This window comes from Sutcliffiella horikoshii, from assembly GCF_019931755.1.
GTDB classification, from domain to species: Bacteria; Bacillota; Bacilli; order Bacillales; family Bacillaceae_I; genus Sutcliffiella_A; species Sutcliffiella_A horikoshii_E.
Genome location: NZ_CP082918.1, coordinates 3854096 through 3911766 on the forward strand (window position 1 = coordinate 3854096; position 57671 = coordinate 3911766).

Consider the following 57671-nt stretch of genomic DNA (forward strand, 5'->3'; position numbering starts at 1 on the left):
ACTACTTGATATGCCAATGAATAGATACCAAGTGCTTCCGCTCCTAAGAACCTACCTATCAAGATATAATCGATATTTGCTCCAATCCTGTTCACAAGGCGGGACATTAACTGGAAAACACCGAACGACATTAATTCTTTAATGGAAGATAAATTAAATACGAAGGAAGGCTTCCATTTTTTTGAGTAAACCGCAAAGTATAAAATGCCCTTAAGTGAGTTCAGAATAACCTGTGAAATCACATAGGCGTATAGCTCCTGTATTAAAAAAATCATGATAAGCAAGCTGATAAAAGATGCCAAGTTTGTTGCAACTTCAATTCTGCTTAGAAGATTGAAATTCAGATCTTTCTGAAGCAAATATTGAAACTGCTGCCCGATCGGGGCTATGAGGAACATTATTCCCAAAACTTTTATTAATGGAATCAATTCAGGCTGATTATAAAATCCCGCGATGAGCGGGCTTGCAAAAAATAATCCAATGAATAAGAAGATACCCACAATGATGTTCAGCCAATATAAAGTAGATAGCTGTTCATCTGATACTTTTTCCTTCTGGATGATGGCTGCACTGAACCCCATATCCAACAGAATCTGTGTAAAAATAACGACCGTGGTTATCATTCCTACGACACCGAATTGCTCCTTTGTTAATAGATTTCCTAGTATGGCAAATTGAACGATTTGGATTACCGTGATGATGATGGTAGACAAAGCTGTCCATTTTGCACCCGATAAAATCTGTTTCGTGATAGTCGACATGATTCTTCCCTACTTTTAGTAATCTTTCTACTATTATTTACAATTAAAAACCCATTTATAGATTATAGCACAAAGTATTATAATACTTCTTTTTTGAAAGGAACCTCGGTATTACAATTACTTATCATTTATGTAAATTTCATTACTTTTCAACTGATACAAAGCAAAATGCCTGTTTCTATAGAAGAAACAGGCGTCTTGAATTAAAATTCGTTGTTTTATTTATTGATGAAGTAGTTTTCTACCCCGTTATAGATTGCTTTAGCAGCTTTTTCCCTGAACGTTGCACTTGCTAGAAGCTTGGCTTCTTCAGAGTTACTGAGGAAGGCTACTTCTACTAATACGCTTGGCATTTTGGAATCACGTATAACAACAAACGATCCTTCTTTTACACCGCGATCACGTAATCCTAATTCATCCACCAATTCATTTTGGATAGATTCAGCTAGCTCTTTGCTTTCTTGTGATTGGTAGTTGTCGCTATACCACGTTTCGGTTCCATTGGCTCCCGGATCTGTGAATGAGTTTACATGAATACTAACAAAAATATCCGCGCCTTTATTTTCCGCATACAGAACTCGATCTGCCAATGGGATATACACATCAGTGGTTCTTGTCATCAATGGTAATGATCCCGCTGAAGTAACTTTATTTTCTAGACGTTTAGAGATATCAAAAACAATATCTTTTTCCTGCTGCCCATTTCCAACAGCACCTGGATCTGTTCCACCATGACCCGCATCGATGGCAATTCGTTTACCAAGCATAGGTGCAGATAATGTATTAACAACATTCTGGCCTACAGAAGTCGTCCCTCCTAATACTACGAATTCTCCTATACCCTTTTCCTTAATCAAATTTAATGTAGTACTTGGCAATTGAGTAGAATGAGTTAAGAGAATCACAGCATTTTGCTTAGCAGCAAGTACAGACCCAGCTAAAGCATCTGCGTAAGCATGTCCATTCGTGATATATGTCTTTTTAGAATTGATGCCTAACTGTTTAACAACATTCGTCGCAACTTGGAAACGATCACTTCCACCAATTCGTGTAGGAGAAGGCATTTTATTGTAGACAACGCGAGAAACACTTGTTTCTCCTCCCATGATATATGTAGATGAAACATTTCTATTTTTTAGTGAATTAGAAGTTACAGCCGGAACAGTTGTACTTTCTGTAAGTAAGATGGGAATACCATTTCTAGCTGCGAATGGTGCGATAGATAATGAATCAGCAGCAGCTCTGCCATTAGCAACAATAGCTATATTCTTAGCTGGTAACTCCTTAGCAATATTTGCAGCAACTTCAAAACGGTCGTTTCCACTAATTCTTCTTACTTGTATTCCTAAACTTTTAATCTCTGAAATTACTCTTTCAGAAACACTAGTCGTTCCACCGATTACAATTACATTGCTTGCGCGTAATTCTTGTAATCTATTTTTTGTAGTTAACGGCAACCCATTTGCTTTTGTTAATAATATTGGTGCATTCAAACGATATGCAAGCGGAGAAGCTGCCAATGCATCCGCATATGCATCCCCTGATGTAATAATAACAGTATTGGATGTAGTCCAACCTTCCCTGGAAACATTTACAGCAACATCATATCGGTCTGCTCCATCTATTCGTTTTGGTCCGCTGGCTTCTGCACTATTCACACTGAAAAGCGTTGTGAAAAGAACCAAACAGATGAGCATCATAAACTTGCGCACTTAATTACCTCCCTAAATTTTTCATCTCTCGACAAATATACCAAAAATAAGATATTTTTTCATTAGTTCATTACAATAAAAAGTCGAATTTTACAAAAATAAGTCGATAATCACAGTAATGCTGAAATTTTGGGACAAAAAAAACAAACCGGAGTGATCCGGTTTATTTTTTCGTGACATTTGTACCGTTATAGTAAAAGTCTAAAATTTGTTTATACGTATGACCTGCTTTTGCACGAGATTGAGCTCCATGCTGGCTCATACCTACCCCATGCCCAAAACCATTACCAACTACTTTTAACGTCTTGTCAGTCGTTTCAACTTCGTACATAGTGCTTTTTATATTCATTGTACCGAACATCGTTCTAAAAGCATTGGCAGTGATTGTTTGTGAGATCGTATGTTTCTTCAACGTACCATCAGCTTCTGAAACAAAGCCTTTGCTCATGTCTCTCACAAAATATTCAATTTCAATTTTTGTATCCTTGTTACGTCCACTGCTGTTTACATTTTGCGGTTCAATGTTTTTTATCCCTACGATCTTAAATTCCGAATTATTATGATGGTTGTTTAAAAGCCACTTTTTCAAGCCGTTCATTGAGCTAGCCTGTACCTCTTGTGTCCCGTTCCACCATGTAGTTGGATTTTTCAAGTCTAGATTATCTACATCTAATTGCATCTTATTAAGTGTTAAGTTCCAACCTTGGTACGAGGTATCCATAGAATCAACCTTTGCTTTTAAATAAGCAATTTGAGTTCCACCCCAAAGATTAGAATTCGATTCTGTATATCCGCCATTACTTGAGGAGAAAACGGCATTCTGACCAATCGGGTTCCCGTTGTAAGTAAGAATTTCCCCTTTTGTTGCTTCAATAGCATTGTTTGTATTCACATGCCACTCGTATCCTCTATAGACCTGGAACCCTTGTGTATCGTTGATAGTGGTCCCCATGGTTCCAAAAGAATACGTTCTTGCTGCAACAGATTGTGCCTTTAATGCTTCCATTTCCCATGAAGCCGGCATTTCAGCTGGAACTACACCCTTAAGATAATCATCAAAAGGAATATTTCTGTTATATGGTCTTACAAAACCATTTTCAATATGAAACTCAATCTTCCCTAAATAAGGACGATTATTCAATTCAATGACATTGCTTTCATTGTAACGTTCCGGGATCATACTGAAATTAGCATTACCGAAATCCTTCAATAATTTTGTGCCTTCATATAAACCAAGGCGCCCATTATTATTTTGAACCTTGTATGTTTTGCTGCTATCAAGGTACAACTCATTAGGAAGCTGGTTTTCTACTTCTCTAGTAACAGAAAGTGGACCACCTAAAATGGTAAAAGAACCGGTGTTTTTCGTATCTATTATATTTTGAACCGAAGAAGGAATAATCGTCGCTTTTGTTAATAAAAGTGGATGGTTATTCTTAGCAGCTAACACTGCTCCAGTGAAAGCATCGGCATATTTCTCTCCATTAGCAAGGTACACTTCAGATGCTTCTAAATTAAGTGTTTTAATAATATTTGCGGAAACTTCGTATCTGTCTGCTCCACCAATGCGGCTTTTTGTTCCTGGCAGTTGATCATAAACCTGTTGAGATACACTTGTTGGCCCGCCTATTACAGTAACCTTTGTTTTACCTTTAAGGGCTGCTGATGTTGGAGCCGGGATGTTTTTATCCTTTGTTAAAAGGATAGGCACCTTATTTACAGCGGCATATGGAGCAATGGATAATGCGTCTGCATAAGCATTACCACCAACAACGATAGCTTGGGTTGAGCTGCCTAATAGAGTCGCAATGTTTTTGGCTACCTCATATCGGTCTGCCCCGTTGACCCTTGCAACATTACTACTGATCCCTTTTAGTTGGTTAAAAACAGTATTGGATACACTGCTTGTACCGCCAATTACGATAATTTCTTTCGGCTTCAACTCTCGAAGCTTATTTATCGTGGTATCAGGAATGGAATGAGGGCGTGTAAGCAAGATCGGTGCATTTTTAGCATAGGCGAATGGTGCTGTTGATAAAGCATCTGCATATGCTTCCTGACTAACAATAAAAACTGTATTTGATACATTCCAGCCACTTGACGCAATATTAGTTGCAACTTCAAATCGGTCTGCACCTGACAATCTCACATTTCCATTTTCTAGTTTGTATTGACCATTTGTATTAATCTGAACTTCTGTCTTATTTCCAATGTAGTTCTGCAATTTAATAGAGATTGTAGAAGCTGATCCAATGGAAGTGAAAACCGGTGAAAAGAAAAGTAGCAAGGCTAGTGTTGAAGCTAACAAAAATTTAATTTTATTCAATTTTTATGTATCCCCCTTAAAATTTCCTATCTATCTCTACATTACTAATCTATCAAAACATTCCCTGTTAGTGAACGGTTATTTTGTAGGATATTGTAAGATAATATCAAAACAAACCAAAAAAGCACCCTATAGGATGCTTTTTTCTGATTAGTTTGCTTTAACACTTTGAAGTTCCATTCTGCCTTCCTTTTCGATAAAGCTAATCGTAACCTCTGACCCCTCTTCCACCGCATTTACAGCTTCTTGATTGTCAGGGGATACATAATATGTAACATAGCCGTTGTCGGTTTCCACTTCAATCGTATGATTATCTGCCCAACCTTTGAACACACCAACGGATTGTTGAACGTTAGCATCTTCTTCAGCAGCTTCTTCATTCGAATCTCCTTGGCTAGCATTAGAATCAACAGCTTCCTCATTTGACTCATTTTGACTACTATTGTTGTCAGCGGAAGTACCGCAGGCTGACAATATCATTAAAATCGAGAACATTAATATAGCGAGTTTTTTCAATGCATTTCCTCCTCTCTCATTATTTACACATAAACCATACTAAAAAACTGAATAGGATTAGTCAATAAATTATTAGTATGATTTTGCTAAACTTCAATTTTTAACCATTGTTATACTGATATAATTCCGTTACAATGTTGGTGGCCTTTCAAACAAGGAGTGAACCGTATGAAAAATCAAAAATCTATTTATATAGAAGAAATTCATTTAATTAGAGCTGTAGCCTGTCTGCTTGTTGTATTAGTGCATGTTTCTGCCACTTATTATTACCAGCAGGATGGGTATAATGATATAACATTCTTTTTTAACCAGATTGGTAGATTTGGCACACCTCTTTTTGCCGTAATCAGTGGCTTTTTACTTTTTTATCATGTAAGGCAAAAAGGTTTCCAACTGAATAAATTTGTCACATCTCGATTTGTGAAAGTCGGTTCTCCATTTTTATTTTGGAGTTTATTCTATATTTTTCTACTAGTACTATTAGAAGGCGCTACACCCTTAGCCGAAGGGAAGAAAATATTCACTATCGACTTTTTATTAGGAAACTCTTACGTTCATCTATATTTTATGTCTATCGTTTTTCAGTTTTATTTGTTATTTCCTTTATTGCAGAAAATACGCTCCAAGAATTTATGGACGGTACTTCTCGTCCTTTCATTAGCAATAAACTATTATTTTGTTGAGCACTTTACACCAAGCACTTTTAATAATGAGTTGATACAATATGCATTCTCTCAACGTGCTCTTTTTTTAAATTGGATTTTCTTTTTTATCTTTGGCGGGTTTGCCGCATATAATTGGGAGAAAATCTATTCTATTTCCAAAAAAATTAAACCTATCTCATTAATCGCATCTATTTTCATCATTGTACTAACTGTGTATGAATACAATGTGAATGGATCTGTGTCATCCAACAGACCTTTAAATTTTATTTATATTCCTGTTATCTTTGTCACTTTAATCGGTATGTATGATTATATCTCCAAAATAAATTTCTTAAAGCAAGCTTTTACAAAGGTAGGGCAGCTTTCCATGGGCATATATTTGGTTCATATGTTTATCATTTATCTTTTCGTTCATTATATGCCAGGATCTATCTGGACAACGCTGAACTTCCCATTTGTGTTCCTAGCAATTCTATTAGCTTCGATTCTATTTGTGAGAGCAATACAGCTATTACCATTTGATCAATATTTGGTTACAGTACCAAAATTAAAAAACACCAAACGAAACAACATACCAAGATCAGCATAATAAAAGCTTTCTAGTCACTCGGCTGGAAAGCTTCTTTTGTTTATTTTCCTTAAAATATAAATGACTAATTTGATAGCTTTCTATCTCATAAACGTATATTTTCTTTAATTATTGCTCAAATAGAAAGAAGAGCTTGAATTTTCATCCAAGCTCTCCCTTTTTATAATCTCCACAAAGTAACATTCTCCGGACATTCTTCTTTTACTAACTTGCTTTTAATATCCACTACCACTCCAGATCCTTCTTTTAGAAGACTTCCAAATTGGCTCCAGCCTTTGTCTACGTATGATTGGTGTGGTACTGCAAAAATTACTGCATCGGCTGGTTGAAGGTTTTCGTAATCGACCAATTCGATGCCGTATTCTCTTATCGCGTCTTCTTTTTCAGCGTGTGAATCTGTTACTTGGACTTCTACACCGAATTCTTTTAATTCATCTATTACATCAATAACTCGGGAATTTCTTAAGTCTGGTACATTTTCCTTGAATGTTAATCCAAGAACGGTTACTTTTGCTCCTTGGATCTTCATATCTTTTTTGATCATTTCTTTTATTAACGAAGTGGCAATGTGCTTGCCCATGTTTTCATTTATACGTCGGCCTGCCAAGATTACTTCTGGATGATATCCGACACTTTCCGCTTTGGACGTTAAGTAATATGGATCAACGCCAATGCAGTGTCCTCCTACTAATCCAGGGGAGAAACGAAGGAAGTTCCATTTTGTCCCTGCAGCTTGGAGAACTTCATCTGTGTCTATATCTAAACGATCAAAAATTAATGCTAATTCATTCATTAGTGCAATGTTTAAGTCTCTTTGTGTATTTTCAATTACTTTTGCCGCTTCCGCCACTTTAATGGTACTAGCTCTATACACACCTGCTTCTACAACGGAATTGTACACAGAAGCTACTATTTCTAGAATTTCTTCGTTTTGACCCGATACTATTTTCGTGATCGTTCTGAATGTACGTTCTTTATCTCCCGGATTGATTCTCTCCGGTGAATAACCAATAAAGAAATCTTCTCCACCTTTTAAGCCTGATTGTTCTTCTAATATAGGTAAGCAAACTTCTTCTGTTGCACCAGGGTAAACCGTGGATTCATATACCACGATTGTTCCTTTAGTAAGGTTTCTTCCCACTGTTTCAGAGGCTTTCTTTAAAGGAGTCAGGTCGGGAACATTATGTTTATAGATTGGAGTTGGAACTGCTACTATAATAAAATCTGCTTGTGATAAATCTGATTCATCCATCGTAAAGTCGATATTTGCTTTCACAAGGTCCTCAGATGTTACTTCATTTGTGTAATCAATTCCTTGCTTTAATGTATTGATTCTATGTTCATTAATGTCAAAGCCAATGATTTTATGGTTTTTACCAAATTCAACCGCTACCGGTAAACCCACATATCCAAGCCCTACAACTGCTATTTTTCTATTCATATTCTGTATATCCTCCTTGGGATGATAACTAATATAATGTTGGTTTTATATTAACAATTAAATATTTCTTTATAGTGATTTAAAATATATAGAATTACTGTAGAAAACACAAGTTACACCTAAGGAATTATTATAATTTGATATGGTCGAAAAATCTACTTTCAGCCTATATTGTAAAGGGAAAGTAATATTTAACGTTAATTTAGGTATGGAAAATTGGTCAAATTTCATAAAATTATATAAATACTACATGATAAAGCAGTATTTTACAGTAAATATAATGTGTTAGATGACAATATAATTGAAAATAAAGATTACTAAAGAAAGAAGAGTGCTGCATGTTTAAGAAAGTATGGTTTAAAGCATTGGTAAGTGTAATTCAGTTTTTTTGTCGATAAGGAGAAAAACTAAAAAAACACCTCTAAAGGTGTCACTATCTTGAATCAACAGGTTTTGCATATAAAATATATCTCTCAGGCGCCGCCCCAGTGAGTGTAAAGGGGTAACATGTGGTGAGAAGCAGATCCTCCTTTTCCTTTTGAAGGGTAATCACCGTTCTGTCATCCTCATCCACTATCTTAGAGTCATAAATCTCAAACATATATTCCCCATATGGCATATTCACATAGAATTTATCACCGATTTCCAGTTCGCCTAAGCGAAGAAAAACTGTATCTCTGTGGCCTGATAACACGTTTTGTCCCACTTCTCCAGGAAAAGATGCACCTTTATAGTGTCCTACTCCCTTTTCCAATTCATCAGGGTCGGTTCCTTCCACAATAGGCAGTTCCGCTTCAAGTCTTGGGATCTTCAGTAACCCGACTACTTCTCCTGTTTCAGGTGTAAAATCATCAGGCTTTTTAGGGCGCTCTTTTTTATCTGCTGTGTCCTTTTCGCCTACCATACCCTTTGTTATAGAAACAGCATCTTTTAGTGCCGCCTCCGTTTTTCTATCCATACTGATTTTTTCAAGTAGGCCATAGCCTATAAAGGAAATACCGGTAACGATAAACAGGATGGCTACAATCATTCCTTTTTTCAACTTGTCCTGTCTCCTCTACATTCGTTTTTTCTCTGTTATATTTATTCTACCTGTTATACGGAAGACATCAACCACCAATTCTTCGACAAATTATAAAAATCTACTAAATACACCACCCATGTTTTTCATAAATATAGGCAAAAGCGCAGCCATAAAATGGAGCCCTATTAAAGCAAAATAATAAAACTTAACCTTCGCCAACTTAAATACAAGCGGAATGATAACAAGAAGGATTCCCGCCACGCTAATCAAAGAATAGATCATGGTACCTTGTGTTTCTCCATATGTAACAAGTAGGTAAAAGAACCCTATAATACTGATATTGTAAATTAGAAATATCAAAGATAGTGCAAAGCAGATAAAGTTTGTGACACTCTTAAATATTGATTTCCAATCGATATTTTTCATCGTTCTAAATCCCCCTATAAAACATCATTCTTTTGTCTATTTCTTTATTTCGATATATAAGTACATTTTCCCTGTTTTTTTCCTAATTTTGAAGGGGAAATTGTCGAATAAAAAAAGACCCATATATTGGGTCTCACTAGATACTGATAAAAGTTTTATAGCCTTTGGATCTTAATGTCGCAGCCAAACGGTCCGCATTTTCTTTTTGAGAGAAGGCTCCTGCCTGTACTTTGTAAAGGTTATCTTCTCTGAAAACGAATGTGTTAAAGCCTTTTCTGTTTAGATCTGCTGCCAGGCTGTCTGCGTTTTCTTTTGCACGGAATGCTCCTACTTGCACCTTGTATACCCTTGTTACCGGGGGTGGTGTTGGTTTAAGTTTTAAGTTGAAATATTCTACTAATCCACCTGCGATCGCCAGGGCACAGGTTCTGCGGTAGCTATCCGTTTTCAACAGTTGTGCTTCTGGGTAGTAAGTCATAAAGCCGCATTCACAAAGAATGGAAGCCATCGTTGTTTCGCGGAGGACATGGAAATTTGCTGATTTGATGCCTCTGTCTCTTCTTCCTGTTGCTTGGATTAGTCTGCGGTGGATCATATTGGCGAGGCGATCGGAATTGGGGGACTGAACAATTGGAGTATACGTTTCTATTCCTTGAGCGGTATTCCATCCTCCATTACCAAATGCATTTCCATGGATGGACACAAAAGCTTTTGCCTCCCAGGCATTTGCCCTATCTGTTCGTTCTTGCAAAGGGACGTCCCTTTCATCTGAATGAGTAAACAGCACCTCGACATCTTGATAACGTAACAATTCCTGTCTTGTATATTGGGCAACCATCCTGTTGAACTCATATTCTCTCATCCCGTCAGGTGTACGCTTTCCAGGAGTACTATATCCATGACCTGCGTCTAATACTATTTTCATACATTCCACCTCTTTTTACAATTTTAGACCTTTTGTACTATTATCATATGTCCTATTTGTAAAACATTTACAAAAACAGGCATATGACCTGTCCACCTCCCTGTAACCTTTTATATAATTTAACGTCAAACTATACAAAGAAGGGTATGGGTCATATATAGTGGTGGAAAAGGAAGAAATAACTCGTTCGGTAAGTCCATACCATAAAAACGGAGGCTGAACTATGTATAAAATTACGTCATTACTACTAATGTTCCTAATACTGTCTGCTTGTGGAACCACGGGAGACTCTCAAGATAATCCAGATTCAACACAAGGGAATACACCAATAAGTGAAGAAAAGGATACAGATGACTCTTCTGCAGGTTCAAAGGATCCTAACAAATCAAAAGAAGAGGCAAGAAAGAAGCTTGAATCAAATCCATTAAACAAAGACGAGCTGACAGTCCAGGTTAATCGCGCAAACGAAGACTTTCTATTCAAGGTTACGAACAACCATGAAAAAGATGCTGAAATCCACTTTACTTCCGGACAAGAGTACGATTATGTTGTATACGACGAATCAGGCAGCGCCGTAAAAAAATTATCAGAAGGCATGATGTACACCCAAGCTATAAAAGAGTTGATTTTAGCTCCTGGAGAATCATTAGAATACCCTATTGCTTATAATGACTTGGCAGCAGACCTACCACCAGGGGAATACACCATCCAGTTCATTTTCACGGATTCCAACCATCACGCTACAGCAAAAGAAACCTTCACTGTCGAATAAGAAGGACCTATGTCACGAGGTTGTAACTGCCACCCAAAAAACCTATAATAGAATAAGAAGATTTTACCGGCAAAGGTCTACGAGATGAAGTAGACCTTTTCGTTTTTTGCAATAGATATGAAACACAAATGGATGGTGACAAAAATGGAGCAGTTCGCAGCATGGCTGATAAATACATATCCACTCTCAAACGACAACAACAGAAACATCCTAAAAGAAGGCTTAAAACTGTTCCGCCAAGGCAACGTCATAAACGCCTACCAAGAAGGCTCCAGCATGATCGGAAAAGTCCAAGACAACGGCCAAAAACACGTCCTGCTTGACGAAGAAATTGGTGACCTCAGCAGATGCTCTTGCGGCGCAACCACACTCTGCCCTCATCAGCTAGCCACCTTTCTATCTGTATGGTCACAATCCAACACAATCGCTTCCCTTATTGACGGCTGGAAGGAACAAAGTACGGACAACATCCTTCCAACCCTTGCATCCGCAACAATTAAAAAAGAAGCAACAACCTATGAGGACAGCTCCCTTTCAAGCTGGCTGGAATTTGTCGACTATCAGCATCAACAATATAAAAGCTCCATTCCTAGTAAAAGAACGTATCTGACCGGGCTGACACACGCGTTTTTCCCTAAACTGCGAACACAGGCTCCTAAGAAAGCGGAAATACGTCCATTGTTTTTATTACACGCTTCTCTCTATTGTATGGAGCAAGTGATAGACAGCTATGATAGCTCACAGCCCTATCAATACATTGCCGATATCCTGCATCGTTTTGTAGATACGGTCGAAGAGGAATCAAAAGGCTTATTTCACAGTGCCATCGCTTTTCAACTCGATTCCCTGCTGAAGGAAAGCAGGCAATTGATTCGAGAAAAGCTATTGCAACAAGAGGAACCTTTTATAAGAGAAATGTTTTATGTGTATCAATTCACCTGGAATGATGTATTCCAACGCCGCAATTGGATGACCTCGGAGCTGAAGGAGCTAGAAGGCGAGACTTCCCTACAGGCTGAGTTGGCAAAGACCCATTTGTTATTTTTGCTGAAAAAAGATGAGGATGCATTGAAGCTCGTCAAGAAAAACGGCAATCAGTATGCGCCGTATCTTTTCCATTGGCTACAATCGCTTGTCTTTAATAAAGCGAAGAACCGCTTGGAAAGTTGGCTTTCTATATCGCTACCAATTGTGACGTCCTATATCCATTCGGAACCGACCTACGACCGGAAAAGGCAGTTGACGAAACATCTGCTCAAGTTGTTGACGGATTATGCAATGGAAACAAGGCAAGACAAACTTTATAAGGATGCCATGCGCCAACTGATGCCGTATAGTTACGGAGAATATGAATGGTACCTGTTTGAAACGAAGAATTACCGCCAATGGGTGGAGTTGCAGCTTTGGATGGGGTTTGAGCTTAGCGGGTTGGAGGCTTATAAGCTGAAAGAAATAAAGAAAACAGACGCTTATGCGCTTTTCCCACTCTACCATGTGGCAATAAGCAAGGCATTGGAACAGCGGAATAAAACCGCATATAAAGAAGCTACATCCCTGTTGAAAACACTACATAGTCTCTATAAAAAAGAGAAACTGGAAGACATCTGGCTTCAGTATTTACTGCAGCTAAAAGAAGGAACAAAGCGACTCCGCTCCTTCCAAGAAGAATTAAAAAAGGGAAGATTCAGTTATGATTAATGAGGCGTTATTTGCCAAGTCGAACTATATTGAGGAACGAAACCAATTTTTTCTTTATGTGAAAATCCGCTCCTCCGTCCTGCCCCCATCACGTTTCACCCCATTGCTTTTCACATGGCATGAGGGGTCCTTTTTCGGCTCCGTCCTAGAGGAGTCTACATATGATGGAATTTCCGGGATATTTTTAAATCCGAGTGACGCGCTTGAACTGTTTGCCAACAATACCGAGAATTCTTTTATTGAGTTGGAGTGGTGTGATCAATCGGAACAATACCGCCTTATTGCCCCAACTGTGGCTGACTTGTTGAACGAAAGAGCCTTCCAACCAAGCTTTGCCGCTTGGCAGGAAGGAAAACTTTCTTTTTCTTTAACAAAAGAAGGCCAGGAGATGATCGAAAAAAATCCCCTCCTCCCTTCCTACGCCGTGAAAATGGAAGAATGGTTGGACGCCATCATGAAGGATTGGATGGAACGCAAGGAGGATGGATATCTTCAGACATACTGGATGGATTATACAAAGGACCCGCGCCAATTAGCAGCGGAAGGTTCCCTTGTAGAATATTTAGATGAAGAAGACTGGCTTCGAGACATCGGCTGGACGAAAGATACCACTCCATTTAAGCTGGGGCTCCGTCTTTTGGAACCTGAAAAAGGGGAACAAGACTGGAAGCTGGAAACATTGCTGAAGGATAAGAAAACAGAAGAACTATATGTGTGGGAACAGGATAGCCTCCCTCCTTCTTATAAAAAATACAAAAAAGAAGTGAATCGCGGCTTTAAAAAGTGGCAGCAGCTGACTCCTTCCATTTTTTCAAATGGGCAGATTAGGGATTATCTGACGGAAGAAGACGCATGGCGCTTCCTTGTAGAAGGCAGCGAAAGGCTGTTAGCCATTGGAAGCTTTATTTTCCTCCCACCATGGTGGCAAGCCATCAAGGATTCCCGAATCAAGGTAAAAGCAAGAGTTAACGGCTCTAAGAAGGGCGGCAACCATTCCCAATCTTTTGTAGGCTTGCAGTCGTTGGTTAACTTTGAATGGCGCTTTTCAACCCGCAACACGGAGCTTTCCGAAGAGGAGTTCCTCGCACTTGTAGAAGAGAACCGCCGTCTCGTTCAAATTAAAGGTGAATGGGTCGTCCTCGATCCAGGGTTTATCGAAGAGATAAAACGGATGATGAAACATGCAGAAGAAAACGGTATCCGTATGGAGGATCTGTTGAAAAGCAATGCAGCTGGCATGGGCGGAGAAATTCCGGAAGAAATGGATTCAGGGGGAAGCTATTCAATCCAGGATATCTCCTATGAGCTGACCGGATCTGCGGAGCGCTTAATTGAACAGCTCTATCAAGGCAAGGACATTCCACCTTTTGAAGTCCCTGAAACATTTAAAGGAGAGCTCAGACCTTACCAGGAACAAGGTGCAGCATGGCTGACCTTTTTAAGGGAGCACGGATTTGGGGCTTGTCTTGCGGATGACATGGGGCTTGGAAAGACCATTCAGCTGATTGCTTATTTTCTCTCATGCAAAGAAAAAGAGCCGGAAGGTCCACCAGTTCTCATCATTTGCCCGACTTCTGTTCTTGGCAACTGGCAAAAAGAGCTGGAGAAATTCGCTCCAAGTTTGGATGTCATGTTGCATTACGGACCTAACCGCGGAAAAGGGTCTATTTTCCGAGAGGCCGTTTTGGATTCAGATGTCGTGTTAACCTCCTACGCCATTTCCCATCTGGATGAAGAGGAACTGGCAAGTGTCGGCTGGCGCACCATCTGCTTGGATGAGGCACAAAACATCAAAAACGCTGACACAAAGCAATCTCAAGCAGTGCGAAATTTAAGCGGTGCCCATCACATCGCCCTGACCGGTACTCCTATGGAAAACCGTCTGTCAGAGCTTTGGGCGATTTTTGATTTTATTAATCCTGGGTATTTAGGTTCACTGGGTTCCTTCCACAAGCAATTTGTGTTGGCGATTGAAAAGGACCAGGATAAAAAGAAGATTCAACAACTGCAAATGCTCATTCAACCATTCCTATTGCGCCGCACAAAGCAAGACGAACAGGTGGCACTGAACCTCCCTGCAAAGCAAGAGCAGAAGGAATATTGCCCGTTGACCATCGAGCAGGCGTCCATTTACGAACAGCTAGTAAAAGAAACCTTAGATAAAGTCGAGGAATTAGGTGGCATCCAGCGCCGCGGCCTTGTGTTGAAAATGCTAGGGCAGTTAAAGCAAGTTTGCGATCATCCTGCTCTTTATTTAAAGGAGGAAACTCCAGAGAATCTCTTAATGCGATCCAGTAAAATGGAAAAGCTGGTGGAACTGGTGGAGCAGATTCGTTTGCGAGGAGAAAGCTGCCTTATTTTCACGCAGTACATTTCCATGGGGAATATGATTATCGATGCATTGGAATCCTCACTTGGGGAAAAAGGAAGATTTCTAAATGGCAGTGTCGTCAAAAAAGACCGCGATCAGCTGATTCAGGATTTCCAGGACGGCGAGTTTCATGTTTTGGTGCTTTCATTGAAAGCTGGCGGCACCGGATTGAACCTGACCGCGGCCAACCATGTTATCCATTATGACCGCTGGTGGAACCCGGCCGTGGAAAACCAAGCAACAGACAGAGCGTATCGGATCGGCCAGAGCAGATTCGTCCACGTTCATAAGTTTATTGCGACAGGCACGCTGGAGGAAAAAATCGATGCTATGATCGAATCCAAGCAGGCGCTGAACAATCAGATTATTACGAGCGAAGGCTGGATTACCGAGCTTGATAATGAGGAATTAAGGGATTTATTGACGTTGAAGTAAGGATTTAGACATAATAAAGCGTAGCCCCATCTACAAAGATGAGTCTGCGCTTTTTTGTTTTGTCTCTTTACGATTCTTTTTAACGTAAGTAGAAAGAAAGCCGGTAATTATCCCTTTCAATCCACCCATCCCATCCAACCAAACATCCGCCCACTGCCCGCTGCGGTCTGGATGATGAAATTGCAAAAACTCATCAAGCATCGCAATGACAAGGAGAATGGAAAAGCTGAACATAAATACCCTCCAATACTTTCTCCCTAGAGAACTGGCAAAGTACCGGACAAGCAGATAACCAAGAACACTATAAAAAAATAGATGAGCTCCTTTACGAAAAAGGAATTCTACAAACTGATAGCCTCCCATACTGTCCACACTCATTTTATTATTCACATACGGAATCTCCACTCCCGCGAACACTGCAGCAATATGTTCCTCTGCCACAAGCATTCGCAAATATGGTCTGATATCCTGCTCTGCATAGGACATGGAAGACAAATAGAACAATATGACGGTCCAGCCAAAGGCCAGAAACAGATAGTATAGAATCCTCTTATTTCTCATATGAGCCACCACCGTAGTTAAGTTAGGAGCTAAAAAATCCACTTAATTACGGTGTGTCCTATCTAGGCATGCCTTATACCCTTCCACTTAAATTCTATTCTTACTGGTCACTCCCTGTTTTGATTGCTTTAAACTTAAATAGGCGGTTTTCCCTTTGTATTTGACAAAAATCCTTTGTAATAGTCCCTCCACTAAATCCTGACAGACTTGTTCCGGGCATTCTAGCTTAAGGAACGCTTTACGCTGTCTGTACCAGGCATAAGAGGAGATATCAAGTTGATAGCTTGGGAGGTTGATGGTTACCGAGATAATCCTTTTATCCGCATAAGAGCGGAAATGCAGTTCAACGGACTGGTTGGAACTTGTCGAAATGCAACGCCAATTTCCATTCTTAATCGTTTCTTCCTTAGAAATTTCCAATGCATCAAAGAAAGAGGATCTCGGTGCTGATGAGTAGTCATCCTTTGGTTCTTTTACATATATAAAATAATCTTGCCCATCTTGAATCTTATCTTCCCTACCTGGAAGGAAACTTACCGTAGTCAACTTAAAATCAGCCACATCCATCACTCCCTCTTTCATACTTAACTCCTCCTTATTATAGATAAATTTACTTTTTATAGAAAATATAGGTAATTAGATGTTTCGTTGTGTTTTTCTGGGTATTCTGTCCTATTCTCACTCATTCTCTTTATTTTGCAAAACCCGACAATGTTCTATTTAGGAACATATCCCAATATTGTTCTATACGAGAACAACCACTCCCTCCCTTTTCCATTACGTTAAAAGAAATGCGGAAAAGAGGCAGGAGATATGATGAACACGTCCTTTTTAGCCAGAAACATCAAATACCTTCGTATCAAAAAAACTGGTCCCAGCAAGATCTTGCTGACCGTCTGAACAGGGTTCACGGTACCATCAGCAAATGGGAGACAGAAAAGGAAGTCCCACCAATTGAAACACTCATTGAACTGAGTAAACCATTTCAAGTTTCCATTGACTACCTGGTAGGAAACCACTACGAACAAGAACATTATGTAAAAGAATTCAACCAGCTCTATCAAATCAAGCAAGCTGACGAAGAACTAATGCACATTGTGGACTACCTTAAACAACATCCAAACTTTAAAGACATCCTACATAAGTACATCAACCAAAGCATCACAGATAGAAAATTGATGGAAGACATGATGAGTATCTTTGTGAATAAATGAGACTGTTCAAAAAGAGCCAACCCTTAAATAGGCTGGCACCAAGGAATGGAGATCAAAGAGGCAAATCTTCTCTCTAGAGGAACCAAGAGGGCTTATCCACTGCATCATGCTGATAAGCGTAAAAAGAAAGGCAGCTTGTTTCCGCAAGTTGCCTTTTTTAATGAAAGGCTAAAGCAAATATGGGAGGGGAGCCCTTTGCTTTATTGGTAATATAGATTGCTTGTTACTTTGCTTGGTTATTGGGATGACCTCGCATGACTTTTAGCTACACTCCCACCTTTTCAGGCGTCTTCGTTTGTGTCGGAAAGTCCGGGAATTCTGATGTCCTTTGTGAAGCGTGAGTAGCAGGCGGCGAGTTTTGGTGATTTTCCATTTGCCTATTTTCCTGCTGCTGAGGTGGGGACTGCTCCCAACTCTGCACCTCATTACGGGCTTGGTTTGTAGTCGAGTCCTGCTTTTCTGGATACGGTGGAATTGGTGGTGCAGAACGTTTTTCCTCCTTCTTTTTTTCAAGAAAACGCACATTGTCCACGACCACATCGGTAACAAAAACCGTCGTCCCATCCTTAGATTCATACCGACTTGTCTGTATCCTGCCTGTGACTGCCACAAGTGCACCTTTTCGGCAATAATTTGCCGTGGTTTCCGCAGTACCTCGCCACGCCGTGCAAGAGACAAAGTCAGCCTCATAGATACCTTCCTGGTTTTTGAAATTGCGATTAACAGCAAGTCTGAAGCTTGCAACAGGTGTTCCATCACCTGTATAACGCAGATCCGGATCCTTCACCATCCGACCAATCAGCACTACTTCATTAATCATGATTCTCCCTCCTTTTTTCTACAAAATTCGTGTTGCTTCGTTATCATAACTGCTCACTTAACGTAGGTAAAATGGAGGTTTTCAGGTTTTATAGCGGTTATTCGGTGTAAAATCAGATTTTGCTCTAAGGGGAAAATCCTGATTTAGAGTGTCTGGGAGTTGTCGAAAGATGAAATTAGGGATATTGGGGATTTTTTTCAAGCCTTCTATATGGGGAAGGTATCTTTCCTTGTGCTTATGTTATAATAAGACAAAATATTGGTACATGTTCTTGCAAGGAATCGAAAATATACCCGTTGGAGGAAAATCATGAAAACGTTCAGACTTGTTGCAATATCCCTCGTACATGGTGAAGAAGTTGAACAGCTGGATTTACAAGACGGATTGATTATCAATAGAGAGTACGGAAAAGAAAATTGGCTGATTGAAGCATTACTGCCTAAGAGCGAGCCGGAAAAGTATGAAGAATTCCGTGATAATGAGGAAATGCTTCATGTTCAAGCCACCATTTCTAAACCGACGAATGATCCAGCATCCTTTGAGGCCGTCGTCCGCCAAGTGGCTGTGATGGAAGACAAAATGAGCATCCTGTTCGAAGGCGAGCTCTTCCGAAAAAACTCCAACTACCACGAAAAACTGCTAGAACGCCTAGTCAATGAAGGCTACAATGGAGACAAACTGGTCGAAGCATTCAAGAATAAAGTTAAAGAAAAACCAGTGCTTGAGAAGAGCAAGTGAAGTTGAGGTTAGTTTAGTTTGATAAAGTGATAAAGAGGGGTCTGACCCGCTGTGCGTTAATGCACTAAAGAGGGGTCTGACCCTTTTCTATTCCATCTCCCCCCCAATAAACTCCGCCTCCAACACATACCGCTCTGGCGCTCTTCCAATAAACCCAAATGGATAGCAAGTTGTAATCGTCAATACCTCCCGCGGCCTAGGTACCACTACCGAAGTGTCCTCTTTATCAACAATCTTGATTCTGCTGATCTTATATGTGTACGCTGCGCCACCAAACCCAAACACAACCTTATCCCCCACCTCAAGCTCCTCAAGCCGGCGAAATACGGTATCCCTATGCCCGGACAGCACAATATTCCCCCCGCCTCCAGGCAAAAGCGTACCTGGAACATGCCCTACTCCTCGTGCGAGCTCTTCCTCCGACACACCATGAAACACGGGAATACTCACTTCTAAAACCGGAAAATAGATTTCTCCGACTTCCTCCCCTGCAGCTAAACTTACAGGCAGAGGCTCTGTCACATCAAACTCTCCAACCGCTACTTCCCCCTCTCTATTCTCCACCATACTCCCTGCCCCCGACCTATCCTCCACTGCCGAAACTCCCTGCCAATACAAAAGGCCGCTTCCAACAAACAAAGCAGCCCCAGTTACCATTACAATCCAAAGGACAAATGTCCAACACCGTTTCCGCATTCTCTACGCCCTGCGGACCTTTCTCGCACCAAGAAGCATCAAACCAGCCAATCCAACCAAGCACAATCCCACAAGCATCCCCAGCCCATAAACAGAAGCGGTATCAGGCATTCTATTGTTGTAAAGCTCATCACTCATTTTCACACCAACCTGACCCAAATGAATGAGCTCTTTTCCCGTTGACTGCACATAGGAAGGCGAAACAATTTGCTCATCCATTACTGCCGAGGCAAGAAGTGAACCTTCTCCATCAAACAGGTCTAAATGAACTTCTTTCCCTTCCAACCAGCCAGGCTGCATAAGTGCTTCCTGCGACACCTTCACTCGGCTGCCATCTTCAACATGAAGATCAGCCTCCACCTGAAAAACTTCCATGAATTCAGTCCAAAGGGAGAACACTTTATCAACGGAATTTGGTTCTTCATTCAACATCCCTTGCAATCTTTCAAGCTCTTCGGCCAATACATCCTTCGGGAGACTCAAAATATGCTGGAAAATCTGACGTGCTTCTTCTGCCTCAAATCCCATGGATACTAGAAAATCCTCTGCGCGAGCGACTTCTTCCTCATGGGTCATATAAAAATCAACCGCGATTTCTAAGTCCTCAATGAACGTATAATCCTGTACCTTTTCTCCAAAACGAGACAAAAGGACTTCCAGTTCTTCTTTCGTCAGTTCGTAAGTTTCTAGCATGACAAGGAGATTTTCCTCATTGATTGGAGTTCCGAGCTCATCCCGCAGATGGTCAATATCCTTGAAATCCTCCAAACGAACCTCATAAAACGCCAAATACTTATCAAGATCCTTCCTCGTCCAACCGATCTCCTTCAAGTAGGAATCCACCTCTTCTTCTTTTGGCGCTGCCGTCACATCAAGCGGGGAAAAGAATAGTGTCGACCCTATTAAAAACGCACAAATAACTAACATAAACCGCTGCATCTTTCATGCCTCCCATTTCGTTACACTTTTCTAGTAGCATGCGCATACGCGGAAAATTTATGCAGTAAATTGGTTACTTCTTCAACTAAAAAAGCACCCAACCTCCCCTTCATAAAAGGGGAAATCGGATGCATACTCCATTATTAAGCGCCCTGTAAGGCTGCTTCGATATCTTCTTCAAAAGTTTGGATAACTGGCTGTAATACCTCATCCAGCTTACGGAACGTGGATGAAACACTTCCTGCTGATATGCCAAACTCTTCAGCAAGTGCTTTTTGTGTTTCTTGTTGTTCTTTCATAAAATGAGTGTCTAAAAAGTAAATCAATGCCGCAGCGTAATTCTGCTCATTGCGGATCATCGGACTCTCTTTCATGCAATAGATGGACCAGAGCATAGTAGCAAATTCTGAAAACCTCTCCGGATATCCGCGCTTTTTCGCTCCTTCTGCAAACAGGTTCAATACACGCTCCTGCGCCTCATCTTGGACAGGTAGCTGCTGAACATCCTCTTCACTTAATTCAAACTCTACCATTTTACCGGCAAGTTCCGGGAATTGTGCACGAATATAGGCCGAATCAATATCCACTTGGGCAAACTCCTCGGCTAGCTTTTCTTCAAGACGAATGGCTTCCAATACCCCGCGTTCAAAGGTGGACATGAACACGACTTTTGCCTGCTTGAAAGGAACAAACATGCCAATTACCAGCTCATTTTTGCTTAAGCTGTCCTCTCTGCCGATGTAAGTGACTTTTTCCTTCTCTTTTGTAAAAATGTCTTCCATCGTGTAGGTCTCTCCGCGCACATTCGCTACCTTATAGACAGATGGATATGCCTTTTGCCAGCTTTCTGCCCACTCTTTTACTTGCGGACGGGAGAACTTGCCCTCTTGTACTGTTGCAAACTCTTCCACAATCGTTAAACCATTATCTCGCTTTACCGTGAACATATACCAGAGATGAAGCAACTCGTTAAATGCCTCTTCTTTCATCTCATCTAATGAAAATTTATGTAGATACTTGGAGCTGACCGTTTCAAGCTCACTAGCAAATTTTTCATATGCAAAGCGCATCATATCAACCTGAAGCCCCATCACTTCTGATTCCAGCACTTTATCCAGGCCATCTTGCTTTTTCTCACAACACTTCTTATATTTCTTTCCACTGCCACAAGGACATGGTTCATTTCTTCCAATCATTCTATCACCTTAAACCTTTTGTTTTTTCTAGCTGTTCTCATTTGAGATTTACAGACAACGTGTTTAATTCTAACATATTTCTCTCTTTCATGGAGGAAAGCAACGGCTGGATATCATAGCCAATCATCTTTTTCCAAAACAAAAAACACCTCCAAACGTGTACGGGAAGGTGTTATCTAGTAATCTATCATATTTATTTTAGAAGCAATTGCAGCTTTTCTTTCATTTCATTTACAAGTTCCATCATCGAGATATTTTCTCTCTCTGTTCCTTGTTGATAAGCATATTGAAGCACTTTGATAATCTCGTCTTTGCTATCAATATTTTTATAGTCGTTCATTATCTTAATTTCACCGCCCAATTAATTACAAAATATACTACAATTCTACTATTTTCTAGTAAAATTACAAGGATAATTTGAAATTTTTTCTAATATAAATAGATTTTCGTCGTTATTTGTTTTTATTCTTTAGCCGTTTTTCCCAATCCCTAAACCTCTTTTCAAAATTTGCTTTTTGATGCGCCAATTTTATATAGTAAAAGAGAAAGAAGGTGTCCTAAGTGAAATTTTTCAAAGGATTGTTTGTTACAGCTCTCATCCTAGGGGTACTTGGATATGCAGGCTATTATTTTTTCAATAAATTCATCGAAGATCAGGCGGTTGAATACGTAGAAAAAGATCTAGTGGAAAATAACGATTTGGCCATAGCTCGGAAGTATGTGGACAGGTCTCCTGCTTTAAAGAGCTATATTGCAGAAGGAGCAGGAGCGAACCTTGAAAAGCTGCCAGTTCAAACACGTGAAGAAGCAACAAGGATGGTCATGCAAAAACTCAGCTTTCAGGAAATGCAGCAGATTCAATCACAAGCAGCCAATGGCATGACGGAAGAGGAAGTGCTAGATTTGATGGAAACGTTCGAAGAGAAATTGACAGATGAGGAATTGCTGGCATTGAAGGCGATTGTGTATAGGGAATTATATGAATGATATAACATTACAAACGAAAAAATCCGTGAGATAAAAAGCACCCTATCTCACGGATTTTCATTTTTATGGATGAGAAATGATTATCTCAACTTTACCTCCAACCGTTAACTCTTCAACACCTGATGGTATGATAAAGTGGTCACCCTTTTTGAGCGGGTAAAAACGTCCATCCACCTTAATTTCTCCCGATCCTGCAATCACGCTTCCAATTAAGAAATGCTTATCATGTTTCGTAGAGTATATTCCATCCACATCCCATTTATAGACTGTAAAATACTCTGCCTGCACGAATGTTGTAAGGGTAGCAGCATCTAATTTAGAAACCTTATGAACCACATCAACAGGTTTATGAGGAATAGTTGAGACTTCGATGGATTTCTCGATATGCAACTCCCGGGTATTTCCCTCTTTGTCCTTGCGATCATAATCATAAACCCGATAGGTCGTATCTGAGTTTTGTTGTGTTTCTAGAATTAATACACCAGAGCAAAGAGCATGGATGGTTCCGCTTGGTACGTAAAAGAAATCACCCGGCTTTACCTTCACTCTTGTTAATAGTCCCTCCCAATCTCCACTTTTAACCCTTTCGACAAATTCCTTCTTTGTTTCGGCAGTATGACCAAATATGATTTCTGAATCTCTCTCACAATCTATCACATACCAACATTCTGTTTTTCCTAACTCCCCGTTTTCGTTCTGATTTGCATACTTGTCATCGGGATGTACTTGTACGGAAAGATTTTGCTTCGCATCAAGGATTTTTGTCAGCAGTGGAAATCTGTCACTCTCATGATTTCCGAATAGCTCTTTTTCTTCCGTATATAATTCACCTAACAGCTTACCTGCAAAAGAACCATTCTTAACTATACTTTGTCCGTTCGGATGTCCAGAAACCGCCCAGCACTCGCCCGTCAATTCGGACGCAATCTCATATCCAAAATGTTCAGCTAGTTTGGTTCCTCCCCAAATGCGCTCTTGGAAGACTGGCTCGAGGAATAGAACGTCTTTCTTGTTTACCATTATGTTCACCTCATCAGTTTATGAAAGTTCACCATAAATAACAGGTAGTAGACACTCCATCAGCTTAAATTGCACCAATTTCTGGCCAATTTAACTCGATTCCCTCTTTTATTAACATCTCTTGGAACTCACGTAACAGCCCTTCATTCTCCCTTACTTCACGCGGAAGGATCCCTTTCTCTAAAGAGAATGCCGCAAGATAGCCTGCTGATTCTCCTATGTTCCATTCCACTGGATGAACACGGAAACAGCCGTTGGTGATATGTGTAGCCCCTATATTCTTACAAGCTGGCAACAGGTTTTTCACCCGTATAGGTAATAATGCACCGAGTGGGATTTCAAATGGGTAGCTTTCTGTATAAAAGAAAGTGTTGGTTTCTGTTGTTGGGTGAAGATCAATTCGATAACAGCCGATACCAACTGAATCTTTAAACCTTTCAATCCCTTTATTTCCTCTGGTTTCTGCATTGATGTGCTCTTCTACTACTGTGAACACTGCCTTTATCCTCCGTGATTCACGGATATAAGGATATTTCGCTAAACCATCCTCTGTCCCTAACACATCTGGGCGGAGTCGTACTCCCGGGTAACCTTTAGCGCCGTCAGGACGAGGTGCCTCTGTCTGCAACCAATATAATAAAGATAAACTTAACTGTTTGGCCTCTTCTAGATAGCGTAGACGGTCATTAGGATCTACATCGATAATGGACCCGAGCCAGTAATCATTTTGTGGCCAATTAATCAAGGTGATATCTCCTTGGAAAGTTCCTTCTTTAAACAGAAGGGGGTCGATGATACGGCGATAGTCCCACAGTCCCCAAAGCTCGCCGTGATGGAACATGGCAAACTCTTTAGATTCTCCTGTATGTGCATCAGGTGCGAACCAGCTCAATTGTTTGTGTTGTAAAAATGGTGCCTGATACTCTTTCCATTTTTCATATTGAAGAGGCTTTTCAATCGTGAAGTCTTCTCCTTCAATGTAATCCACTGCTAAGACATGTGTGATAGGCTGCATATCTTGAGGACGTGCTTCTTCTGGTGCATGCAGTTCACCCGTTTCCTCTTTTGCTTCAGCCCCTGTTACATATTCCACACCAGCCAATGGCAACAAATCCCCGCATTCGGTGGCATCTAGGAAGATATCACCTGTTAGAACGAGTGTATTCCCTGTCAAAACATGCTTTACTTCAACCGACCGGACTGTATCCTGATCAACATCAGCATTTTCTACCTGATAGTTAAGTAGAATAGTTATTCTGCCGCTACCCACATAAGGAGCAAGCATTTCCTCCAAAACCGCCAAGGCCACTCTCGGTTCATGGCAAAGTCTACTGACCCAGCCGTTTCCGGGATTCAACATCTCATTTGCAATAGCTTCTTCTTTTAGAGGGTAGTTTCTCTTGTAATAGTCTCGTACTCGGTTACGAAAGTTACGATAACTAGCTGTGCAACCGAACTGTTCAATCCATTTATGTTCATCCGGTGGAACTGCCTGGCTTGTAAGTTGGCCCCCAATCCAATCTGTCTCTTCGGTCAAGATGACGTTTTGCCCTCTTTTAGCTGCCGCTAGTGCTGCGGTACATCCACCAAGGCCACCGCCAACCACAATAATATCCGCTTTCATCTACTCACTCCTCTATGTACGAAGCTGGTGACAGGTCTACCCGCCACCAGCTACTTTTATTGCTGCTTGAATTGTGCAAAGTCCATAAGCTGTTTAAGCTGATCAAGATCTTTTAGAAGATGATTGGAGACTGCTGGATGGATATGCTTCTCACGATCCACAAGAAAGTCCTGCACTTCTGCAATTTTTCCATTTATTTCTGAAATGTCACCTTTACCTACAGCTCTTTCCAGATTTATGAACTGCTGTTCCAACGCTCTAACGGCAGAATGGTCCACTCCATCCCTCGGTATATAAATATCGGCAATTTTACGTTTTGTGTCTTTAATAACCAATTCAGCCGCATGCATTGGGTCAGCATGAGGTAAGAAAGCTTCCTTGCGCTGTGGGCCTGCTTTTAAAGCTTCAAAATGCTCTTCTCTTAGCGAGTGAAGCGCGAATTGAACCTGTCCTGCAGCGTCTGTCTCATTCATTGCTTTTACCTGATCCACTAAGAGTTCATCGGAGAAACCTACGAATGGTGCTAGACCAATATAGGATAAAACCGGTTGCTGGAAGCGCTCCATGAATTCGTTTGTAGTACGTTGTACATAGTTGGTATCCACTGCATAAATCATCGGAGTAATGAAATCCATGTATCCTGCACTAACCCATTCCACCCAGTTTTGAAACTTTTGATCGATGGCATCTGACACTTCTGGGAACACCGCAGTCGATAGTTCTAACGATTCGTCAACTTCCTTCACTTCGCCGTGAATTCTTTCTACAAAAGTAGATATTTGATTTTGTCTCCATACATTCCATTCTTCCCAAAGCTCTGCGTCTGCAGGTGTGATATCCAATGGATCGACTCCAGAAACCTTCTTGAATTCATTTCGGCTGTATTCATCATAGCTGTACCCATTTTCAATCGGAAGGCTGACTGGATAGCGGATGTAATCAAGATGAAGTCCATCCACCTCATGTGTGGTAACCATTTCGTTAAATATACTTGATAGATGATCGCGAACTGCTGGTAATGCAGGGTTAAGATAGTAATATCCAACCTCTTTTACGGAAGGAATCCGCCCCTCACGGTCCACTGCTGCCCACTCAGGATGCTCCGTCAAAATAGGGCCAGGAGGATTTAAGGACTCATGCCCAACAAAGAAGGTGTGAACCCACGCATGTACTTCAATGCCGCGTTTCTTTCCTTCCTCAATAAAGACTTCCAATGGATCCCAACCTACGAAGTTCGGATTTTGTTCAGCAATTTCACTTGGATAGATAGTGTAGCCGTGGAAAAACGTTTCTAAAAATAGAATGTTAAAGTTAGAGTCTGCAAGCTTGTCTAACGTTTCAATAATGTCTTCGCGATTACTTTCTGTCGGACGGTGCCAAACGCCACGTGCATCCACTACTTTTGACTCCACTGTTTGGAATCCTGCCTTGTTTGCCTGTTGGGTTGCGAGATCCGAATAGTCAATCGTACGTTGCCAGTCCTCATCAACGAATGCTTTTTCTGCAATTTTCAATGATTCTTCTGCTTCTTTTAGTGATGCCTTTGCTTCCTCAATTGGAACGTCTAAGAAGTTTGTTTCTGCTGCCTCAATTTGAGCAGAAGCTTTTTCCATGACAAGTTCTGCCGCACGTATGTATGCGCTTGCATCAATACGCGAAGTGATTTTCATCGTCTCAGGGTTGAAGGTTACTTCTGCCCCTACTTGTGTGTTTTCAAGTATCCATTTTTGTGCAGCTCCATGACCGGACACAACGAATCCATCTTCTGGGATGAGACTGTTGCTACCAGACATTTCTACAACAATTCCATTGCGAACAATAAATTCTGCACCATATTGGTTTGTACCGGTGCGTTCCTTCCCGTATGCAGATGTATAGACAACTAGTTCATCTGCCCCACGCCCGCCCGGGAATTCGTATGGTGCTTGTGGATCTAACTTATTTATAGAGTAAGTGGATGTTCTCACAGGATCTGCGATAACATCCTTTAAGATTTCGACGGTTTCGCCTTCCTTCAGATTCGCCATCACCCAAGCTCTTGCCGTACCATGAGCGGAGACAACAAAACCATTCTCAGGGATCGGTGCGTTAGAAAGATCTACGACAGTTCCGTCACGAACTTCTGTTATCATCCCATCCTCTACGACTACTTCAACTCCCCACCGATTATTCTTTGTACTTGTTCCAAATTCAGGTGTATAGATGATAAGTTGATCAGCGCCTCTTAAAGTGTTGTAATCAAAAATGACATGCGTTTCCCCATTTGCCGCTTTTACAAGATCTTGTGCCAATGCTGCACTAGTTTGTTGTTGGATAGGATACCCAGTTAAGATCAGCGCCAAAACCAATGCACTGATGATGAACAGCTTCGCCTTCTTAATACTTTTTTTCATCCTCAATCTTCTCCCCTTTGCATTCTTAGTCTGACCATTACCAATGACAGATGCTGCGAAAAAATCACTTTCTCCCACTTGAATGTATTGAGAATGAATCACCTCCTTAAATGAAGTGTGATAGTATTGTCCTTCAATTGATTAAAAACGCGGCCCCAATCACTCCGGCTTTAGAACCAAGAGAGGCGGGAACGATTGTGATTGTATCCCTTAGTCTAGGATATACATAGCTTTTCACCTTTTCTTTTAAAGGGTCGAGTACCTGACTTTCGGCTTTCATCACCCCGCCCCCCAAAACAAAAATGGAGGGATTTACGGAATGAACAAGATTCGCTATCCCAATAGACAAGTAGTTTATAGCATCATTGATAATACCTTGGGCGGTTATATCTCCTATCGAAGCTAGTCGAAATACTTCTTCCGCTCCCTCGGCAATTCCAGCTTTTCTCCCTGCCATCCCAATGGCTGTCCCACTTGCTAAGCTTTCCAGTGCTCCAGCATTTAAACTATTATGTGTAGGCCCTCCAGGAAGTATAATCATATTCCCGATTTCACCTGCGTAGCCTGTTGCACCCTGAAACAAACTTCCATCCAAAACGAATCCGCCGCCAATTCCTGTACTAACCGTTATATAATAGACACTTTCCGCCCCAACACCTGCTCCAAATTTGGCTTCCGCAAGAGCTGCTGCGTTGGCATCATTATCAACTCGAACCTGTTCACTCAATGACTTTTCCAACATGCTTGCGAGAGGGATGCTATTCCAACCGGGTAGATTGGGAGGGTTATAGATTACGCCTGTTCTTGGATCAAGTGGACCTGGGCAACCTATACCGACACCTTTAACGAACTCTCTCCCCTTTATATCGCGAATCATTTCCACCATCATGCCTATGATGTATTCCGGACCTTTTTCCGCTTCTGTTTTCCGTTCCAAGTCCCTGATTATTTTTCCATCCTCTTGAACTAATGCGACCCGAAGATTTGTCCCTCCTAAGTCCACTCCTATTCTCAAACTCACCCTAGTTGGCTCCTTCTTTTGCTAAACGGATTCCTATTTCAAAAGTTCGGTTCCAAGGCAAGTAAATATCTTTTATTTCATAATCTAAGGAGTATTTTTCTAAAAAGACTTTTGCCTCTTCGTTGAATCTGAACACTACCTCTTGGAGAAGGGTTTCATCTGTGATGGTTTCTAGATTGACTGCTTTACGCACTTGCTGCCGTACAATCGTCTGATAAAGAAAGTCATCCAGAAGTCTTAGTACTATTTGTTCCTCCATATGTTCTTGGACTTCTTCATAAGGAATAGTAGGTTTTTCTTTTTGAAGATAAAGCATGGCAGATTGAGCAACCACTGTTCCGATGGTGTTCCCTGCTGTATTCCAAGCACCAAACCCGCTCAAGTGGGAGAGAGTTACATCATCTAAAAGTCTCGGAAGCATTGCGGGATCCGCTCCATTCGCATAAGCCACATCCGCAATAGCGACCAGCTTCTGTTTTCTTACATAATGGTGAATCCTAGATACCCATTCACCGATGTTTCGGTGGGAAGTATCTACTTCACCCAAAAATCTCTGCAATGCAAGGTCGCCTTGTTGCTTGCCTGGTACGTTCACAGCAAAGACAATATCAGCATCATTCGCATTGTCTACTGTATAGCTTCCAAATGCGAAAACTTGCCCCTTTACTGATTCACATATCGGCCTGTCCTCATACATTGCATGAACATGGGAGCCTGTTTCTCCACTATAAACAGGGAAGAAAGTAGGTGGTGCCACTTTTTCCAGTTTGTAGATAAGGCGGGAGATGAGTGTATTCGCCACTTCATCTGCTCCTGGGTAAATAAAGACTTTGGAAGATAGCTGCCGTTTACGTACAAAATCAGTTAGACTTTCCTGCTCTTCAATATTTAATCCGTATTCGGACGTATCGTCCTGTGGAAATACGAGCACATCTATTGTTCCATTTTCCACCAAATCTAATAAAGAGAGATTTACTTGGAAGTTTCTTTCTCGGGTTTGTAGATAATCTCGTAAAATGTCAGGGGGAATAACAGCAGACAACTTCTCTACTTTACCCTTAGATTCTTCACATTCTGTTCTTACATAGCGATGAGTATGATAGGAATACTGCCAAATTTCCTCTCCGTAATCTTCCCAATACTCTTTCTCTTCTTCATTAACATAGTTATTGGAAATGCGCATGGTTGCACTAAAAGCCATGATAGGTTTTTCAGGATAGATCTTTTTCAAGTGAAGGATTAGTTCTATTCGCTTGAAAATAACTTGCATTTCATCTGAATTAATTCGGGACGGAACAAGTCCACCATAAGCGAGCATATCTGTTGAAAGTACGAACCCATCAACTTCCGGTGCTACCTTTAAAAGCCAATCACTTAAGCTATTTATGTTGCCCGGTTTTTTCAAAAAACCGAGTATTTCTTTATCTGGCAATTGAACTTCCCATCCGCCTATGCGGGCAATCTGTTTAGGAAGTTCCCTCGTAACAGGCCTTGCATCAATTGGGATTAATGCTATTTTTTTATTCATCTTCATAAGCTCCCTTTATGAAAACTGTAATCTGTAGGTTGCAATGCATTTGGGTGCCAGCATATCACTTTGGTCGTTTAGCGGCGTGAGTTCACTCTTATCCAATCTTACCTTCGTAATTGCCGTTATTTCCTGTCCAAATGAAAACTGGAAAGATTGTTCCTGTTCGGTTGGATTCCATAACCGGAGATATAAGTCTCCATCTGAACAATAGAGGGCACTCCACTGCACTTCCCTATTATCGATCTCTACTAATCCAGCAATTTTTTTCCCACGTGCGTCCCCCGAATATATTCTTGGAGGAACTCGATAGAAGTGGGCAGATTTAGCTATATTTCCATTTGTGCACCATGAAGCAGGTTCAAAAGCTACATCAAAAGTGTAAGTTCCCAGGCATTGCCCTTCAGGTGTTTCCATTCCAGGCCCAGCCCCTCCACCACGGGTACGCAGGTCATCACGGGAAAGCCAGCCAACCGAACGAAGCATTGTCACCTCGAGAATATCTTCCTTTACATCCGGCACTACCTGATACTCCTGTAGCCCTCTATGGAAAAAGTGAATCCCTATCCCTTCTTGTTCTGCACGTATGAAAGATAGGGACGGCTCCACTACAACAGGCACTTCTTTTTGCTTTGGAGCGTCAAACTCCTCTATCTTTTTCGCAGGTCGTTCCACTACATCAAAAGCGGTGTCACTGTATGTTTTTTCAATGCTAGTTCCTAGAGGGTATTGCACGCGCAGACGTTGATCTTTTGCACGGTTTATTACTTTCACTTTACTTTCAATCTTTGGTGAGTGACTTGATAGCATAACAGTCACTTGAATTTCTGTTTTCACTTTCTCATCTACAGGTCCCGATCGATCCTCCCGGCAACTTGCAGGAAGATTCAATACGACTGTGTAATGCAGGCGAGAAACATCGCCTGTTTCGGAATGCTCCACAATTGGATTTCCTTTTAAACTTCCGAACGTTGTTATATCGTCTATTGGAGGGGAGTAAGTGTATTCATCTCCTACATCCATAGAGCTGTAAAAAGATTGCAATCCTTTATAGGTACGACCCATTTTCTTATCTTCCAAAGTCAGCGATCCATCCTTCTCGACATTTATGCGGTAGAAGTCTGTATCTGCTACACTATCTTCCCTTCTAGCCAATTTCCTACATGCCCCTTCCGCTACTAAGAAGGTTGTAAGGGAAGTTGCAGGCAACTCTTCAACAGAAAACAGCACCTCATAAAAAATTCCCTCCGTGAATTCCGGAAAAGCGTCAAGCGGGGAGGCGAAATGACAATCTTTTCTTTTTGAAAGAATGGTAGGGTGATAGTATTGTCCCTGTTCATCCACCAAGGAAAAATCCCTGTCCTCTTTTAACCAAATCGTCCCTCTGATAGGACCAGAATAGCTGTGAACATGCGGATTAAAAACAGTAAACACCGTATTATCCTCAAATGGCTTTCTTGTAGCATGGCCACTCTCTGCAGCATCCTGTATCCCCGCTGTTGCCAAGGCTCCCATCTGAAGAGATTCTAAGCGCTGCCCTAGCTTCATGGATCGAGTCTCCATCTCACGGTGCACCTCATCCAAACTGCAACCACATATACTATCATGGGGATGGTTTTTCATAAGTAGCTTCCATGATTCCTCGAGATACTTTGCAGGATACCTCGCAGACGCAGTTAGCGCTAATAGTGTCTCTGTATAACCCGTTAGTTCATCCTCCATCAATTGATTCTGCTGTTTCAGATACGTTCTTGTTGATAAAACATTTGGAAGGACATAAGCATGTTTATTGCTTCTGAGTTCTCCATAAAATACCGGCAAATCTTGAGGAAGTTCTGCTTTTAATGAATTTATGTAATTTTCATATGTACTGGATACGAATCGAATTTCCTCTGAGGAGATCTCGTTTATCTTTCCAAGCATATCGCCATGCTTTGGCATCAAGTGATCTCCCCCATTTGTTAAAAGAAGGGCTGTTGTTTGAGCGAATCCCTTCACCTTCTCCACATAGTTGGCCATAGATGTTGGAAAGGATTCTTCATTGAGGACAGGCTGGTAATAGCCTTCTGGTAGAAAAACAGTTAACACCTGTGAGCCGTCTGGGGCCTTCCAGATAAGCTCTGAACTGTCTGAATCAATTCCACGCCAAGCAATCGCATTGTCTATCCCGAAGCCTTGAAGAAGTTGAGGCATTTGACTAACATGCCCAAACGTATCGGGTAAATAACCTATCATTTGTGATTCTCCATATTTATTGGCAAGCTTCATTCCAATTTCCAAGTTTCGAATGAGCGATTCTCCTGATACAAGAAATTCATCCGCCAGCACATACCATGGACCAATGATAATTTTCTTTTCTTTTATAAGAGAGAGGATGCGCTCCTCCATATCGGGTTCGCATACATCTAAGTAATCTTCTAGTGCAGCCATTTGCCCATCAAGAACGAACTGTTCCAGCTCTTTCCTCTCGAGACCGTCGACGATTCTATCAATTACCTGAGTCAAACGGTGACGGTACACTTCAAAAGGTAAATACCATTCTCTGTCCCAATGCGTTTGAAAAACGACATAGCAAGTGTATGTTTTCTCTCTCATCCTTTCACGGCTCCTTTCATCGCACCAGCAATGAAGTGACGCTGAAGGATGGCAAAAATAATGATGATAGGCAGAATAGAGATAATGGAACCTGCTGCTATATAACGCCAGTTAGCCGAGAAGGAACCTGCTAATGTGTTTACACCAAGTGGAAGTGTATACATGCTAGTATCATTCAATATAATTAATGGCCAAAGGAAGTCTCCCCACGCCATCATGAACGTAAAGATTGATAACGTAACAATAGATGGTTTTACAAGTGGCATTAGGATTCTCCACCATATTTGGAATGAATTTGCCCCGTCCATCCTTGCTGATTCATCCAACTCGTAAGGTATTGTCAGGAATGCTTGACGCATTAGGAATATTCCAAATGCAGTCGTTGCATGCGGTAAGATTAATCCTGCATATGTGTTTTGCAATCCCATTTCTAGCGCCAACAAATAAATCGGTATCATTAGAAGCTGGAAAGGGATCATCATCGTACTTATAATGAGGACAAATACAAGTGTTTTTCCACGGAATTGCATGCGTGCCAAAGGATAAGCAGCAAGCGAACAGAAAACGATATTTAGGAGGACAGTAACTACCGAAACGATAATACTATTCCACAAATAGCGCCAAAAAGGAAAAAAGTTCATCACTTCCACATAGTTCTGGAAGGTGATTTTTTCCGGTATGAACTGTGGCGGATAGGAGAAGATGTTTTCTCCACCGGATTTCAAAGAGGTTGCCAGCAACCAAAGAAATGGTCCTACCATGATAAGTGTGACAAACAAGAGTGTCCCGTAAGTTAGAGAAGTCTTTATCACTTTTTTGAATGTCAATGGCCTTTTCGGTTTTGGATTTATTACGTTCACTTGTTTTGTATTTATAGAAGGAGAATTCATCGTCATCACCCCTTTATTACATTTTCTTTTTTGTTCATGAATTTGATGTTGATAATGGAGAAAATTAATGTAATTAAGAATAAGACAACCCCTGCAGCACTCGCATACCCCATCTGCAATTTCTCAAAAGCTTCTTGGTAAATATAGAATACAAGGGTTTTGGAGCTGTTGAGTGGTCCGCCGCCTGTCATGACATAGATTTCTTCAAAAACTTTCATAGCTGAAATAGAAGACATAATGGTTACAATCATAATAGATGGCATCAAAAGTGGGACAGTGATATGCCATATCTGTTTCCACTTGCTGGCACCGTCAATATCTGCCGCTTCATAAAGGTCATCTGGAATGGACTGCAAGCCTGCAAGATAGATGACCATATAGTACCCAAGCCCCTTCCAAATTGTCACAATCATGACAGCAAAAATGGAAGTCGAAGTGGAGGTCAGCCAGTTTACAGGAGCTGAAATTACACCTAGAGAATCAAGAATGTAATTAAGTACCCCCTGATCGGCATAAACCCATTTCCAAGCAATTCCGACGACCACCATCGACGTAACTACCGGTATGTAGTAAGCAGAACGAAAAAATCCAATTCCTTTTATTTGTTTATTCACTAGGATGGCAAGGAAGATTGGTAACACGACAAGTGCAGGTACGACAATGATGAGGTAAAGTAGCGTTTGGCCCAATACCTTCCAAAACAACGGGTCTTCCAAAAGAGCTTGATAGTTTTCAAGACCAATAAATTCGGCATCATTGACAATATTGTAGTTAGTGAAGCTGAGCCAAATGGCATGAAGCATTGGGTAGAAGATGAATGCACCCAAGATAATTAATCCTGGAACTAAAAATAAAAATGGTGTTAACGGATTTCTTTTCAAACGGACTCCCCTCTTTTCTCTATAACATGTTGAAGTGCCATTGCTGCCGCCCCGAACATTCCAGCTTTGTTGCCAAGTGAAGCAGGTAAGACTGCAGTGGTTACATCCATAGTTCTCAGTTTGTTTTCAAGATCATGCCACCAGTGTGCTTTGGAGTCGATGAGACCTCCGCCAATAAGAATGGCTTGCGGATCGATTGCAACAGTGATGTTGTAGATGACAATTGCCAAATAATCTATATATCGGTCAATCACCTTTTTGACCTGTTTATTTCCATCTGAGTATGCTTCGAAAATCTCAGCACCATGTGTAAATTGGAATTCCGTTTCGGTGCGAACGGCATGTGCTAGTGCTGTACCTGATAGATATTGTTCAATACAGCCTTCTTTTCCACAATTACACGATTTTCCATGAGGAACAAGAATGACGTGCCCCCATTCTCCACTTTGAAACTTGTTACCGTTAAGTATTTTCCCGTTTATTGCAGTGGCTCCACCGACTCCTGTGCCAAGAGTCAGCATAACTACAGTTTCTATTTGCTTCTTATGTGTAGCGCCAGCCCACATTTCTCCGAGTAGAGCGGTATTTGCATCATTCTCAATATAAGATTCCACTTCATACTTCTTTTCCAAGAAAGCTTTCAGATTCGTACCTTCCCAGTTTGGCAGGTTTGCAGTCGCATAAACTACTTCTCCTTTTTGGGGATCTATTCTACCTGCAGACCCTAGGCCTATTCCAGAAATAGGGATATTATTCCGAAATAAGGAATCGATTACAGCTACAACAGAGCGCAAGATGCCTTCCCTACCTTCTGCTATATTGGTAGAGACCTTCACCTCTTGCAAAATTTCTGCTTCCTTACTGATGATTGCGCCCTTGACTCCAGTGCCGCCAATGTCCACACCTATTACATTCATCTTGTCACCAACTAACTGCTTAATAAATTTTTTCTATTACGGCTCTTGCCGTCTTTTCTTTCATTGATAAAGAATACTCTTTCTGTTTTACAGCGAGTCCTGTGCATAACAGGTCGATCACAAAGAGTTGCGCAATCTTTGCAGCAAGTGAACCTCCCTCAAGTGGGGACTCCTTGCCTCCACTTAGCATTACCATGTCAGCAAGTTTTGTAATTGGAGACCTTGCATAATAAGTGATAGCGATAATTTTTGCTCCATTTTCCTTGGCGATTTTCAACGAGTCAATCGTATCCTTCGTACTCCCAGAGACACTTAATCCAATCACAACATCTTCTTCTCCTAATGTGGCAGCTGTCATCGATTGTAAATGGGGATCAATAACGGCATCTGACCGGAAACCGAACCTTAAAAATCGATTTTTCGCATCCAAAGCTGTTAATCCTGAAGTACCTACTCCAAAGAATTGTATAGATTTTGCTTTTAATAAAAGCTCGATAACCCCATCTAGTGTTTCCTGATTCAACTTATTCATCGTTTCATCAATGGCATTCTTTGTATTATTCGCGATGGATGCCACCAGGCTGGCTGGTTTGTTTTCATCTGATTTATTATGTTCTTTTTCATGGTTGATGGAGGATAGGTCCTTGGCAATGGCAAGTTTGAATTCTTGATAACCTTTTAAACCAATCTTTCGGCAAAACCTTAGGACTGTCGTTTCTCCTACCTCCGATACATCCGCAAGGTCCGTTACTGAGTAGTAAAGAACTTTTTCCATCTGCTTTAAAACTACTGAGGCAACTTTTTGCTCTGATTTAGTCAATGAAGGATAATAACTATTAATTAATCCGCCTAACCTGCTCTTTGACGCCGTTTGCACTTCCATCATATCCAGCCACTTCCTTTTCAAAAACTTTTGCAAAACTTTTTGTGATTTCCTGAGGGCGAGTAATGGCAGATCCAACCACCACCGCAAATGCTCCTAACTCCAAGGCACGTTTTGCCTCCTCAGGAGTGGAGATCCTACCTTCCGCAAACACAGGAATGGACAGCTCTTTTACTAACTTTTTCAACAAATAAAAGTCAGGTTCCTGCTTTTGCGGAGAATATGCTGTATACCCAGACATTGTAGTTGACACACAATCAACCCCGAGTTCTGCAGCACACTTCCCCTCTTCAAAAGTGGAGATGTCTGCCATGACCAGAATATTGTTGGCTTTTATGTATGCTACTAAGGTCTCAAGCGTTTCGGAATTAGGTCGAGTTCTGCTTGTCGCATCAAGGGCGATAATATCAACGCCTGCTTCAATCAGCTCATCCACTTCCTTTTTTGTTGCAGTAATATATACTTCGCTATCAGGATAATCTCTTTTTACAAGACCAATGATAGGTAGAGCTACCGCTTGTCTTATTGCTTTTATGTCGTCTAAGCCGTTCGCTCTAATGCCAGAAGCTCCACCTATATAGGCAGCCTTGGCCATTTTAGCCATCACTTCAGAACCATGTAAAGGTTCATTCTCCAGTGCCTGACAGGAAACAATTAATTTCCCTTTGATTTGTTGAAATATTTGTTTTTTGGTCATGTCTTCACCACCGTACTCTTTATCTAGTAAACAAAGAAAGAGAGTTTGCCTATAAAAACTCCCTTTCTTCTGTGTTAATTATTGTGCCAGGATTTCATTCCATTTCGCTTCAGCTTGTGCTAATGCTTCATCCACAGTCATTTGACCAAGCATCGCTGCATGCAATGCTTCATTCATCGCTGTGCGAAGGTCCTCAAAATTGCTCATTGGGGGAATCAATACTTCACTGTCCTTTAATTGGCTAGCAGATACGATCCGCGCTTCATCAATTGGAGTTGGTTCAGCCGGAAGTTCATTGAAGAATGGGTCATCCAATGCTGTTTCAATAGATGGAAGAATCGCAGTTAGCTTATCAAATTCAACTTGATTCTCTGCATTTGTCATAAAGATAGAGAAATCTACAGCCGCTTGTTGGTGCTCAGATTGCTTTGGAACCACAAGGTTCATCGCTGCTACATTCTTTTTATTTGTTTTCCCAGTAATAATTGGAGCTGTTTTTGTTGCTGCCAAAATATCCGGAGCATTTTCTTCAACAATTGTCAGGAACTGAGGACCAGAAGCTAAAATGGCAATTTCACCAGCTTGATATAAATCAACCGCCTTAGAGTGTCCTTCTGTCAATACTTCACGCGGAATATAGCCACCTTCATAAAGGTCCACGAAAAATTGGAATGCTTCTTTTCCTTCTGCCGTATTAAAAGTTGCTTTAGTCATATCTTCATTCGTTAAGTCCACACCCATCATAACCATGGACTCCAAAAGATGGCTTCCATCTAGCGCAGGGAAGAATGCATATTTTCCTGTCTTGTCTTTAATTTGCTTTGCTACTGTTTTTAACTCTTCAAAAGTGGATGGAGCCTTTTCTGTATCCAATCCAGCTTCTTCAAAAATATCAGTGTTATACATAGTTACTTGTGAAGATAAGTACCAAGGTATACCAAATGTTTTGCCATCAAATGTGTTAGAAGCCCATACCCCTTCAAAATACTGGCTACGCACATCATCTGGAACCATTTCATCCATGTTTACTAGTGCATCTAGTTCTGCAAGTTTTGCTGCAAATTGAGGATTTAAGTTCGCTACATCAGGAGCAGTTTTAGATGCGACAGATGTTAAAATCTTCGTCTCCATATCTCCCCAAGGAACGTCTACCCACTTTACCTTCACATTCGGGTTCTCTTCTTCAAAATCAGCAATAACGCCATTAATGTAATCATCAAATGTTGGAGAAAGCTGCATTGTCCAGAATTCAATTTCCACTTGCTCATTAGAATCTGACTCTCCAGTACCTTCACTGTTATTGTTTGCCGTAGAATTGTTACTACTGCACGCAGCGGCAAATACCAGTGTAAACATCATCATGAAAGCTAACCAAAATTTTGACCTCTTCATTCTCTTATTCTCCCCTTTGTTTGCTTATTTATGGATGAAAAAATCCAACGCACGCGGCAAATCCCTCTGCCAAAATGTCCATAAATGTCCTTCGTTTTCTTCGTAGTATGTAAGATTCATAGATAGTGAAGAAAACAATTCCATCAACTTCCTGTTGTGCGTTAAGATGTGGAACACTTCATTTGATAGTGCATAATAAAAATTGTCTTCTTGAAGCCCTACAACTTGGTAGACATTCCAGTGGAATTCTTTTTTCTCCGTTTGAAGCGCTTTCAGTTTATCGTATAACACTCCTGGAAACACTCCTGATTGAAGGAGCAGATCGGTCCAAAGACTAGGCTTTTGTATAGCAATAGTAAGACTTACTGTCGCTCCAAGAGAATCGCCAAGAAGGCCCATTTTTCTTACTTTCTTCCCCTGTAGCTTTATCTCTTCAAGTACGTCAGGCACTAACTCTTGGATAAAAAAGTCCATGTACTCCTTATGCTGTCTTCCATTTGGATGATAATAGTGATATCTTTCCTCAGAGGTCCCGGGTGGTACAAGTACAAGAAGAATTCCTATCCTTCCTCTGCCACTGGTGCCATGCAACACCTTTTCAACACCCTCTTGGATCTTCCCAATTTCAAGATAATCCCAACCATCCTGAATAAACAACACATCAACATCCTTACACTCAGACCCATACGAAAGCAAACCATACTCGAAGCCCTTTTGCAAAAAATCACTTTGTATGTACTTTTTAACAGGCTCGATCAAATGCATCACCTCTAAGGGGTCTGACCCTCATTACTTTAAAGCGTTCCCTTGTACAAGTAACCGCTTTCTATTTTCATCCTAGCATATGAAAACCGATTTGTGAATATGTTCTCCAAAATTTATTTTTTTGGTGGAGAAATGCTCCTTTTTCTATTTTATCGTGTTTTCAAGGCTCCTACCCTCGCCAAACTGCGATGACAAGCATATGTTATGGAATGGATAGTATGTCTAAAGGAGGCATTATTCAATGTCCTTATATTTTGAATGGAGAAAGAGTTGCGGATGTAGGGTGCCGTGTAATTGTGACTTGCAGCCTAGAGGAATGGAGCCGCGGTATTATTTTAATCAGAGCGATGAAATGTTGGGAATAGAAGCGGATACGCCAACGCAAGCGATTGAGTTGAAGGTGAAGACTCATTTTCCAAATGAAGTGGTAAAGCTCGATGCGATGATCGAAGCTTTTATCCTGACGGAAAACAATCCTGCCTATAGCTTTATTGTGGAGTTTTCTTTGCTGAGGGAGACGACTCCGTTAACAAGTGAAAGTTTTGCATTGATTAATCAATTTGGTCAAAATGATTGTGAAAAAACAATTATCAATACTACAAAGATTACTTGGACAGATATCATTCCACTTCCCGGCACGTATACGTATTATTTAGAGGTGAACCACATCACCCTTCCGAATCAAAATATTGCAAGCGTAGAGGTTCAGGACCGTTCACTTACGGCCATTTCGTTCCCTTCTACTAAACAAAAACCGGCAATCAAAGAATAGTATTTTTTAAACAAACGTTGGTTTAAACGGAAATGGAAATGTAGGATTCCCAAGGGGTACAGCGGTTGGGTTTGGGATTAACTTTTGAAAATGCTATTTCAGAGGAACTTATCTGGCGGTGTCGAAATGATAAAGTATTTGTTATTTTGTTGAATAAGCACTTATTTAGAATAGCTTTTTTTAAACAAACGTTGGTTTAAGCGGTAATCAAAATCGAGTTTCCCCAAAGGGTACAGCAGTTGGGTTTGGGATTAACTTTTGAAAAAGCTATTTCTGTAAAACAAAAAAAGACCTAGGATACACTCCCAGGTCTTTTGTCTGTTTAATTTATTGTCCCGCTCGCACTTGGTATTTTTTCTTAAAAACCCATTCTCGCTGGATCACGTAACTTGCTAAAAAGAGCAGTCCATCGACTACAATTTTTATGCCAACTTCCCCAAAGCCGAGCAATTCAAAGATGAGATACACGCCACCTGCGGATGCCAGCATTTGCCCAATGCTGAGGGAAAAATATTTTACAATAGCATAGGAGCTGGAAGATTTGAAAACTACCTTCCTGTTTACAGTAAAATTGAACAAGGAAGACAACACCCTTGATAGCACGGTAGCTAGAATGATGTATGATTCAACGAAAACACCATTTAACATCATGACAAAGAGTGCAAATAACAGGATATCCAAGCCAAAAGAAAGTACAGAAGATAGGGCGAATTTCAGAAAGGTCGCGTAGATTTTAATGGAGTCCCTTATCGGCTGAAAGTGGGAAGATTTATTGTCCTCTAGATAGATGGTTTGGATCTTTACTTCTTCTATCTCAATATTGTTTGGTTTACATTCCATTAACATGTTCATCTCGAATTCATATCGTTGACCGGCAACATGAATCAGTTTTTGGATAAAGTGGGCCGGTATTCCCCTGAGCCCTGTTTGGGTATCGGAGATTTGCATGCCACATGCAAAGCGGGCTATGTTTTTCGTCAATACGTTCCCGAATTTGCTCCGGAAGGGAATGTCATCTGCTGCAAAATTACGAACTCCAAGCACAAGGCTCTCCGGCCGCTCGCAAAGCCTGATGGCGACCTTTTTCATATCCTCGACCGCATGCTGGCCATCCGCATCCAGTGTAACAAGCCCCACAGCGTTAGGACTGGTGCTTAAGAAGTGGGAAAATGCAGTCTTTAAGGCCTGCCCCTTCCCTTTGTTCACCTGATGCTCAAGTAAGGTACATTCCTTCCATTCTTTTATCTTTTTAAAAATAGACTCACACTCTGGTTTGCTTCCGTCATTAACGACCAGAATCTGCTTAAAGCCTTCTTTTACAATATCTCGGATTAGGCTGACCAGTTGTTCATCAGGATTATAGGCTGGAATCAGGACGGTAACTCCATTCGGATTTGTCATGCTATTCCCCCAGTTCCTTTTACTTTAGTAAAATATGTAATTCGTTCTCTCTTTAGGTACTAATATATGTTTTATATGTCTTAAGTAGTAAATCATTTGTAATTATTTTCCCTATTGGGACGTTTTTCTAACATAAATGGTTGCGTTTTTTGAATTATTTTCTAGGTTGGGTTACCCTTTTTACATTTCTGGGTATAAGATTCCTATTACAGCACTCTAAGGAGGAAGTTGCATGATCGAGCAACGAAAAGAGGTTATTGGTTCTTATTTAATGGAAGAAGAGGCGCTTGCTAAGATTGATTGGCTTCAATCGGAGGGGTACCAACCGGAGGATATCTGGATTATTCGAGATAACCGAGGTATTGTAGAGCAATTTGGTGAGGGTGGGTTCTCGCGTGGTCATGATGAAAGGGAAGCTCAGCTGAGTGAGTATTCTAGCATCAATCCAAGCAGCTCCATAGTAACTCCAAAGAGCCTTTTCACACCTGAAAATAAAAGCGTAGCTATTACTCTAATGGAGATGGGCATTGCCAAAGAGGAAGCATACCGCTACGAGTTCGATGTAAAAGTCGGAAAAGTTCTTGTACTGGCAGAACCGATTTCAAGTATGAAATTACGCCAAGAAGCTTTGACCGAGAGCCGTATGGAAAGGTATGTGACGGAAGAGACTTCCCTGCATTTAGAGGAAAGCACAGAGCCCGTAAAGGCGGAGAAACCTTTAGTTTCTGAGGGTGAGAGAATGGCAGAATCAAGCACCTCCATTAACCGTCCAATGCCGGATACGAATATAGATGGAAGCATTCCGCTGGATGAGCAGCTCTTGAGCGGGGATCCTGTTGAAACGGAGAAAGATTACGCTCGTGAAGAGGTCACCGCTCTACATGACCAGGCAAGTGTGACGAATGAAGCTACGACAATGGGGCGCACGGGAAATCCTGATTTAGAATTAGAGGATAATTTGGCTGGAGAGCAGCATACTCCAACTAATAACGGTAAACGTTATGCGGAAAATCGTTCTGAAGAAGACGTGGACAAAGCGTTACTTTATGAGCATGGACAACCATTCCCGATGGAAAAGCCGTATGAGGAAGATGTGTATGACCAACGCGTTGTTTCAGACGGTCCACTAGGTGTGGAGTTGGAGGAAACAGCTGGGGATATGAGCCGTAGTCAAAGTCAAGACGAAAAGCGGCTTTTCAGCTCATCAGAAAGGCAAGGAGCCGCCACGACTAGATCTGTAGATTCCAAGTCTGCAGGTCATGAAGAGAATTTAAAAGAAGACAAAGGCCCTATTCTCTTTGAAGATACCTTAAATGAAATTAAAAGAGATGAGCCTTTGGTGGACAGCTATGAACCCACTTCTTATGAAACAGAACAACCAGGAGACATTTATGCTCCAGAAGAGGAGACGTCCGTTCATATAGAAGAGGAAACATACATGCAAGAGGAAAATGTCCGCTACACAGAAGAGAACGATGCCCCTCTATTTGAAGAAGACAACTCAGAGGGCCCGTTCTCAGAACGCAAAAAAGAAAGAATGACCCAAAAGCGCAACAACCTATTCAACGACCAAGACGACGACCTTTTTAAAAGATAACAAGAGAATATGTTTAATAGAATAAAAAAAGCAGAGTGGGGATTCGGTAGAATTCTTGCTCTGCTTTTTATTTCGAAAAGGGGTCAGACCCTCAAAGGATTTTCCCCTTCGACGTCGAAACCCCTCTTCCCCCTCCTATTATAGACTCACACTTTTTCCGCTTTCGCTGCTGCGGTAGATGGCGTCGATGATGAGGGAGACTTGCATGGCTTGTTGTGGTTTGACGATTAGTTCTTCGTGTCCGAGGCAGCTGTTTACGAAGTTTTCAGCTTGCGGGAGACTTGGGTCGTCTTCGCCTGGCACCCAGTCTGCTTCTGTGTTCAGCAGCATGCCGTGCTTCATCTGGTTGACGTGGAATGGAAACAGGTCCACCCCGCCGCTAATTCCGGAGATACTTACACTCTCCTCGTCTCCTTTTACATTGGCAGACCAGGATGTTTCAAACTGCAACGAAGCTCCGCCTTCAAATTTGATATAGGCTGTTACGTGATCATCCACTTCAAACGTTTCATGATCAAAGCTCCCCCATTGGTTCACCTGCCCTGGGATTTTACTTAACTCATTATAAGTAGTTCCCATCACTTCCACAGGCTTTGGATTTCCAAGCAACCACAAGGATAAATCCAACAGATGACAGCCATAATCAATCAAGCTTCCTCCGCCCTGCAGCTCCTTGTTCGTGAATACACCCCATCCTGGTACCTTACGGCGGCGCATACCCTTGGCTCTTGCCACAATAGGACGACCGATTTCATCCGCATCCACCAAACGTTTTGCTGCAACCGATTCTTTCATAAATCGGTAATGGTACGCAATCGCAAGCTGTTTGCCTGATTTTTCAGCCGCAGCAATCATTGCTTCACATTCATCCGGTCGCATTGCCATCGGCTTTTCACAAAACACATGCAGACCTGCTTCTAACGCCGCAATCGTAATCTCAGCATGGAACTTGTTTGGCGTACAAATGGTCACCGCATCCACATGCTCAAACATATCCGCATAATGGGCATGCACATTGGCAATACCAAATTTCTCCCCTACCATCCTTGCCGTCTCTTCATTCACATCACTTATTGCTGTGATTTTCACTTTCTCTTGCATCTTCAAAAAAGTCGGGATATGACGATTCTGCGCAATACCCCCAACTCCGATAATTCCCATTCGTAACTGACTCATATCTACACCTCATTTATATGTATTGTTTTAATAAAAATTGTAATCCCTATAGATACTCTAGCTGTTGCTTGGAGCACAGGGCGAAGACTCCCGCGGGAGGAAGGGACAGGGGAGACCCCGAAGGCTTGCCGAGGAGGCTCCCGGACCGCCCGCAGGAAAGCGAAGCCCAGTGCGGAAAGCAGCAACAGCGGTGTGACTATTTTATTAAACTACCTCTATACTCATTTGGCGTCACGCCAAAAAACTTCTTATATACTTTGCTGAAATACTTCTCATTCTGATAACCAATGTGATACGCAATCTCGTAAATTTTCAAATTCGGATTTGCCAGCAGTTCCTTCGCCTTCTCCATCCGGATCCGCGTTACATAATCGGTAATGGTTTCATGATATTCTTGCTTGAACTTGCGTGAAATATGCTCCCGGCTCAAGTAAAAACGGTCGGCAATCTCCTGAAGGGTGATGTCCTGTTGATAGTTGCCCCGAAGAAATTCCTCAATCTTTTCCATACTGGAGATAGAAGCAGATTCTGATGAACGAACAGGAATCGTTTCCACATTGCTCACAGAACCCAACGTCCTCTTGACCAAGGCTTCCTCTTTCCATTTTTTCACTGCCCGTTCTAACGTCTCATTTAATAGCTCCGGATCAATGGGCTTCAAAATGTAATCAAAACTTTTATAAGTAATGGCATTTCGCATAAACGTGTAATCATCGTACCCACTAACCACAATGGTCACGCTAGGCAAGTCTGATTCTGCAATCCATTTAAGCAGACTGATTCCATCCTTTTTTGGCATAGCCATATCGGTGAAAATAATTTCAGGGCGATGCTGCTTGATGAGCATGATCGCCTCGTCCCCGTCCTCTGCTTCATAGATGGTATCAATCCCGTTTTCCTTCCAATTGGCCAACAGCTGCAGCCCGTCCCGCACATGCTTTTCATCATCCACGATGATTGCTTTCACTCTCATCACCCCCAACCCCGAGCGGAAGCTTCAATGTCACCATAAAACCACCGTCATGATGATTTTCCAAATGAAGCGCTGCCAAGTTATTGTAGTATAGTTGCAAGCGTGTATAAATATTTTTCAATCCTATATTAGTTTCTTCTACATCTGAAGCTGGTTTCCCTTCCGTCAACAAGCGGTAAATTTCCGTCAATCTGCTCTCACTCACTCCGACACCATTATCCCGTAGTGTAAGATGAAGGTATTCATCGACTATTTTCCCATAGATTTCAATCTTGCCGACACCTTCTCGGATATCAAATCCATGCTTGAAATAGTTCTCGATAATCGGTTGAAGAATCATTTTTGGAACCTCTACGTCCAACGCTTCCTCTTCTATTTCCATCTCATATTCAAAGTTCTCTCCAAACCGCTCCTTTTGCAGTAAAAGAAATGCCTTTAAATAGTTGATTTCTTTTTTCAACGGTACCATATCCTCCTCCATATTCATCCCATATCTCATAATTTTGGAGAGGTGGGTCAGGAGAGTATAGATTTGCGGGACATTATTTTTCAAGGCCAGCGTTCCAATGGACTGCAGGGCATTATATAAAAAATGCGGATTGAGCTGTGATTGAAGCACCTTTAACTGGTTCGTTTTATTTTCAATCTCTAACTTGTATTCTCTATTGATCAGGAGATTGATTCGTTCCATCATCTGTTTAAAACGATATCCTAAAATACCAATCTCATCATTTCCAAGTGACGGGAACTGCACATTCATATTCCCCTCTTTTACCTGTTGGATGTTTTGGAGCAGCACCCTGATAGGAGACGTAATTTTAAAAGAAACAATTAACGAAGCCAAAATGACCAAGCACAAACCAATGACTCCAAAGAGGATGTTGATTTTCGTCACAACGAAGGCATTGTCATACAGCGTTGTGTAAGGAACCCTTTTTACCAAGATCCACCCCCCTACTGCAAGCTCAGTCTGGTCATACATCATGACGCCCTGGAATTGCCCGTTGTCCCATTCCATCGTACCTTGTGTTGCTTCAGATCTCATTATCTCAGGAATCCATTGTTGCTCTTCCTTTTTAGAGGCGACCATTGGATTTGAGCTATAGATTAACTCACCTGTTGCAGACAGGATGAAAAATTCTTCATTTTCCTTGTTGTAGAGGTTTTCACTTAACTCCAGTATTTTTTCGGTTCCCACTTCAAGGGTGATAAAAGCTAGCACATTGTCTGACGGGACGTTCGTCAAAGCTCTGTGAACGTATAAAACATTCCGCCCCTCTTGAAGCTGGGTGGTGTCAATATTGTAGTTGTAAGGACTGAGTTGTGCCCGTTTATATGCGTCTTCGTAGGCATTGGAAATGCGGTCAGAGAAGACGACAGTGGACCGTTTGGAGGCGGTGATCCCTCTATTTTCTTCTGCAAAAGAAATCTGAACCCTCGTAATGTTTTCTTCCGCGTATAGAATGGTTTGCAGCACGTTTCTGACAATCCCTATCGTCAAATAGTTATCTTCTTTGTCAGGTGCCCTCATGTAGTTGATGAAATCGGGATTGTTGTAGAGTGATAGAGTGAGATTATTGAGTTCTTCCAGATAGCTTTCGAGATTTATTTTCCCTTGGTAGAGAAGGTTGCTGTTTTCTTGGACGACGAGGTCTTTGAATGCTTCTTTTGTTTGGTAGTATGTAATGATGATCGACGTTCCGAATGGGAGGATCGTGATGATTAAAAGGAGTGCGATCAGTTTGTTGCGTATGCTCTTTTTAAACATGATCCATCACCTCCGAAGCGCTTACATTTTAAGAATCTCATATACTCCCTGTTTCCTTACGTTCCAGGTGTTCGCTTTCCGCGGGACGATGCTTGAGCCTCCTCGGCTTAGCCTGCGGGGTCTCAACCAACCGTTTCCCCCCGCAGGAGTCTCACACCTTGCACTTCAGCCAACAGGGGAAGTCTATGGTAACTAGATGTATTATTTTCTATATTACTTCAAATACCACGTTGATCGGAGTAGAAGGCGCGCAGACTTCCGCGGGAGGAAGGGACAGGGGAGACCCCGCAGGCTTGCCGAGGAGGCTCCCGGACCGGCCGCAGAAAAGCGAAGCGCCTGGAACGGAGATCAACAGTTCAGAGTAACTGCTAAACTACTTTTTCATACAAATCTTTCTTTTAATTATACCAGAAAAGCATGCCTGCTAGGAGACATGCTTTTTAGAAATAGTGATTATTTTAGGTTATCCCATGTCGTTTGGAAGCGCTCTAGGACTGTGTCATAGTCGATTCTTCCAGCAGCGTATTCTTGGATCGTTGCTGCAAACTCTTTGTTTGCTCCATCCGGCCACATGAACCAAGTCCAAGGAACCGTTTTTTCCGCTGTAGAGTACTCAAGGATAGATTGACCAAGGTCACCAAGTCCAGCTGGCTCGATGTTATCGAATGCCGGGATGAAGGCGAACTCTTCTGTGATGTAGCGTTGACCAGTTTCAGAGGACACCATCCAGTTTAAGAATGTTTTTGCCTCTTCGATATTTTCAGAGTTTTTGTTGATAGCCCAGTTGTTAGGAACCCCAACAGGAAGGCTGTCTGCACTTGCATCATCATTGATTGGGATAGGAAGGAAGCCCATGTTCATGTCTGGATCTACTTCATAGATCATGTTTTCCGTCCAGTTACCTTGTTGAAGCATGGCAGTTTGGCCGCTCGCGAATTGTGTAACTTGTGTGTTGTAGTCCGTTGTTAATGGGTTGTCGTTACCAAAGTTGATCTCCGCATCAAGAACTTCTTTGAAGTCTTCGAAATGTTTGTTGCCAACGATTTTCTCTGTTCCGTCATATAGACCAGCGATGAACGCTTCAGGGTCTTCTTGTTGAGCAAATGGAATGTTAAGTAAATGTTGCCCGATAACCCACCATTCTGCATATCCAGCAGAGAAAGGTGTGATGCCTGCCGCTTCTAATTTTTCAGCAGCAGCTTTCAATTCTGTAATATTAGTAGGAGGTTCTGTAATACCAGCTTCCTCAAAAAGATCTTTGTTATAGATGAATCCATATCCTTCAAGGTTTACAGGCATTCCGTAAAGCTTTCCGTCTGCTGGATCTGTCATTGGTACTTTCCCGATTGGAAGAACGTGCTCTGCCCAAGGCTCTTCAGAAAGGTCAGCCAGATGCTCTTTCCAAAGTTCAAGCTCTTTGAATCCACCGTTGTTAAAGATATCCGGTTGTTCACCAGAAGCGAATTTTGCTTTTAGAGCTGCACCGTAATCTGCTCCTCCACCAACTGTTTCAAGCTTCACTTTAATGTTCGGATGTTCAGCTTCAAATTCTTTGATCATTTCCGCTAACTGGTCAGCGATTTCCACTTTAAATTGGAAAAGATTAAGCGTAACTTGATCTCCATCCCCGGAGTTGTTGTTACTGTTGCCTGATGAATTATCGCTAGAGCAGCCTGCAAAAATACCTACAACCAACGACAATGATAATAAAAGAAGTACTAAGCGTTTCATTGAATTGCCCCCCTTGTTTTAAATGAAAAATTTTATAGTAACTTGACAGTGGCCACATAAAGGATGCGGCCCATGCTAAGTTTACTTAACAGAACCTGCGGCAATCCCCTTGATGATGTGCCTTTGTAAAAATAGGAAGAAAATGATGATTGGCGCGATACCCAGCATTAATGCTGCAAGCCCCATATCCCATTGCTTTGTGTACTGCGCAAAGAACGAGCTTGTTGCAAGCGGAATCGTTCTAAGCTCTGCTGTCTGCAGAACAAGTAGCGGGAGAAGATAATCGTTCCAAATCCAAAGTGTATTAAGGATAACCACTGTAACCGTAATTGGCTTGAGTAGCGGGAATACAATCCTCCAAAATACCCCAAACTGGCTGCAACCATCAATTCGCGCTGCTTCCTCAATTTCCAACGGGACAGTTTTCACAAATCCGTGGTAAAGGAAAAGAGAAAGTGGTACGCCAAAACCGAAGTACATGATGACGATTCCAGGGATGCTATTGATAAGGTTTAGTGCGCCACCTAGCTTCATCAATGGGATCATAACCGTTTGGAACGGGATGACCATCGCAGAAACAATGATGACAAATAATATTTTACTAAACTTTCCGGGAGTGCGGACCATTTTCCACGCAGCCATCGAACTGATGACAACAATTCCGATGTTGCTGAGAACCGTGATGATCAGTGAGTTCCAGAAGGCACGCGGGAATTGAATGATTTCCCACACTTTTGCATAGTTGCTAAAAAGTATTTCTGTCGGCAATGCTGCCGCGTCAATCAGTATTTCACTAAAACTTTTTACTGAATTTATGATGACAAAGTAAAAGGGAATGAGGAAGATAATCGCTATTAAGATGCCGATAATCTCAAGCACAAAGGTTCTTTTCGTATACTTTTGATCCATTATGCCTCAACCTCCCTTTTCTTTGTTGCCATTACTTGGAATGTCGTGAAGATCGCGACGACTACAAAGAAGATGATTGCTTTTGCCGTTCCAAGGCCATATCGGTTGTTCTGGAACGCTTCTTGATAAATATTGATCGCCACAGATTGTGTCGAGTTGAATGGCCCACCGCCTGTTAAGCTCAGGTTCAGGTCGAATATTTTGAATGCCATCGCGATTGTCAGGAAGAAACAGATCGTGAAGGCCGGTAAAATTAATGGAATAATGATTTTGGTAATGAGGGTGAAGTTGTTCGCCCCATCAATCCTAGCCGCTTCTAGTAAGGAATTGTCTACCCCTTGTAAGGCTGCAATATAGATGATCATCATGTATCCGCTGATCTGCCAAGCGAAAACAATAACGATTCCCCAAAATGCAGTTGTTTCATCTCCAAGCCATGGCAGTTTGAAGAAGGAAAGACCTGTAAGTTCTCCGACTGACGCGAATCCTCTGACGAAAATGAACTGCCAGATGAATCCGAGCAATAGTCCCCCGATGACGTTCGGGATGAAGAAGACTGTTCTGAGTATGTTTTTCGTTTTTAGTGCTGCGTTTAATAACAGCGCAAGGCCGAAGCCTATCAAGTTACTGATGATAACTGCCGCGAACATGAATTTTGTTGTGAACATGAAAGAGTTAAAGAATACTTCATCATTTGTGAAGATTCGTTTGTAGTTATCAAGCCCCACCCATTCGATGGCGGAACTGACACCATTCCAAGAAGTAAAAGAATAATAAATTCCCATGAGGAACGGGATGATTTGGATGACAAAGAAAAAGATAAGTGCAGGGCCAACAAAAGCCGTGTACGTTAAAATACTCTTAAGCTTGGCTTTCCTTCTCGGATCGCCTTTCACATCATGCAACTTCGTCCTGCCAGAAGTATTCGGCACAACAGGATCCACCTTAGGTTCAATTTTAGTCTCCATCGTTACTCACCGCCTATTTTGTAAACGCTTTCCTACATTATAAAACGCTTCCACCCCATTTCAGGGTCACTCAATTGACAAGATAGGGGTACTGGATTGACAGAAGGATGTGGGGGTTCGACAGAGGTGAGGAAATTCCTGCTGGGGTCTGACCCCAAATTTTAATTTAAACAGTAATTTACAATTATTAATGATGCATTGAATATTCTGATATAATAGAGGTAATATGGTATTTGAAATTATTTATTTGAAAAGTAGGAGTATCATGAATATAAAACAACAATTCTCATTATTTTTTGAACAGATGGCCGATATGGTCTTTTTGGTAGAGTGGAAAAGGAACGATCTATGGTACACCAGTGTAAACCCTTCTGCTCAACAGAAGCTTGGTATTGAAATGGTAGGCAGACGCTTGGTAGATGTTCTCCCTCAATCCGTTTTTACCTTACTGGACGAAAATTATACAAAATGCATAGAGTCAAAGCAGTCTGTAACATACTCAGATTTAAACTTATTTGTGAGTGATCTTCCTGCCTCCGAAACAAGCCTCACATATATTGAGGATGACGGAAAAACATTTGTACTGGCTATTACCAAAGATATAAGTGACTTAAAAAAGAAGGCAGAGGATTATATTTTCCTAGAATCGTTGGTGGCAAATACAGTGGATGCCATGCTTGTCATCGACACGAACGGAATAGTCTTGAAAGTGAATGAAGCCTTTGTCCAACAATTCGGCTGGAGTTCATTCGAACTAATAGGACAATCCTGGGAATCATTCCCCAATACTCCAAAAGGATTGAAAACGCAAACATTGGTTACGCTGTCCCTTCTAAAGAAAGGTCAGTCCGTTCCTTCCCAAGAGACTGTAAGGCTTACAAAAGAAGGAATGTCCATACATACTTCTGTTAGCTATTCTCCTATCCTGAATGAAGAAAACAATGTTGTCGCCATTTCCATGATCTATCGCAATATCCAGCATCTAAAAGAGCTCGAAGAAAAATTAGAAGAAAGCCATGACGCCTATAAATCATTGTTCTCCTATCATAAAAATGCCGTTTGTATGGTAAATGAAGATGGGATTATTGAAAATTTCAATGAAGCTTGTTTAACTATTACTGGTTTTCCAAGCGAAGTCATCATGGGATTTAATATTGTGGAGTACGCAAAAAAGGCCGTGCCTGATCTTGACTTGGATAAGACTAACCGCGGCGAGGTTACAAACTATGAGTTATTATTCCCCGATTCTAAGGGACATGACCTTTACTTATCCGTTACGAATGTCCCTATTATCGTAAAAGGCATTGTAAAAGGTACATATATCATTGCACAAGACATAACGGAAAAAAGAATCATTGAAAAAGAAAGAGAAAAGTTGCAAGAACAACTTACTTTTCAAGCCTATCATGATAGCCTTACAGAGCTTCCGAATAGAAGGTTACTTGAAGAAAAACTGGAAGAATCCCTTGAAGATGCGGAAAAAAATGAACGCATTCTTGCTTTGTTTTTCTTAGATTGCGACCATTTAAAAGAAGTAAACGATACTTACGGACACGAAGTTGGAGACGAACTGCTTATTGCATTCTCCAGAAGATTAGTGATGTCTGTAAGAGAAGGCGATATTGTTGCAAGATTAGGCGGAGATGAATTTGTGATCTTGCTTCACGGCATTGAGGAAATGTCACAGGTCGATAGGGTTGCCGAACGAATCCTAACAGCCTTAGGAAAGCCGTATACTATTCACCGCCACAAGATTCACGCCACCTCATCCATCGGGATCTCCACCTACCCGGCCAACGGAACAACTGTTCAACAACTCTTCCGCCAAGCCGACCAAGCCCTCTACACCGTCAAAAATGCCGGCCGCAACGGCTACCGAATAAGTTGAGTTTAACAGGGTGAAGTGGTAACGAGATAAAGAGGGGTCTGACCCTCAATCCATTAAAGCAACAACGCAGTAAAGAGAATCTTCTTTCTCTTCCAGTACCCCCGAGCTAAACCTTCTCGGGGGTTCTTCTTTTTGTTGTATGTTATACTTTTTAAATATACTGATAATGAGGAGTGGTAGTTATGGCTAGTCAGACGAGGAAGATTGTACAGGAGTCTTTGGATGCGTTGCTCGAGGATTCTGCTTTTTTGCCAGAGCTTGATGGAGATTCTAGGAAGCAGGCTTTTACCTCCCTTGGTGCGATCCTTTCTACACCGAACCATCTACATAAATCATTTCTGCGAATTGCGCTCGAAAATGGAAGCGTTGTCAGAATTCCCGCCTTCCGGGTCCAGCACAACAATGCGTTAGGTCCTTATAAGGGAGGGATACGCTTCCATGAAACCGTCAACGAGGAAGAAGTCATTAATCTTGCATCCTTAATGACATTGAAAAACGCCTTACACGACGTGCCTTATGGTGGCGGCAAGGGCGGCATCGTGATAGATCCCCGTTCTTTTTCGGTGAAGGAACTTCATTTAATCTGCAAAAAGTACGTCCAGTATTTTAGTGATATTCTTGGACCCGATAAGGATATTCCTGCTCCGGATATGGGTTCAGGTGAACGGGAGATGGACTGGATGATGGCCGAGTACAAAAGCATCCGACCTGGTCAACCATATAAAGGAAGTTTTACTGGTAAGAGTGTGATAAACGGAGGTTCGCTCGGCCGCCGTGAGGCAACAGGAAAAGGCGTCTACTTTTCCTTCCGTTACTTGCTGCATGATTTCCTAAAAGAACAGCGTAAGTTCTTGACCAACAACGAGAATGTTTTTGCTAAAACGGCATTGGACTATGACGGAAGCCCGCTGACAATTGCGGTTCAGGGGTTTGGGAACGTTGGATCGGTTGCAGCGTTAGAAGCTTACCAATGTCAGCATCTGCAAAATAAAGTGGTAGCAGTTAGTGATCGGAATGTCACTTTATACAATTCGGATGGTCTTGATATCCCATCTTTAGTGAAGTTTGTCGCACTCAACGGCGGAGACCTCCCAACTACAGAAAATCAATTAGAGGATGCACAGATTAAAGCCACCATTCGCGATCGCGGGGACATCTTATATTTTGATGTGGACGTTTTGATTTTAGCTGCACTTGAAGATCAAATACATGATGCCAATAAAGAAAAGATAAAAGCGCGAATTATTGTCGAAGGCGCCAATGCGCCAGTAACAAGCGAAGCAGACGAATATTTAAGTGCCAAAGGCGTCATTATCATCCCGGATATTCTGGCTAATGCAGGCGGGGTCATCGTATCATATTTTGAGTGGATGCAAGGTCGGGAAACCCAATTCTACACCGAAGAACAAGTCTTCAACCTCTTACACGAGAAAATGAAGAACACCATGAACACCATACTGCCAGCCTTCTTCGGCGACCCCCACCCACTAAGACAAAACTGCTACATCCACTCCGTCATGAAACTCTCCACCGTCCTTTACCGGCAGGGAAAGCTTTATTAAGGTAGAGATGTAAAGTGATAAATAGGGGTCTGACCCGCTGTGCGTTAAAGCACTAAAGAAAACAAAAAAAGCCGAAAAGAGTCAGGGGTATCCTTTCTTCTTTTCGGCTTTTGGTTTATGCGAATAGTTGTGTTAGGTTAGTTCCCTCGCTTTGTGTTTTCCGTCAAACAGGTAACTAATGATGGCATACAAGGCTATTCCTGCCAAAGCACCCGTGCTATCGAGCAGCACATCACTCACCTGTCCGCTTCTGCCCGGAACGAATAGCTGATGCACTTCGTCAGAGATGGCATATAGGACAGAAATAATAAAAGCTGCTCCCATGCTCAACGAGCCACGCCAACCACTTCTTCTAATTGCATTCAACGTAAACAACGCAAGCGACATATAAGCAAAAAAGTGCGCATTTTTTCTAACAAAGAAACTGATTTCGTCCATCTTAAATTCAGCATCAGGTGCGACTTGTTCTACAACCTCGTTCACCCACTCTGTTATTCCCCCGCTCAAATCCGCCGATTGTTCTCCTCGCTGAGAGGAAAGATAGAAAATCAATGCCATCCATCCAACAACAAGCCCCCAAGATACTATCGCCACCGCAATCTTTTTTTTGTGTATCTGAAACTGCATCCTACTACTCCCTTAAAACTGTTAATAATTAACTGGTCATTAAGCAGTATATCACATCTTATATCCTTACTCCGTTCCAAAAACCTTAATCAGCTAACCCTTTTTTTACTCCTAATAGGTCCGACAATATATTTTCCAAACGGCAAAATATTAATGATTCGTGCTAGTAAAATGGAACCTAATACTCCTGATAAAAATAAAGAAAGGGCGTACCATTTTATGTTCATTTCCGGCAGTACAAGATTGATCAAATTAAACGATAAATAATGAAGTAAAAATATTTGAAAGGAATACTTACTTATAAACATAATTACTCTTGGAACTTTTGGAATGAATGAGAACAAATAAAACAGTGCGAAAAATAAGGATACTGTATAAAACATAATATCTAATCTAACGGATGATAATAGCGTATACGTTCCAGATGTGAAGATTTTCACCATTAAATAGCCTGTAATTCCTGTTGCCGCTACAGAAAGAGGAAACGCCCATTTTCGGTTTTCTTTCAACTCTGCTAAATATCTACCCACATAGTATGCTACTGTAAAGTAAAAAATCCAGCCAATGAACGGCATCCTCACAAATGGCAGCCATTCTTGCATCACTTGTGGCAACCATTCTGTTTGGTAATTGGCTACGTATAGATATCCTGTGTTTATTGCGAAAGTCAAAGACAACATAACCCATGCGGATATATTTTTGAACCATTTTATATATATCCAATGAATGAACATAAACTGCAAAATGATAACAATGAAATATCCGTGCCAGGCACCAAGAAAAATATCATCCAATATGTTTCCTTTTACCTTTTCTATCGAAGCATTCTTTATTATTAAGTGATATAAACCATATAAAAATGGTGTTAATAAATAAGGTAACAATAAAAACTGGAATCTTTTCTTAAAGAAGCTTTTAGGTAAAGAATCCGGATACACTTTAGAGCTTATAATTTCTGAAATTAAAATAAACATCGGTGTAGCAAACATCAGTAAAATTTGGATTGTCTGCAACAATTGAACAGTGCTCTCAGGCACATCATAGTGTGTGTACGTTCTGGTCAAGGAATGGATAAATACTACACTTAGACATGCAATAGCCCTTATCCAATATATTTCGTAAATCTGCTTTTTCATGATGAGCCTCCAATCAAATACTGTTCATTGTAACATTCCAAACATTATTTCTCCTTATGTTACCCAAATTGTAATAATAATTAATATACCGGTATAACAATGCCGTTTTATGTAATGAAAAAAAACCCCTGGAGATCGACTCCAGGGGCTATCTTATTTATAAAGTTCGTAATATTTGCCACCAATATTATTCCAATTAAAAGGTTTAGCCTCTTTTATACAACGGCTTGAAATACTTTCATAGTTATTCAAGATCGTCTGGATTGTATCGGTTATTTTGGCTGCACTAGTTGGGTCTACTGCATAACCCACTGCTCCATCTTCAAACATTCCGTCTAAGCCTTCCCCTTTGGAATAGATGACCGGCAAGCCTTTAGACATGGCTTCAATATATACCAGGCCGAAAGTTTCCCTGAAGGACGGCATGACAAAGATATCCGATTGTTCCATTGTTGCGGCGATAACTTTTTTATCTGTTATATAGCCGTGGAAGGTGACCTTTTGTTGTAAGCCCAGGGACTTTGTAAGGTCTTTGCATTCTTGTTCCAACGGTCCGCTCCCAAAGACCTCCAAAGTGGTGTCAATGCCTTGTGAATTAAGCATTTCGCATGTTTTTATGACCGTTTTGATATTCTTGTTTTCATCCAAGATCCCGACAAAAACTAATTTTAATCTTTTTGCAGGTGCCGGTTTGTCTTCCGTGCGCGCATTCTCGTGCCAATAATCGTCTATTCCGTTCGGTATGATAAGGCACTTGTCCTTTATTTGATTTAACACCTTTTTGGGTAACAACTCAAAGACCTTTTTTTGATAGGCATTAGAAATAAAGACAATATTCTTTGCACTCAAAAGCACTTTGTACATAAAGGGACGAAGATGGTAACCATATTTATAAAAGGCGTTAATATCTGTACTTCTAACAGATACTACATAGTCGATATTATATTTTTTATGTATTTTGTAAGCAGATCCTCCATCGCTGAAGATGGTATGTGCATGAATGATATCAATATCATTTTTGGACAAAATTTCTTGCTCGATTTCTTTCTTTTGCTTACTGATTTTATTAAAATACATGATCTTATGCTGTGGCTTGACTATGTTTTTGTAATGATAATGGACTGTCTTATAGTCTGACGGCAATTGATTGACGCCAATACTGTTGCTGCTTTTTACAGGAATGAAAACATCCTGCTCCAATCCCTTTGTGGACAATTGCTTGAACAAATTCATATACAGCTTGTTTGTTATATAGTACGACGATAGATGTAACACTCTCATTTTTAATCATCCTTTATTAGTAAAGAGAAATATCTCATAGTTTTTTTCTATTCTATCACATTTTATTCATAATGCATGAAATCACAATTTCCTATATTATTACTTTAAAGCTACATAGATTTCAATTATGATTAATAGAGAACAGGTAATTTAATTCGAGAAATTGGAGGAAATAAGATGGCGATTTTAGTTACAGGCGGTGCCGGTTATATCGGGAGCCACACAAGCGTAGAGTTATTAAATGCTGGATATGATATTGTTATTGTTGATAATTTCTCAAATAGTAATCATGTTTCATTGGATAGAGTTAAAGAAATCACCGGGAAGGATTTTGCTTTCCATGAGGTCGATTTATTGGATAAAGAAAGCCTTGATAAAGTTTTCCGTGAGCATTCTATCGAGGCTGTCATCCATTTTGCCGGTTTAAAGGCTGTTGGGGAGTCTGTGGAAAAGCCTCTATTCTA

The 57671-nt window shown here is 41.2% G+C and carries 50 protein-coding genes (2 of these 50 running past the window's edge); 12 read left to right on the top strand and 38 right to left on the bottom strand.

Annotated features, from left to right (window positions below):
• The 4 genes from tuaB to K7887_RS19780 all read right to left on the bottom strand — a co-directional run.
• Positions 1-761: the 5' portion of a teichuronic acid biosynthesis protein TuaB gene (gene tuaB / locus K7887_RS19765; RefSeq protein WP_223491314.1), read on the bottom strand. Its footprint begins 712 nt before the window's first position; only the first 761 of its 1473 coding nucleotides appear in the window; the start codon lies at positions 759-761; its stop codon lies beyond the left edge, outside the window.
• Positions 762-979: 218 nt separating this feature from the next.
• Entirely contained in the window at positions 980-2473 is a 1494-nt protein-coding gene (locus K7887_RS19770) for an N-acetylmuramoyl-L-alanine amidase (protein ID WP_223491315.1), read from the bottom strand.
• Between the two features lie 163 nt (positions 2474-2636).
• The gene (locus K7887_RS19775; protein WP_223491316.1) at positions 2637-4799 is read right to left on the bottom strand and encodes a SpoIID/LytB domain-containing protein; all 2163 of its coding nucleotides are present in this window, start codon (positions 4797-4799) and stop codon (positions 2637-2639) included.
• 150 nt (positions 4800-4949) lie between these two features.
• Positions 4950-5315 carry a hypothetical protein gene (locus K7887_RS19780; protein ID WP_223491317.1) on the bottom strand — a complete coding sequence of 122 codons (366 nt, stop codon included), beginning with the start codon at positions 5313-5315 and terminating at the stop codon, positions 4950-4952.
• A gap of 168 nt (positions 5316-5483) precedes the next feature.
• Between K7887_RS19780 and K7887_RS19785 the strand changes: the two genes are divergently transcribed.
• Positions 5484-6569: an acyltransferase gene (locus tag K7887_RS19785; RefSeq protein ID WP_223491318.1), complete on the top strand. Its 1086-nt coding sequence runs from the start codon at positions 5484-5486 to the stop codon at positions 6567-6569.
• A 160-nt stretch (positions 6570-6729) separates the two neighbouring features.
• Here K7887_RS19785 and K7887_RS19790 read toward each other — a convergent pair whose 3' ends face one another.
• From K7887_RS19790 to K7887_RS19805, 4 genes are all read right to left on the bottom strand, one after another.
• The gene (locus K7887_RS19790; RefSeq protein WP_223491319.1) at positions 6730-8010 is read right to left on the bottom strand and encodes a nucleotide sugar dehydrogenase; all 1281 of its coding nucleotides are present in this window, start codon (positions 8008-8010) and stop codon (positions 6730-6732) included.
• A 433-nt stretch (positions 8011-8443) separates the two neighbouring features.
• Positions 8444-9040: a class D sortase gene (locus K7887_RS19795; protein WP_223493712.1), complete on the bottom strand. Its 597-nt coding sequence runs from the start codon at positions 9038-9040 to the stop codon at positions 8444-8446.
• Between the two features lie 102 nt (positions 9041-9142).
• Positions 9143-9460, bottom strand: a complete 318-nt coding sequence (locus K7887_RS19800; RefSeq protein WP_223491320.1) for a hypothetical protein — start codon at positions 9458-9460, stop codon at positions 9143-9145.
• 136 nt (positions 9461-9596) lie between these two features.
• Positions 9597-10385 carry an N-acetylmuramoyl-L-alanine amidase gene (locus K7887_RS19805; RefSeq protein WP_223491321.1) on the bottom strand — a complete coding sequence of 263 codons (789 nt, stop codon included), beginning with the start codon at positions 10383-10385 and terminating at the stop codon, positions 9597-9599.
• Between the two features lie 223 nt (positions 10386-10608).
• Here K7887_RS19805 and K7887_RS19810 point away from each other — a divergent pair, with 223 nt between their 5' ends.
• The 3 genes from K7887_RS19810 (at position 10609) to K7887_RS19820 (ending at position 15661) form a co-directional block, all read left to right on the top strand.
• The gene (locus K7887_RS19810) at positions 10609-11157 is read left to right on the top strand and encodes a BsuPI-related putative proteinase inhibitor (protein ID WP_223491322.1); all 549 of its coding nucleotides are present in this window, start codon (positions 10609-10611) and stop codon (positions 11155-11157) included.
• A gap of 144 nt (positions 11158-11301) precedes the next feature.
• A complete protein-coding gene (locus tag K7887_RS19815) occupies positions 11302-12855 on the top strand; it encodes a condensation domain-containing protein (RefSeq protein ID WP_223491323.1) in 1554 nt (517 codons plus the stop codon).
• Positions 12848-15661 carry a DEAD/DEAH box helicase gene (locus K7887_RS19820; protein ID WP_223491324.1) on the top strand — a complete coding sequence of 938 codons (2814 nt, stop codon included), beginning with the start codon at positions 12848-12850 and terminating at the stop codon, positions 15659-15661. Before K7887_RS19815 ends, K7887_RS19820 begins: the two co-directional genes overlap by 8 nt.
• 30 nt (positions 15662-15691) lie before the next feature.
• On the opposite strand, the gene K7887_RS19825 is transcribed toward K7887_RS19820, so the two are convergent.
• Positions 15692-16222 (bottom strand): VanZ family protein, encoded by a 531-nt coding sequence (locus K7887_RS19825; RefSeq protein WP_223491325.1) that lies wholly within the window; start codon positions 16220-16222, stop codon positions 15692-15694.
• A gap of 87 nt (positions 16223-16309) precedes the next feature.
• A complete protein-coding gene (locus K7887_RS19830) occupies positions 16310-16804 on the bottom strand; it encodes a hypothetical protein (protein WP_223491326.1) in 495 nt (164 codons plus the stop codon).
• Between the two features lie 209 nt (positions 16805-17013).
• On the opposite strand from K7887_RS19830, the gene K7887_RS19835 reads away from it, so the two are divergent.
• Positions 17014-17436 (top strand): helix-turn-helix domain-containing protein, encoded by a 423-nt coding sequence (locus K7887_RS19835; RefSeq protein WP_223491327.1) that lies wholly within the window; start codon positions 17014-17016, stop codon positions 17434-17436.
• Positions 17437-17701: 265 nt separating this feature from the next.
• On the opposite strand, the gene K7887_RS19840 is transcribed toward K7887_RS19835, so the two are convergent.
• Positions 17702-18256 (bottom strand): single-stranded DNA-binding protein, encoded by a 555-nt coding sequence (locus K7887_RS19840; RefSeq protein ID WP_223491328.1) that lies wholly within the window; start codon positions 18254-18256, stop codon positions 17702-17704.
• 309 nt (positions 18257-18565) lie between these two features.
• Here K7887_RS19840 and K7887_RS19845 point away from each other — a divergent pair, with 309 nt between their 5' ends.
• Positions 18566-18994: a YwpF-like family protein gene (locus K7887_RS19845; protein WP_223491329.1), complete on the top strand. Its 429-nt coding sequence runs from the start codon at positions 18566-18568 to the stop codon at positions 18992-18994.
• An 87-nt stretch (positions 18995-19081) separates the two neighbouring features.
• Here K7887_RS19845 and K7887_RS19850 read toward each other — a convergent pair whose 3' ends face one another.
• The 4 genes from K7887_RS19850 to K7887_RS19865 form a co-directional block, all read right to left on the bottom strand.
• Positions 19082-19690 carry a class D sortase gene (locus K7887_RS19850; RefSeq protein ID WP_223491330.1) on the bottom strand — a complete coding sequence of 203 codons (609 nt, stop codon included), beginning with the start codon at positions 19688-19690 and terminating at the stop codon, positions 19082-19084.
• Positions 19691-19693: 3 nt separating this feature from the next.
• The gene (locus K7887_RS19855) at positions 19694-20629 is read right to left on the bottom strand and encodes a processed acidic surface protein (RefSeq protein WP_223491331.1); all 936 of its coding nucleotides are present in this window, start codon (positions 20627-20629) and stop codon (positions 19694-19696) included.
• A 143-nt stretch (positions 20630-20772) separates the two neighbouring features.
• Positions 20773-21825: a YecA family protein gene (locus tag K7887_RS19860; protein ID WP_223491332.1), complete on the bottom strand. Its 1053-nt coding sequence runs from the start codon at positions 21823-21825 to the stop codon at positions 20773-20775.
• Positions 21826-22018: 193 nt separating this feature from the next.
• Positions 22019-22165, bottom strand: a complete 147-nt coding sequence (locus K7887_RS19865) for a YwzD family small protein (RefSeq protein WP_223491333.1) — start codon at positions 22163-22165, stop codon at positions 22019-22021.
• A 221-nt stretch (positions 22166-22386) separates the two neighbouring features.
• On the opposite strand from K7887_RS19865, the gene K7887_RS19870 reads away from it, so the two are divergent.
• Positions 22387-22812: a hypothetical protein gene (locus tag K7887_RS19870; protein ID WP_223491334.1), complete on the top strand. Its 426-nt coding sequence runs from the start codon at positions 22387-22389 to the stop codon at positions 22810-22812.
• 63 nt (positions 22813-22875) lie between these two features.
• Here K7887_RS19870 and manA read toward each other — a convergent pair whose 3' ends face one another.
• The 13 genes from manA to K7887_RS19935 form a co-directional block, all read right to left on the bottom strand.
• Positions 22876-23832, bottom strand: coding sequence for a mannose-6-phosphate isomerase, class I (gene manA, locus K7887_RS19875; RefSeq protein ID WP_223491335.1), 957 nt, complete (start codon positions 23830-23832; stop codon positions 22876-22878).
• A 64-nt stretch (positions 23833-23896) separates the two neighbouring features.
• Positions 23897-25456, bottom strand: coding sequence for an FAD-dependent oxidoreductase (locus K7887_RS19880; RefSeq protein ID WP_223491336.1), 1560 nt, complete (start codon positions 25454-25456; stop codon positions 23897-23899).
• Positions 25457-25512: 56 nt separating this feature from the next.
• Entirely contained in the window at positions 25513-27849 is a 2337-nt protein-coding gene (locus K7887_RS19885) for a family 10 glycosylhydrolase (protein WP_223491337.1), read from the bottom strand.
• Positions 27850-27982: 133 nt separating this feature from the next.
• A complete protein-coding gene (locus K7887_RS19890) occupies positions 27983-28870 on the bottom strand; it encodes an ROK family protein (RefSeq protein WP_223491338.1) in 888 nt (295 codons plus the stop codon).
• A 1-nt stretch (position 28871) separates the two neighbouring features.
• Positions 28872-30398 (bottom strand): DUF4127 family protein, encoded by a 1527-nt coding sequence (locus tag K7887_RS19895; protein WP_223491339.1) that lies wholly within the window; start codon positions 30396-30398, stop codon positions 28872-28874.
• 15 nt (positions 30399-30413) lie between these two features.
• On the bottom strand, positions 30414-32993 hold the full coding sequence (locus K7887_RS19900; protein ID WP_223491340.1) for a glycoside hydrolase family 38 N-terminal domain-containing protein: 2580 nt from the start codon (positions 32991-32993) through the stop codon (positions 30414-30416).
• A complete protein-coding gene (locus tag K7887_RS19905) occupies positions 32990-33883 on the bottom strand; it encodes a carbohydrate ABC transporter permease (protein WP_223491341.1) in 894 nt (297 codons plus the stop codon). The genes K7887_RS19900 and K7887_RS19905 overlap by 4 nt, the downstream gene beginning before the upstream one ends.
• A 5-nt stretch (positions 33884-33888) precedes the next feature.
• The gene (locus K7887_RS19910) at positions 33889-34764 is read right to left on the bottom strand and encodes a carbohydrate ABC transporter permease (RefSeq protein ID WP_223491342.1); all 876 of its coding nucleotides are present in this window, start codon (positions 34762-34764) and stop codon (positions 33889-33891) included.
• Positions 34761-35681, bottom strand: a complete 921-nt coding sequence (locus tag K7887_RS19915; protein WP_223491343.1) for an ROK family protein — start codon at positions 35679-35681, stop codon at positions 34761-34763. The genes K7887_RS19910 and K7887_RS19915 overlap by 4 nt, the downstream gene beginning before the upstream one ends.
• Positions 35682-35700: 19 nt before the next feature.
• The gene (locus K7887_RS19920; RefSeq protein ID WP_223491344.1) at positions 35701-36567 is read right to left on the bottom strand and encodes a MurR/RpiR family transcriptional regulator; all 867 of its coding nucleotides are present in this window, start codon (positions 36565-36567) and stop codon (positions 35701-35703) included.
• Entirely contained in the window at positions 36518-37261 is a 744-nt protein-coding gene (locus K7887_RS19925) for an N-acetylmannosamine-6-phosphate 2-epimerase (protein WP_223491345.1), read from the bottom strand. Before K7887_RS19925 ends, K7887_RS19920 begins: the two co-directional genes overlap by 50 nt.
• 78 nt (positions 37262-37339) lie before the next feature.
• Positions 37340-38653, bottom strand: coding sequence for an ABC transporter substrate-binding protein (locus K7887_RS19930; RefSeq protein ID WP_223491346.1), 1314 nt, complete (start codon positions 38651-38653; stop codon positions 37340-37342).
• A 24-nt stretch (positions 38654-38677) separates the two neighbouring features.
• A complete protein-coding gene (locus K7887_RS19935; protein ID WP_223491347.1) occupies positions 38678-39412 on the bottom strand; it encodes an alpha/beta hydrolase in 735 nt (244 codons plus the stop codon).
• Positions 39413-39659: 247 nt separating this feature from the next.
• Here K7887_RS19935 and K7887_RS19940 point away from each other — a divergent pair, with 247 nt between their 5' ends.
• Positions 39660-40190 carry a hypothetical protein gene (locus K7887_RS19940; RefSeq protein WP_223491348.1) on the top strand — a complete coding sequence of 177 codons (531 nt, stop codon included), beginning with the start codon at positions 39660-39662 and terminating at the stop codon, positions 40188-40190.
• 327 nt (positions 40191-40517) lie between these two features.
• Here the strand turns inward: K7887_RS19940 and K7887_RS19945 are convergent, their stop codons facing one another.
• On the bottom strand, positions 40518-41591 hold the full coding sequence (locus tag K7887_RS19945; RefSeq protein ID WP_223491349.1) for a bifunctional glycosyltransferase family 2/GtrA family protein: 1074 nt from the start codon (positions 41589-41591) through the stop codon (positions 40518-40520).
• A 232-nt stretch (positions 41592-41823) separates the two neighbouring features.
• On the opposite strand from K7887_RS19945, the gene K7887_RS19950 reads away from it, so the two are divergent.
• Entirely contained in the window at positions 41824-43188 is a 1365-nt protein-coding gene (locus K7887_RS19950) for a general stress protein (RefSeq protein WP_223491350.1), read from the top strand.
• Between the two features lie 138 nt (positions 43189-43326).
• On the opposite strand, the gene K7887_RS19955 is transcribed toward K7887_RS19950, so the two are convergent.
• The 6 genes from K7887_RS19955 to K7887_RS19980 all read right to left on the bottom strand — a co-directional run bounded on the left by K7887_RS19955 (position 43327) and on the right by K7887_RS19980 (position 50713).
• A complete protein-coding gene (locus tag K7887_RS19955) occupies positions 43327-44364 on the bottom strand; it encodes a Gfo/Idh/MocA family protein (protein WP_223491351.1) in 1038 nt (345 codons plus the stop codon).
• Between the two features lie 196 nt (positions 44365-44560).
• Entirely contained in the window at positions 44561-45331 is a 771-nt protein-coding gene (locus tag K7887_RS19960) for a response regulator transcription factor (RefSeq protein WP_223491352.1), read from the bottom strand.
• On the bottom strand, positions 45309-47105 hold the full coding sequence (locus K7887_RS19965; RefSeq protein ID WP_223491353.1) for a sensor histidine kinase: 1797 nt from the start codon (positions 47103-47105) through the stop codon (positions 45309-45311). Before K7887_RS19965 ends, K7887_RS19960 begins: the two co-directional genes overlap by 23 nt.
• A 453-nt stretch (positions 47106-47558) precedes the next feature.
• Positions 47559-48836, bottom strand: coding sequence for an ABC transporter substrate-binding protein (locus K7887_RS19970; protein ID WP_223491354.1), 1278 nt, complete (start codon positions 48834-48836; stop codon positions 47559-47561).
• Positions 48837-48917: 81 nt separating this feature from the next.
• Positions 48918-49745: a carbohydrate ABC transporter permease gene (locus K7887_RS19975; protein WP_223491355.1), complete on the bottom strand. Its 828-nt coding sequence runs from the start codon at positions 49743-49745 to the stop codon at positions 48918-48920.
• Positions 49745-50713, bottom strand: a complete 969-nt coding sequence (locus K7887_RS19980; protein WP_223491356.1) for a carbohydrate ABC transporter permease — start codon at positions 50711-50713, stop codon at positions 49745-49747. The genes K7887_RS19975 and K7887_RS19980 overlap by 1 nt, the downstream gene beginning before the upstream one ends.
• A gap of 265 nt (positions 50714-50978) precedes the next feature.
• Between K7887_RS19980 and K7887_RS19985 the strand changes: the two genes are divergently transcribed.
• A complete protein-coding gene (locus K7887_RS19985; protein ID WP_223491357.1) occupies positions 50979-52601 on the top strand; it encodes a diguanylate cyclase domain-containing protein in 1623 nt (540 codons plus the stop codon).
• Between the two features lie 182 nt (positions 52602-52783).
• Positions 52784-54163 (top strand): Glu/Leu/Phe/Val family dehydrogenase, encoded by a 1380-nt coding sequence (locus tag K7887_RS19990; protein WP_223491358.1) that lies wholly within the window; start codon positions 52784-52786, stop codon positions 54161-54163.
• A gap of 132 nt (positions 54164-54295) precedes the next feature.
• On the opposite strand, the gene K7887_RS19995 is transcribed toward K7887_RS19990, so the two are convergent.
• From K7887_RS19995 to K7887_RS20005, 3 genes are all read right to left on the bottom strand, one after another.
• Complete coding sequence (locus tag K7887_RS19995) at positions 54296-54790, bottom strand: VanZ family protein (protein WP_223491359.1); 495 nt, start codon at positions 54788-54790, stop codon at positions 54296-54298.
• Between the two features lie 89 nt (positions 54791-54879).
• A complete protein-coding gene (locus tag K7887_RS20000) occupies positions 54880-55926 on the bottom strand; it encodes an acyltransferase family protein (protein WP_223491360.1) in 1047 nt (348 codons plus the stop codon).
• A 153-nt stretch (positions 55927-56079) separates the two neighbouring features.
• Positions 56080-57207, bottom strand: coding sequence for a glycosyltransferase (locus K7887_RS20005; RefSeq protein ID WP_223491361.1), 1128 nt, complete (start codon positions 57205-57207; stop codon positions 56080-56082).
• Between the two features lie 177 nt (positions 57208-57384).
• On the opposite strand from K7887_RS20005, the gene galE reads away from it, so the two are divergent.
• Positions 57385-57671, top strand: partial view of a UDP-glucose 4-epimerase GalE gene (gene galE / locus K7887_RS20010; protein ID WP_223491362.1) — the 5' end (the start) only. Its footprint extends 727 nt past the window's final position; 287 of the gene's 1014 nt are visible here — the first part of the coding sequence; it begins with the start codon at positions 57385-57387; the stop codon falls past the right edge of the window.

Excerpts from the sequence above, each read along its gene's own strand:
- K7887_RS19785 (WP_223491318.1), top strand. The coding sequence starts at position 5,484 with ATGAAAAATCAAAAATCTATTTATATAGAAGAAATTCATTTAATTAGA.
- K7887_RS19790 (WP_223491319.1), bottom strand. The coding sequence starts at position 8,010 with ATGAATAGAAAAATAGCAGTTGTAGGGCTTGGATATGTGGGTTTACCG.
- K7887_RS19795 (WP_223493712.1), bottom strand. The coding sequence starts at position 9,040 with ATGATTGTAGCCATCCTGTTTATCGTTACCGGTATTTCCTTTATAGGC.
- K7887_RS19800 (WP_223491320.1), bottom strand. The coding sequence starts at position 9,460 with ATGAAAAATATCGATTGGAAATCAATATTTAAGAGTGTCACAAACTTT.
- K7887_RS19805 (WP_223491321.1), bottom strand. The coding sequence starts at position 10,385 with ATGAAAATAGTATTAGACGCAGGTCATGGATATAGTACTCCTGGAAAG.
- K7887_RS19810 (WP_223491322.1), top strand. The coding sequence starts at position 10,609 with ATGTATAAAATTACGTCATTACTACTAATGTTCCTAATACTGTCTGCT.
- K7887_RS19815 (WP_223491323.1), top strand. The coding sequence starts at position 11,302 with ATGGAGCAGTTCGCAGCATGGCTGATAAATACATATCCACTCTCAAAC.
- K7887_RS19820 (WP_223491324.1), top strand. The coding sequence starts at position 12,848 with ATGATTAATGAGGCGTTATTTGCCAAGTCGAACTATATTGAGGAACGA.
- K7887_RS19825 (WP_223491325.1), bottom strand. The coding sequence starts at position 16,222 with ATGAGAAATAAGAGGATTCTATACTATCTGTTTCTGGCCTTTGGCTGG.
- K7887_RS19830 (WP_223491326.1), bottom strand. The coding sequence starts at position 16,804 with ATGAAAGAGGGAGTGATGGATGTGGCTGATTTTAAGTTGACTACGGTA.
- K7887_RS19835 (WP_223491327.1), top strand. The coding sequence starts at position 17,014 with ATGCGGAAAAGAGGCAGGAGATATGATGAACACGTCCTTTTTAGCCAG.
- K7887_RS19840 (WP_223491328.1), bottom strand. The coding sequence starts at position 18,256 with ATGATTAATGAAGTAGTGCTGATTGGTCGGATGGTGAAGGATCCGGAT.
- K7887_RS19845 (WP_223491329.1), top strand. The coding sequence starts at position 18,566 with ATGAAAACGTTCAGACTTGTTGCAATATCCCTCGTACATGGTGAAGAA.
- K7887_RS19850 (WP_223491330.1), bottom strand. The coding sequence starts at position 19,690 with ATGCGGAAACGGTGTTGGACATTTGTCCTTTGGATTGTAATGGTAACT.
- K7887_RS19855 (WP_223491331.1), bottom strand. The coding sequence starts at position 20,629 with ATGCAGCGGTTTATGTTAGTTATTTGTGCGTTTTTAATAGGGTCGACA.
- K7887_RS19860 (WP_223491332.1), bottom strand. The coding sequence starts at position 21,825 with ATGATTGGAAGAAATGAACCATGTCCTTGTGGCAGTGGAAAGAAATAT.
- K7887_RS19865 (WP_223491333.1), bottom strand. The coding sequence starts at position 22,165 with ATGAACGACTATAAAAATATTGATAGCAAAGACGAGATTATCAAAGTG.
- manA (WP_223491335.1), bottom strand. The coding sequence starts at position 23,832 with ATGGTAAACAAGAAAGACGTTCTATTCCTCGAGCCAGTCTTCCAAGAG.
- K7887_RS19880 (WP_223491336.1), bottom strand. The coding sequence starts at position 25,456 with ATGAAAGCGGATATTATTGTGGTTGGCGGTGGCCTTGGTGGATGTACC.
- K7887_RS19885 (WP_223491337.1), bottom strand. The coding sequence starts at position 27,849 with ATGAAAAAAAGTATTAAGAAGGCGAAGCTGTTCATCATCAGTGCATTG.
- K7887_RS19895 (WP_223491339.1), bottom strand. The coding sequence starts at position 30,398 with ATGAATAAAAAAATAGCATTAATCCCAATTGATGCAAGGCCTGTTACG.
- K7887_RS19900 (WP_223491340.1), bottom strand. The coding sequence starts at position 32,993 with ATGAGAGAGAAAACATACACTTGCTATGTCGTTTTTCAAACGCATTGG.
- K7887_RS19905 (WP_223491341.1), bottom strand. The coding sequence starts at position 33,883 with ATGAATTCTCCTTCTATAAATACAAAACAAGTGAACGTAATAAATCCA.
- K7887_RS19915 (WP_223491343.1), bottom strand. The coding sequence starts at position 35,681 with ATGAATGTAATAGGTGTGGACATTGGCGGCACTGGAGTCAAGGGCGCA.
- K7887_RS19920 (WP_223491344.1), bottom strand. The coding sequence starts at position 36,567 with ATGATGGAAGTGCAAACGGCGTCAAAGAGCAGGTTAGGCGGATTAATT.
- K7887_RS19925 (WP_223491345.1), bottom strand. The coding sequence starts at position 37,261 with ATGACCAAAAAACAAATATTTCAACAAATCAAAGGGAAATTAATTGTT.
- K7887_RS19930 (WP_223491346.1), bottom strand. The coding sequence starts at position 38,653 with ATGAAGAGGTCAAAATTTTGGTTAGCTTTCATGATGATGTTTACACTG.
- K7887_RS19940 (WP_223491348.1), top strand. The coding sequence starts at position 39,660 with ATGTCCTTATATTTTGAATGGAGAAAGAGTTGCGGATGTAGGGTGCCG.
- K7887_RS19945 (WP_223491349.1), bottom strand. The coding sequence starts at position 41,591 with ATGACAAATCCGAATGGAGTTACCGTCCTGATTCCAGCCTATAATCCT.
- K7887_RS19950 (WP_223491350.1), top strand. The coding sequence starts at position 41,824 with ATGATCGAGCAACGAAAAGAGGTTATTGGTTCTTATTTAATGGAAGAA.
- K7887_RS19955 (WP_223491351.1), bottom strand. The coding sequence starts at position 44,364 with ATGAGTCAGTTACGAATGGGAATTATCGGAGTTGGGGGTATTGCGCAG.
- K7887_RS19965 (WP_223491353.1), bottom strand. The coding sequence starts at position 47,105 with ATGTTTAAAAAGAGCATACGCAACAAACTGATCGCACTCCTTTTAATC.
- K7887_RS19970 (WP_223491354.1), bottom strand. The coding sequence starts at position 48,836 with ATGAAACGCTTAGTACTTCTTTTATTATCATTGTCGTTGGTTGTAGGT.
- K7887_RS19975 (WP_223491355.1), bottom strand. The coding sequence starts at position 49,745 with ATGGATCAAAAGTATACGAAAAGAACCTTTGTGCTTGAGATTATCGGC.
- K7887_RS19980 (WP_223491356.1), bottom strand. The coding sequence starts at position 50,713 with ATGGAGACTAAAATTGAACCTAAGGTGGATCCTGTTGTGCCGAATACT.
- K7887_RS19985 (WP_223491357.1), top strand. The coding sequence starts at position 50,979 with ATGAATATAAAACAACAATTCTCATTATTTTTTGAACAGATGGCCGAT.
- K7887_RS19990 (WP_223491358.1), top strand. The coding sequence starts at position 52,784 with ATGGCTAGTCAGACGAGGAAGATTGTACAGGAGTCTTTGGATGCGTTG.
- K7887_RS19995 (WP_223491359.1), bottom strand. The coding sequence starts at position 54,790 with ATGCAGTTTCAGATACACAAAAAAAAGATTGCGGTGGCGATAGTATCT.
- K7887_RS20000 (WP_223491360.1), bottom strand. The coding sequence starts at position 55,926 with ATGAAAAAGCAGATTTACGAAATATATTGGATAAGGGCTATTGCATGT.
- K7887_RS20005 (WP_223491361.1), bottom strand. The coding sequence starts at position 57,207 with ATGAGAGTGTTACATCTATCGTCGTACTATATAACAAACAAGCTGTAT.